Here is a 57,671-nt window from a genome sequence, read left to right as displayed (position 1 = left end):
CCGGCCGCCGTCATCGATGACGTAGCAGGAGAACCCCAGGTGCAACGGCGTTGCGTCGTGGTGCGCGGCCGCCTTGGGCAGAGCACCGACGGCATGACCCTGCGGGTCCAGCAGGACGACCTGGTCATCGCCGTACCAGCCGGGCGGCGGTTGGGCAGCGCGGTCGCGCGCGACCAACCGGGCGGGGTTGCGGCTGGCGAGCATGCGCCCGGCGAGGGCCAGTTTCTGCCGGTTCGGGACGCGCACCCGGGCTGAGAACACGTCGTACCCGGCGGCCTCGATCCGGTCGAGGATGCGGGCGTAGAGCACGCGGGCGGTGGCGACGCACCGCCGCGACGACGACGGCAGCGCGGCCAGCCCTTCGTCTGCCTCCCGGTACAGACGCCGGTTGCGCTCGATCTCGAAGCGCATCAACTCCCGCCACTGTGGGCTCGTACGCCGATCGGCCGGGTCCGCGCCGAAGCGGCGCAGATCTTCTTGGGGCAGATAGACGCGGCCACGGTCGAGGTCCTCGCCAACATCACGCAGGAAGTTGGTCAGCTGGAAGGCCAACCCCAGTGATCGTGCCGCGTCGATGGCGTCGGGACCCGGTCGCAGCACCGGCAGCATCATCTCCCCGATGACCGCGGCGCTGCCGTCCATGTAACCCAGCAGGTCACCCCACGTCTCATAGCGTGACTGCGTCAGGTCGGTGCGCATCGCGCCGAAGAACCGGTCGAAGCGATCCTGCGGGATGTCGCACGCCCGCACGGTCGTGGCGACCGCGGCCAGAATCGGATCATCACTGTCGCCTGTCTCGACGGCCTGAAGGAAGCGTTGCTCGAATTCGTCTAGGGCACAGGCAGTTTCGGTGTCCGTTGCATTCGACGCTTCGTCGACGATGTCGTCCGCCAGCCGGGCCAGGCTGTAGATCGCGTAGACATGCCGGCGTCGCTCCGCCGGCAACAACCGCACGCCCCAGTAGTAGGTGGTGCCGTGCTCCCGGGTGATCTGGGCACACAGTGCGTAGCCGGCCTCCAGCTTCGCGACGTGCTGCCCGGTCGAGCTGCTCACGCGACCCCCACGGGAGCCGCTGTCGGGCGCGGAGCCGCACGACCGGCGTACTGGCTGACGCGCTCGGCGGCCAGGCGACCACTGACCAACACCATCGGGATGCCTACACCCGGTGTGGTTCCCGACCCGGCGAACACCAGACCCGGCACCCGCCGGTCGATGTTCGAGGGCCGGAACGGTCCGGACTGGCTGAAGGTATGGGCGAGGGCGAACGGGGTGCCGCGATACAGCCCCAGTTCCTGCCAGTCTGCGGGGGTCACGAGTTGCTCCTCCACGATGTCCACCGGGTAGTCGTTGTCGGTCAGGAAGCCGAGCAGCCGGTCGCGCATGGGGCCGGCCTCCTCGGACCAGTCGATGCGGGCACCGGTGTGGGGCACGGGTTCCAGGACGTACATCGCGGTGCAGCCGTCGGGCGCGGCCGTGGGGTCGGTGACGCTGGGCACGGTCACCAGCCGGGACGGGTCGGGCATCAGCTCACCGCGGTCGATCAGCGCGGCGAACGCCTCGTCCCACTGAGCGCCGAAATGGATTGAATGGTGGGCGATCTGGGGCCCGGGCCGACCTCGAACACCCAGGTGCCACACCACCGCGCTGGGCGAGTAGCGACCCCGCGCAACCCGGCGCGGCATCGACACCTGGGGGAGTAGCTGGTCGTAGGCCACCGGCAGATCCACGGTACACACAACGGCGTCAGCGGCCAGCCGGTCACCCTCGGTGGTGCGCACTCCGGCCACTGCTCCGTCGCTGCGGGTCAGGATCTCACCGACCGGTGTCCCGAGGTGGATCGGGACGTCGGCTGCGGCGAGCGCGTCGGCCAGGCCGGTGGCGATCGCGTGCATGCCACCGTCGGGATAGAAGACGCCGCGCACGGTGTCCATGTAGGTGATGATCGCGAAAAGGGCCCGCGCCTGGGCGGGCGCGACGCCGGCGTAGAGCGACTGGAAGCCGAAGATGCGGTGCAGCCGCTCGTCGGTGAAGAACGATCCGACCTTCGGTCCGAGGGCGCGGAACCCGCCCAGGCGCAGCAGACGCAGCGCAGCGCCCGGCACCGCCAGCAGGTCGAGGGCGGAGCGGTAGTTGTGGTCGATGAACGCGTCGAACTCCGCGCCGTGAAGCTGGCCCAACCACCTGACGAACTCATCGAAGCCAGCCGCGTCAGCGTCGCCGGACACTCGGCGTACCTCCTCCCGCAGGTCAGCCAGCCCCGCGCGCACCAGCAGGTGCGAGCCGTCGGCGAACACCGCGCGGTAGGCCGGATCCAGCTGGGTCATCGGCACCAGGGCGTCCGGGTCGCCCCCCACGGCCCGGATCGGCGCCGCGAGCAGGTCGGGCATCGTCATCACCACCGGTCCCGGATCGAAACGGAACCCACCCAGGCGTAGGACTCCCGCCCGGCCACCCACGACGTCTTCGCGCTCCAACACGGTGACGTCGTGGCCGTCGGCAGTCAGATGGCACGCAGCGGCCAGACCTGACAGGCCGGCGCCGATGACGACAACGTTCATGCGGCCCGCCAGGCGATGGCTTCGACCAGGGCTCGTAACTCATCGGCGGCGTCCGGGTCGCTGGTCAGGCCGGGAATCAACGCCATCGCTCGCGCGACCAGTGCGCGCAGCTCCTGCTCGGCCCGGCGGCGCACCCCGCAGCGCTCCATCGCCTGCCGCAACTGCTCCACCCCGTCGGCGTCCAGCGTGCCGTCGTCGCAGGCCGCCAGCAACGACCGGCTGGAGTCGTCCAGCGACTCGGCAGCCCAGACCCGCAGCACTGTCGGTTTGCCCTCCAACAGATCGTCGCCAGCCGGTTTGCCCATGACGGCCGGATCGCCCCAGATCCCAAGGACGTCGTCCCGCAGGGCGAAGGCGTCACCGACGACATCGCCCCACGCGACGAGCCGATCGACCCAGGCCTGGTCCGATCCGGCGACGAGCGCGCCGAGCTGCAACGGCCGGGTGATGGTGTAACGACCGCTCTTGAGCCGGGCGATCAGCGTGGACGTGACTGCGTCCGTACGGCGATCGGCGGCGTGGGTGAGATCCATCAGCTGGCCCTGGACGAGTTCGGCCGACATGACCCGCCAGGCATCCCGCACCGGGCCGGAGCAGGCGCCGACCAGGGCATTGGCTTCGCTGAGGGCAAGATCGCCCAGCAGGATCGCGACGCTGTCCCCGAAGTGTTCCGCGTCGCCGGCAGCGCCGGCCGAACGGTGTTGGAGAGCGCTGCTCACATGCAGGGTCTGTCGGCCCCTGCGGGTCGACGAGCGATCCATGATGTCGTCGTGCACCAGCCCGAACAGGTGCAACAACTCCATCGCCGCGGCCACGCGGACCAGTGCTGACCAGGTGCGACGGTCGCCACCGGACAGCACCCAGCCGCGATGGGCCAACGACGGCCGCAGGCGTTTCCCGGGGTCGCCCAGGCGCAGTTCCAACTCGTCGATCAGGTCGATGTGCAGCGTCGGACTGGCCGCGACGCGGTTGCACCCGGCGTCGGCGAGGACGGTACGAAGCTCGGCCAGACGTGTTTTCAGCAGGTCATCGACGGCGTGCAGGGTTTGATCACGGCCCGGCACCAGATCGCTGTGGGCCTGCGGCAGGTAGCTGGCCTCAGCGTTCATGGCCGGACCTGATCCGGGGGATGCGACGGCAGTCTCGGCGGGGGCGCATGATGAAAAAACCCTAACCGCCGTGCCCTACCTACCGGGGTGAGTGAGATCCGGGCTGGTCAGGGCCGCAGTGACCGGGCGACGATCAGGAAGTTCGTCCAGCGGCTGTCGGGGATGAGCATCATCAGTCCGCTGCGGAGGGCGCGTTTGTCCAACCGGCCGCCATGGCCGGCCGGTCGGATCCCGACACACGTCTCGACCTCGAAACCGTGGTCGGTGAACAGCGAACAAGCGGTGGTCCGGGTGAAGAAGCGCACGTGGGTCCGGTCCAGGATTCCCCAGTCCTGATAGTTCCAGCGACCGGCGAGCAGATCGGTCAGGTTCCAGACGAACTGCACGTTGGGGATCGATGCGACCACGTGGCCGCCGGGGGTCAGACGGTCGTGAAGACCCTCGACGACGGACCAGGGGTCGACGATGTGTTCCAGCACGTCGTTGAACGTGATCACGTCGAACCGCTCCGAACGGTCGGCCAGGGCGTCCGGGAAGTACCCGGTCACCACCTCGTCGAACCCGTGATCGGTGCGTGCGATCTCGGCCTGGGACGCGACCGCTTCGACGCCGACGATGCGTGCATCGGGATAGCGTCGCCGCAGCGTGGGACCGAATCCGCCTGGGCCGCAACCGACATCAAGCGCTGACGACGCCCCGGCAGGCAGATAGGGCAGGATCTCGGGCAGCGCTTCTTCCTGGTAGGTCGCCTGCTGCTCGGGGTGGGTCACGGGGCGTCTCCCTTGCCTCGGAGGGTGTCACGGACAGCGGCTGGTATTCGGGCACGCAATTGAGTGCGAGCCAACCGAACCACGTTGCGCAGCGTGCGGTCCTCGTCGGTGGCCAGCAATTGCCACAGTGCCCAGGTGTCGGCCGCGCTGCGCCCACCCGGCTCCCGCGCCAGCGCCCACAGATAGTGGGGCAGCAGGTTCGTGCCGACCAGCGGTCCGACGTACGCCGCGTCGCGCTCGTGGTCGGCGGGTACCAGTGCGTCCCCGTGGCGCATCGCGGCCGCGAGGGTCAGCAAGGTGCGCGGCCAGCGCGTGGTGACCGAGGTGTTGGTCGGGTGCACGCGGTAGAGCACCGTCCGGTCATCGACCGAGCCGATCGGCGTACGGGCGGCCAGGGTCTGCAGCAGCACCCAGTCATCGGCCGACCGCGCCCAGCTGGCGAACCCACCGACCTGCAGGCTGAGAGTGCGCGGCAGCACGTACGACGAGCTGACCGTGATGCTGCCGGTCAGGATGCGAGCGGTGGGGAGCAACGTCAGTTCCGACTCGGGATCTGCTGGAAGGGCGGACATCGCGTCGATGACGTGGCCGGCCGCGGGCCACCACTGGACCCAGTCGAGGAAGGGATGGTCGTCCTCGACAAGGGCCGCCTTGTCTTCGGCGGCCGCGAACACCCGCTCGCCGGTGACGAGCACCTGCAGGTCGGGGTGGTCGGCGAAGACCGCCTGCAGCCGTGCGGCGCGGGTCGGCAGCCACAGGTCGTCCTGGTCCAGGAAGGCCACCCGCTCGGTGCGGGCCTCCAGCAGGCCGGTGTTGCGGGCAAAGGCGACACCCTGGTTGGTGCCGAGTTCGATGACCCGGGCGCCCAGCGGATGACTGCGTGCGATCTGCACGCTCTCATCGGTCGAGCCGTCGTCGACGACGATGACTTCGTGCAAGGGCACCGTCTGACGGCGTAGCGACTCCAGGGCATCGGCCAGGGTTCGCGCGCCGTTGTGCACCGGCACCACGACGCTGAGGCCGTGGTCGGCGGCGTCACCCATGCGTGCTCAGGAGATCGCGGTGACGGCTTGTCGGGCGATCTCGAGCTCCTCGTCGGTGGGCACCACGAGTACGTCGATCGCCGAGTCGTCCGTGCTGATCCGCCGAGGCTCGTGGGAGCGAACAGCGTTGCGATCCGGGTCGATTCGCACCCCGAGGAACTCTGCCTTCGCCAGGACGGCGGCTCGGACGGTGTCATCGTTCTCGCCGACACCCGCGGTGAAGACGATCACGTCCACGCCGCCCAGGATGGATGCGTACGCACCCAGGTAGAGGCGCAACCGGTGGATGTAGACATCGAAAGCGGCCTGGGCGGCGGCATCACCGGAGGCGATGGCGTCAGCGAGATCGCGCATGTCGCTGTGGCCGCTGAGACCCAGGACGCCGCTGCGTTTGTTGAGCAGATTGTCGATGTCGTCGACGTCCATCCGGGCGTGCCGCAGTAGGTGCATCAGGGCACCGGGGTCGATGTCGCCGCTGCGGGTCCCCATCACCAGACCGGGGATCGGCGTCATACCCATCGAGGTCTCCACCGACTTCCCGCCGTCGACCGCCGTGACCGAAGCCCCGTTGCCGAGGTGGAAGACGATCTGCCGCAGCTCTTCCAGCGGCCGGTCGAGGAACTGCGCCGCGGCCCCCGAGACGAACTGGTGTGACGTGCCGTGGAAGCCGTACTTGCGGACCCGGTATCGCTGCGCCACATCGCGGTCGATGGCGTAGGTGTAGCCGGCCGGCGGGATCGTCTGATGGAACGCGGTGTCGAAGACGGCGACGTGCGGAATGTCCGGGAACTGCGCCTGCGCCGCATTGATGCCCTGCAGCCCGCCAGGGTTGTGCAACGGGGCCAACTCGGACAGGTCCTCGATGTTGATCTTCACCAGGTCGGTGATCACGGTGGGCTCGAAGAAGCGCTGACCGCCGTGCACGACCCGGTGACCGACCACGACCGGCGGGTCATCATCCAGTGACGGACCGAACTCGCCGAACGCATCCATCATCGCGCCGAACCCGGCCGTGTGATCGGCAATCGGCAACTCGCGTTGATGTTTCGTGCCGTCCACGGTGTGGGTGATCCCGGAGTGCTCATCGCCGATCCGCTCCACCAGACCGGTCGCAAGCACCTGCTCCGATTCACTATCGATCAGTTGGTACTTGAACGACGACGAGCCCGAGTTGATGACCAATACCGCCCGCATCAGACGCCTCCCGCAATGCTCGACTGGATCGCGGTGATCGCGATCGTCAGGACAATGTCCTCGACCAACGCTCCCCGGGACAGGTCGTTGATCGGTTTGTTCAGACCCTGCAGCACCGGGCCGATGGCGACGGCGCCCGAGCTGCGCTGCACCGCTTTATACGTGTTGTTGCCGGTGTTGAGGTCGGGGAAGATGAATACCGTTGCGCGACCGGCGACTTCGGACTCCGGCAGTTTCGTGCGGGCCACCGCCGCGTCGGTGGCCGCGTCATATTGCAACGGGCCATCCACCGGCAGATCCGGAGCTTTGACGCGGACCAGGTCGGTCGCCGTACGCACCTTGTCCACGTCGGCCCCCGAACCGGAGCTACCCGTCGAGTAGGACAACATCGCCACCCGGGGCTCGATCCCGAAGGCTCGAGCGGTCGCGGCGGAACTGACCGCGATGTCCGCGAGCTGCTCTGCAGTCGGGTCGGGGATCACCGCGCAGTCGCCATAGACCAGCACCCGGTCGGCCAGCGCCATCAGGAAGACCGACGACACCACGGAGACCCCGGGGCGGGTCTTGATGATCTCGAACGCTGGCCGGATGGTGTGCGCGGTGGTGTGGGCGGCTCCGGAGACCATCCCGTCGGCCAACCCGAGGTGCACCATCATCGTGCCGAAGTAGGACACATCGGTGACGGTGTCAGCGGCCCGCTCGAGGGTGACGCCCTTCTTCTGCCGGATCTGCGCGTACTCGGCAGCGAAGCGCCCGACCAACTCCTCGTCGAAGGGCGAAATGATCTGTGCCGCAGTGATATCCGCACCCAGCTCGTGGGCGCGGGCACGGATCTGTTCCTCGTCACCCAGGATGATCAGGTCGGCGATCTCGCGGCTGAGAACGATGGCGGCCGCGCGCAGGATGCGGTCGTCCGAACCCTCGGGCAGCACGATCGTCTTGCGCTGGCTGCGGGCTCGCTCCACCAACCCGTACTCGAACATCAGCGGAGTGACGACGCTGGTGTGGGACACATCGAGCGCCCGCAGCAACTCCTCGCGGTCGACGTTGCGCTCGAAGAGGGCCAACGCTCGCTCGTAGCGAACCGTCGAGTCGGCGGTCACCCGGCCACGGGCATTCATGACCCGTACGGCGGTCTGGTAGGTGTTGTGATCGGTCTGCAACACGGGCAGCGTCGAGGGGATGCCGTCCAACAGCCGCCGGATGACCTCAGGCACTTCGAACGGACCGTTGAGGATGATGGTCGCCAGCGAGGGGAACGTTCCGGACTGATCCGCCAGGACCGTGGCCAGCAGCATCTCGGAGCGGTCACCGGCCACGATGACCGCGGCCCCGTCGGTCAGGTGCTCCAGGGCGTTGACGGTCGACATCCCGGCGATCACCAGGCCGGAGGCCGTGCGCGACAGCCGGGTCGGATCACCACGCAGGAGAGCGGCACCGAGGGAGACCTGGATGTCACGGATACTCGGTGCCACCAGCAGCGGGTCGTCAGGCACGGCCCAGACCGGGGTGTCACCGAGCCCGAGTTGATCAGAGACGACGTGGTGCACCGTGCTGCGGATCTCATCCAGGCAGGTCTCGTCGGCCCGGTTGACGGCGATGGCCAGGATCTGCGCGCGCTCGTGGATGAGCTCGGCCACGGCGAGGTGCGCGATGTGCCCGAGCTGCTCAGGGGTGCGCGGCTCGCTGATGCCGAGGGTTTCCGCCGCCGATCCGGCGTCGCGTCCGTTGAGCACCAGCAGCACCGGCGCGCCGAGGTTGGCGGCGATCCGCGCGTTGTACGCCAACTCGGTGGGCCCGCTGACGTCGGTGTAGTCGGTGCCGACGATCACCACGGCTGAGCACTGCGCCTCGACGTGCTTGTAGCGCTGCACGATCGTCGACAACGCCTCTTCGGGATCGTCGCGGACGTCGTCGTAGGTCACACCCAGGCACTCGGCGTACTCCAGATCGACACTGTCGTGCTCGAGCAGGGTCTGCAGCACATAATCGGGTTCGACCGACGATCGGGCGATGGGGCGAAAGACCCCCACCTGTTCGCCGCTACGCCCGAGGGCGTCCAGTACGCCCAGGGCGATGGTGGACTTGCCCGAGAACCCCTCGGCGGACGCGACGTAGACGCTAGTGGCCACACCACGAATCTAGTCCGAAATCCGGTCCGCCGGGACCAGCCGTCAACGGTCGCCGACCGTTCTACGCTTTCGGCGTGACACGGGTGCGCGGCGTCGACGCCCTGCGTGGGATCGGCGCCTTCGCAGTCTTTGTGTGTCACCTCAACCAGTACTGGTCGTTCCTTCACCTGCCCGGCAAGCTCCCGCAGCTATCAGCGCTGGCGGCGCACGGGGTCGATCTCTTCATCGTGATTTCCGGCTTCTGCCTGGCGCTACCGCTGACGCGAGGGCAACCAGCCGTCGACGCGGTGCCGTTCTGGAAGCGGCGGGCGCTGCGGATCCTGCCGTCCTACTATGTCGCGCTGTTGGCTGCCTTCCTGCTTGCCGTGCTGCCCGCGACCTGGCATCTGCTGGTCCGGTCGCCGGCCACCGGTGGCGACCTCGCGGCGTACGCCTTCTTCATCCAACCGTGGATTCCGAGCACCACCGGGGCGATCAACGGTTCGCTCTGGAGCGTTTCGTTGGAGGTCCATCTCTATCTGGTGTTCCCCCTGCTGGTGCTGTGGTGGCGCCGGTGGGGTCTGTGGTCGCTCCTGGTGGCCAGTTGCGTGCTGAGCGTCGTGTGGTCAGCGCTCGGTCCGCTGGCTCCGGGCACGGCACTTGGCTACTCCTTCACGCTGCCGGACCGGCTCATCCAGTTCGTGGCGGGGATGTGTTGCGCGGTGATCTACCAGCACCGCAGCGCGATCGACCGGCGATGGCTCGTCGCGGCGCTCGCGGTCGGCCTCGTCATGGCAGCGGGAGTGGACACCGCCGACATTGGCCTCGGGCAAGCGGTGGTCTGGGCGTTTCCTTGCGCCGCAGCGGTCCTGCTCTTCACCGGACCGGTCGGTGACTGGTTCGCCGAAACGCCGCTGGATGGCTTCGGCCTGCGCTCCTACAGCTTCTATCTGGTCCACCAGCCGGTCATCCAGGTCGCCGCCCCTGCCGTCGCGCTCCTGCCGGACGCATGGCCAGTCTACTGGATCCTCGGCGGCGGGTTGGTGCTGCTGGCGACCAGTCTGGTGGCGCGGGTGCTCTATCGCTGCGTAGAGCAGCCCTCCCACGCCCTCAGCCGCCAGGTACGGGGCGGCAGGACGACGTGAACGCCGTGGGAGGATGGCCGCCGTGACTGCGACGTTGATGGACGGCAAGGCGACGCTGAAGACGATCAAGGGTGAGCTGACCCAGCGGGTGGCAGCCCTGCGCGAGAAGGGCGTCGTGCCGGGTCTGGGCACGGTCCTGGTCGGTGACGATCCGGGTTCCCACTGGTACGTCGGTGCCAAGCACCGCGACTGTGCCCAGGTGGGCATCACCTCCATCCGCCGTGACCTGCCCGCCACCGCGACCCAGACGGAAGTCGAAGCCGTCATCGACGAGCTCAACGCCGACCCGGCGTGCACCGGCTTCCTGGTCCAACAGCCCACGGGGCTGGACGAATTCGCGTTGCTCTCGCGGGTGGACCCGGCCAAGGACGTCGACGGGTTGCACCCGTACAACCTGGGCAAACTGGTGCTGGGGGAGAGCGGGCCGCTGCCCTGCACACCGATGGGCGTCATCGAGTTGCTGCGCCGGTACGACGTGCCGATCGCCGGCGCCGACGTCACCGTGGTCGGGCGTGGGCTGACCGTCGGTCGCCCGCTCGGCCTCCTGCTGACCCGGCGCTCGGAGAACGCGACGGTCACCTTGTGTCACACCGGCACCCGGGACCTGGCCCGGCACGTGCGCGACGCGGACATCGTGGTGGCCGCGGCCGGCGTGCCCGGCTTGATCACCGCCGACATGGTCAAACCCGGTGCGGCGCTGCTGGACGTCGGGGTCTCCCGTGTCGAGGGCAAGGTCGCCGGTGACATCGCGCCGGACGCGATGGAGGTGGCCGGGTATTTCTCGCCCAACCCCGGCGGCGTCGGGCCGATGACCCGCGCGCAGCTGCTGGTCAACGTCGTCGAGGCTGCGGAACGGGCGCTGGAGTGAATGCTGCCCGGCTGGGTTCGGCGTGGTGGGCGCTGGCCGTGCTGTGCGCCGCCGGACTGGTGATGATCGTCGCCGATTCTGTCCGCATGGGTGGCTACGTCATCGGTTCGGCCCTGCTGGCCGCCGCCGCCGTGCGCGCGCTGGTCCCGTCGTCGAAGACCCCGGGGCTGGCCATCCGGCACCGGGTGATCGATGTCTGCCTGTACGGCGGCCTGGGCCTGGCGACGATCCTGATCTTCGCGGTGGTCGTGCTGTGAGCGCTCTGGCGTGAGCGAACGAAGAGGCGCCGGTCCCTGCGGACCGGCGCCTCTCGACGTACGTGATGGATCAGACCAAGCGGCTCAGATGAGGCCCAGACCCTTGACGGCGTCGCGCTCCTCGGCCAACTCGGCCACCGAAGCATCGATCTTGCCGCGGGAGAAGTCGTTGATCTCCAGGCCCTGGACGATCTCCCACTCGCCGTCCTTGACGGTCACGGGGAAGGAGGAGATCAGACCCTCGGCCACGCCGTACGAGCCATCGGACTTGACGGCCATGGACACCCAGTCGCCATCGGGCGTGCCCTGGGCCCAGGTGCGGGCGTGGTCGATGGTCGCCGAGGCGGCCGATGCCGCGGAGGAGGCACCGCGGGCGTCGATGATCGCCGCGCCGCGCTTGGCGACGGTCGGGATGTAGGTGTTCTCCAGCCACTCCTGGTCGTTGATCAGGTCGGCTGCGATCTGGCCCTTGACCTCGGTGTGGAACAAGTCGGGGTACTGCGTGGCGGAGTGGTTGCCCCAGATCGTCATCTTCTTGATGTCGGTCACGGCCGCACCGGTCTTGGCGGCGAGCTGGCTGATCGCCCGGTTGTGGTCCAGGCGGGTCAGCGCGGAGAACCGCGACGCGGGGATGTCGGGGGCGTTGCTCTGGGCGATCAGGGCGTTGGTGTTGGCCGGGTTGCCGGTCACCACCACGCGGATGTCGTCAGCGGCAACGTCGTTGAGGGCCTTGCCCTGCGGGGCGAAGATGCCACCGTTGGCCTCCAGGAGGTCGCCGCGCTCCATGCCCGGGCCACGCGGACGCGCACCGACCAGCAGGGCGAAGTTCACGCCGTCGAAGACCTTGGCCGGGTCGTCACCGATCTGGACACCAGCCAGCGTGGGGAAGGCGCAGTCGTCCAGTTCCATGACGACACCCTCAAGCGCCTTCAGGGCCGGGGTGATCTCCAGCAGGCGCAACTCGACGGGAGTGTCCGGACCGAACAGTGAACCACTGGCGATGCGGAACAACAGGCTGTAGCCGATCTGACCGGCGGCACCGGTCACGGCCACCTTGACAGGCGTGCTCATGGGAATCCCCTCGGGGCGGAAACGATGCTTACGTCGCGACGCTAGCAGGGTCGCTGGATCAGGCGACGGTCAGGTTCCCGGAGGTGGCGGTGGGGGTGCCAAGCGTCCAGCAGAGTGATAACACGCAGGTCCGTACGATGCTCGTAAGGACGAAGCGGTAGGAGATATCGAACGTCACGCAGAATTTGGTGACGCTCTTGCCAGTCGGCACCGCAGGTAGCGTCCCCGTCACGGTGCCCACGAGTAGCAGGTTGCCCGATGTCGATCCGTTGAGCGACGCAGACGTGCCGTCGCTGTAAGTGACTGCGTAGGTCGCAGTGGTGTCGCCTGCATTGACCAGTCCGAAGAGAGCGGACAGCGCGCCGCACCCGGAGTTGGTCACGTTCATGGTGAAGGTGTACGAAGTGTCTGACCGCGACCAGTTCGAGCCAAGGTTGAATCCCACGAGGCATTGGCAGGGTGAAACGACGCTGGCTGCCTGCACGGGCGCTACCGCGCCGACCAGCAGGACAGGGGTCGTCCACGCCGCGCCCTTCGCCAGGGTGCGACGATTGATCGTCGGCGGCCCGGCGCCGGGTGGCCCGTCGTTTTCGCGCGTCATGGTGATCTCCCTCCCTCGCGGCAGCATATTGGCTGGTCACGTCCGGGCGATATAGCAAAGGCGAACGGGGTGCCCCGGGCGACGGCCGCCGGTGGTGCCGTTAGCCTGGTAGGGACGGTGTACCCACCAGGTAGGAGCGACTTACATATGTCCGGATCGGACAAGATCAAGGTCAAGAACCCGGTCGTCGAACTCGACGGCGACGAGATGACGCGCATTATTTGGCAGTTCATCAAGGACCGGTTGATCCATCCCTACCTGGACATCGACCTGAAGTATTACGACCTGGGCATCGAGGCGCGGGACGCCACCGACGACCAGATCACGATCGACGCAGCCAACGCGATCAAGCAATACGGCGTCGGCGTGAAGTGCGCGACCATCACGCCGGACGAGGCGCGCGTGGAGGAGTTCGGCCTGAAGGAGATGTGGAAGAGCCCCAACGGCACGATCCGCAACATCCTCGGTGGCGTCATCTTCCGCGAGCCGATCATCATCTCCAACATCCCGCGTCTGGTGCCGGGGTGGACCAAGCCGATCATCATCGGCCGGCACGCGCACGGCGACCAGTACAAAGCGCAGAACTTCAAGGTGCCCGGTGCCGGCACCGTGACTATCAGCTACAAGCCTGCCGACGGCGGCCCGGAGCAGAGCTACGAAGTCGCCGAGTACGGCGACGACGGTGGCGTGGCGATGGGCATGTACAACTTCAAGGACTCGATCACCGACTTCGCGCGCGCCTCCTTCAACTACGGTCTGCAGCGCAAGGTGCCGGTCTACCTGTCGACCAAGAACACGATCCTCAAGGCCTACGACGGCCAGTTCAAGGACATCTTCCAGAAGGTGTTCGACGAGGAGTTCAAGGCGCAGTACGACGAGTTGGGCCTGACCTACGAGCACCGCCTGATCGACGACATGGTGGCCTCAGCGCTGAAGTGGTCGGGCGGCTACCTGTGGGCCTGTAAGAACTACGACGGTGACGTCGAATCCGACATCGTGGCACAGGGATTCGGCTCCCTGGGGCTGATGACCTCCGTACTGATGACCCCCGACGGCAAGACCGTCGAGGCCGAGGCCGCCCACGGCACCGTGACCCGGCACTACCGCCAGCACCAGCAGGGCAAGGCCACCTCGACCAACCCGATCGCCTCGATCTTCGCGTGGACCCAGGGTCTGGCGCATCGCGGCAAGTTGGACGAGACGCCCGAGGTCACGAAGTTCGCCGAAACCCTGGAGCGGGTCTGCATCGAGACCGTCGAAGAGGGCAAGATGACCAAGGACCTCGCGTTGTTGGTCGGCCCGGACCAGCCGTTCCTGACCACCGAGGAGTTCCTCGCCGCGATCGACGAGAACCTGCAGAAGGCCATGAGCGCCTGACCGGCCAACTCGCAGGAGTGCGATGAAGTCGCCAGTCGGAACCATCAAGAAACGACTGGCGGACGGCATCACAGCGGGCATTGGTCGGCGCGGCTACTCCTTGGTTGGGCCGCGGTTCCACGAGGAGCAGGAGATCGACCTCAGGTCGCTCCTTGCGCGGCCCATCGAGGAACGCAAAGGAAGCTTCACCGTTCTGCAGATCGGTGCGAACGACGGAGTCGAGAACGACCCCATCCACCAGGCCGTGGTCGAGCGCCAGTGGAGTCTGTACGCGGTCGAGCCCGTGCCCGAGGTCTACGAGGCACTCGTGCGCACCTACGCGGGCAACCCCCGCGTGCACCCGATCAATGGTGCGGTGGGCGCGCACAACGGGACGGCCACCATGTACCGCGTTCGGCAGGACGGTGCGGTTGATGGGTTGCCGTTCGATCAGTTCAGCTCGTTCTCGCGCGAAGTCGTCAAGCGTCGCTGGCACTACATCCCGGATGTCCGTGACCGTATTGAAGAAGTGACCGTGCCCACCCTCACGCTCGCGGAGTTGATCGAGCGCTACGCCATCCCGGAGATCGACCTCCTGCAGATTGATGTCGAGGGGTTCGATTTCGAGATCGTCCGGATGGCGTTCGCCCTGGGGCTCACTCCTGCCATCCTGTCTTTCGAGTGGGTGAATCTCAGTCAGGCCGACATGTGGGAATGTAGGAACGCGCTCATCGACCACGGGTACCGGTGGATGCTGTGCAAGGGAGATGTGATCGCCAGCCGCGCCGCGATCCCGCTCCCGTCGTGGGTCACGGCGGATCAATCGCACTGACTAGCTGCGTGCGTCGTCCAGCGCTTCGGCGAATCGTGCGCCCTGGCTCTGCCATGTCGGCAGGTCATCCGCAACGTACGCCGAGTGGCCGCTTGCCGTGAGTGCCGTACGGACCGCGTCGGCAAAGTCCGGTCCTTGCGCGACGGTCACTTCAGGCCGGTCCCGGAAGCCCGCGATCGGCGTACTGACGATGGGTCGTCCGACGGCCAGGTATTCGTAGAGCTTGATCGGGTCGAGTGACTCAGTGAAGGCATTGACCAGATGCGGTGCGATGAGCACAGAGGCGTGCTGCACATAACCGGGTAGTTGGGCGTACGGGCGAGCGCCGAGCAGCACTACGCCGGCATCACGTAACGTTGAAGTCGACTGTGGCGTCAGCGCATTCGGCCCCAGGAGTGTCACGGTGGTCGAGCCAGCAAGGGCTGTGGCGGTAGCCGCCACCAGGGGCACGTCCAGGCGGTCCTCGTGCAGGGTGCCGACATAGAGCACAGCGACGTCCGGTAGATCGGTAGGGCGGTCCCGGGGTGTTCGCCAGTGGTCGAGGTCAACTCCGTTGGTGATCAACGACCTCGGGCTGCTGCCGGTCTTCGTCCCCAACAGGTCGGGGGAGCAGACCGTCACCTGCGCTGACCGGTTCAGAAGGTAGTCCTCGTCGGCCACGAGGCGGGCGTGCTCGGCCGGGGTGCGCTGCGCCGCCAGCCAGTCGTCGGTGATGTCGTAGACCGACGGCCATCCGGTCCGGCGCGCGACGGACGCGCCACGCGGATCGTTCACCCACAGCACTGGATGCGTGAAGCCGATCCGTGCAGCGGCGCGCTGGACATGGCAGGCCCAGCGCGCGTCGTACGTCGGATCGAGTCTGCGTGGCAGGAACTTCGTTGCGCTCCAACGCCATACGCGGTCGGCATAACGCGACTCGCCAGGCCCGAGGTTCGAGAGCCGATGGCCAGGTCTCGGGCGGTGCCGTCGGACCAGATCGTGGAGGACGTCATGATCCGGCTCTACGAAGAGCAGACGCAGCTGCGGATCCCGTTGCAGCGCAACGGTGGCGAAGTGCTGGTTGCGGCGCCACACGTCGTCCCAGGGCTCCAGGGAGACGACTACTGCCTCGGTCATCGCAGGAGGTCCTCATAGAGGTTGACGTGACGACGGGCGCATTCCTCGACGGTGAAGCGAGCACGGTAGTCGGCGCGTAGTGCTTCGCCCAGGGTGGCGCGGCGCGGGGGATCCCCGGCCAGCTCGGCCAAAAGCCTTCCGGCCGCGGCCGGATCGCCCGGCTCGTAAAGGGTTTCGGGGCTGACCGCACCGACCGTCTCCAGATGCCCGCCGCGGGCGGTGGCGATGACTGGCGTACCGGCCGCCATGGCTTCGACGACGCTGATTCCGAAGTGCTCGAAAGGAGATGTGGCCAGGAAGATCGACGATCGGGCCATCAGGGTGCGCACGTCGGTGCGATAGCCCAGGACCTCGACAGCTGGGTCCGCCGGGTCACGAAGGGCGGCTTCCTCGGCGCCGCGACCTGCGATCAGCAGGCGCCACCCGCGGTCGGCCAGTCCGGAGCGACGGAACGCCTCAACCCCGACAGCAGTGGCCTTCTCGGCGTCGAGTCGCTGGGCGATCAGGACAGTCCTGGTGCGATCGTGGTCGGGTGGCGGCGCGGTGACACCGGGATGGATCACGGCGCTGGGGGTGTGGATTGCTTCGGCGACTGCGTCGCTGACCGACACCTGGCTCGCGACTCGGTCGAGCAATCGGTAGGGCCGCTCCCACCGGCCACCCTGCCCGCGGACCTCGGCGAAGTGTCGGGTGCTCACCAGAGGGACTCGCAACCAGGGGGAAGCGGCAAGGACACCGCATTCGGCGGCGGTCATGTGGCTGTGGACCAGGTCGGGATGCCACCGATGCAGCCGTGCTGACTGCCGGGCGACATCCCGGACAGTCGTTGCCGGATAGTGCGCAATTCCGTTGGCCAGCAGTGGTTCTGCCATTCGTTCCGGATCACCGCCGATGACGCGGACGTCGATGTCCAGTTCGGCCAGGGCAGGCGCGAGGGCAAGGATGTGTGCCTCGACCCCGGCGAACCCGTCGGAGCGCACCACGTGGGCGACCTTCATCAGATGGCCGCTGTCGGGTGCACCGGCGAGGCCTGTTGGTGAAGCTCGGCGAGCAGGGCAAGGTAGCGTTCCGCAACGACGCTCCAGTCGTGAGGAGCGGCGGCGTCCACCGCTGCCTGTTGGGCTGCTGCAGCGTCGAGTCGCTGGGCGGCCCGGATCGCGGCGGTGACGTCCTGAACGGTTCGTTCGACGAGGAAGCCGTTGACGCCCGGGTCGATGAGCTCGGTCGCCGCGCCCACCCTGGTGTGAATGGCGGGTACCCCGCAGGCAAGGGCCTCCAACAGGATGAGGCTGAAGGACTCATAGCTGCTTGGTAGCGCAAGGACGTCCGAGGCCCACAGCGCTGCTCGTGAGTCCGGTTGCACCCCGACGAAGATCACCCGGTCATCGACGGCGAGGGAGCGACACTGTCGGCGCGCGTGAGAGATGTCTTCCTGTCGTCCTCCCACCACCAGCACCTGCACCTCGGCTGGCAGAGCGGGCAAGGCATCGATGATGAACCGCAGGCCCTTCCGGCCGAACTCGTGCCCTACGAAGCTCACGACGAACGCATCCGGCGATAGCCCGAATTGGTCACGGGCACAGGAGCGTTCGACGTCGGTGGGAGCGCGGTAGAACGTCGTGTCAACGCCGTTGCCGATCACGGCGGTTCGCAGGCGCGAACGCGGATACAAGCGATGGAAGGTGGCCTGCTCCTGAGCGCTCAGGTGGACCACGACGCGGTGGGCCCGGGAGTAGGAGAAGCGCCACCAGTCACGTGCTTGCGTGAACAGATGCAGGGGGTTGCGGATCAGTCGAAGAGTGGGGTGACCGCGCGATGCCATGGCAGCCCGCAACAACCCGTGATTGACGTAGATCTCACCGGCGAGAAGGTCGTTGTGGCAGATCGTTGACTCCTGCGGATGCTGGCGCAGGACGCGGCGCGCGCGATACGAGCCGACCGAGGAGAAATAGATGACCTCACGTGCATGGTCGAGATGTCGCACCAGCGCAGAGCGTCCGGGCAGCGGGCGGAACGGTGTGTCGGCGAGGGTGAACTCCTCTACGTCGATTCCCGCCCGGCGGAACGCACCGGCCAACCCAGCCGCGACCGCACCGACACCCGTGCCTTCACCGATGCGTGGAGCCAGTTGGCGCACCGATCTCATGCGGGGATCTTCTCGGTCCGCCGATGCGCGGGGCGTGCGGACTCGATCGGGTGCTCCCAGCGCTGTGCCCCGAGGCAGATACCCACCAGCAACCACGGCAACGAGGCCGTGACGGCGAGCCAGAACATATCGAGTTGACCCCGGAGCAGGTGCGCGACGAGGACCGCGATCGCCAGGGCGCTGTAGCGACGCGGAACCTGCGCCAGGACCCACAGAGCACCCGCGAACAACAGGACGTAGGCCGCAACGCCGATGATGCCGGCACTGGTCAGCATCTCGGTGAAGCCGTTCGGGGGAGCGATGATGCCGGGGAAGTCGGGGCGGTACCACCATCTCAAACCCTGACCGAACCACGGGTTGAGCTGCCAGATCTGGATCGAGGTATTCCACGACGAGATGCGGATGTTCGCCGAGGAGAAGTCGCTCGGATCGGCGAGCTGCTGTTGGGTCGCCCACCAGATGAAGGCCGCCACCGGGATTGCCAGCACCACGATCACGGTGGAGCGCCGCTGCTCCTTAGGGCGCATCCAGAGCAGCACCAGAATCCCGGCCATGAGCGCCACGATGGCCTGCCGGGCCTGGGTAAAGAGCAGGCCGATCACCAGCACGGTGAACGTCAGGCGCAGCACGTTGGTCTTGATCGGCAGCCACATGGGCCGGGCGTAGGCCAGCAGAGCCAGGAAGGCCAGGATCGTCCCGGAGAGGTTCTTGTGCATGGGGAACGGCCCCGCAAGGTACACGGCGCTGTAGTCGCCACGGGAGAACTGGACCAGCCCCTGCCCGATCACGCCCACCGCGATCAGCACCCCGCAGGTCAGGAGCACCTTGCACGCCGCCGTCGCTCGACCGGACGCGGCGAGCGTCCACCCCACGACCAACGCACCGGCCGACAGCATCAGCTCATGGCCCCACTCGATGAAGTTCGCGCGGTAGGGGGTCGCGATCAACGTGATCGTCAGGGCTGCCTGGTATCCGACGCACAGCCACAACAGGGCCCGCATGGCGGGCGGGTAGGGCCGCGGACCGGACAGGAGAGCGGCGAGGGCGCACACGGCGATCGCGAAGTCGGAGATGGCAAGGTCGGTACCCGCGACAGAAATGCGCATGACCATCAAGAACGCCGGGCAACATACGAGCGCCAGCAGGCCCGCGTCGTACACGCCGATCAGGAAGACCAGCAGGCCCGCGGTGAGGCCGATCACCAGGGTGGGTCGCTGGTTGACGTGCAGGCCCGCGAGCACGGCCACCGCGACGGCGAGGATCGCCGCGGCAACACCGCCCGCGCGGTCCCTCACGAACGTCGTCATTCCGCTCCCTGCGAAAGTGTCTTCTCCAGCGCCACCGGGCCGCGCAGATAACGTCCCGCGCGAGCCAAGTGCCCTCGTGCGCCGGAGGGCTGAAGCGCCCACCGGCCTGCGGCGCCCACGATGACACCGGCCCGGGTCACTGTCCAACCCAGGGCACCGAAGTGTTTGCGGGAGAACCGTTCGTGCCCGGCGGCGAAGTGGATTTCGCGCCGTGACTCGTCGGTGCTGGTGGCCGCCGCCTCATGGGTGCCGGACAGATCGGTCGCCAGCAGATGTCGCCAGCCCATCAGCCGGGCGCGGTAGGCCCAATCGGTCTCCTCGGCGTACAGGAAGAACGCGTCGTCAAAGCCGCCGACCTGCTCAAGCGCTTCAGCGCGCAGCATCAGGATGGATCCGATGCCGAACCCGGGTCGCGACCACCGACCCAGGCCGAGCGCCGCGCGCCAACTCTCGGCAGGAGTCGGGAACGGCCACATCACTCGCGCCGGCCGGCCGCCGTCGTCGGTCTGGGGGGCGGCGACCGACGCCGCGTCCGGGGCCGCGCGCAGTTGCGCATGCATCCGGGCGATCGCCTCGTTGCTGATGGCGGCATCGGGGTTGAGGAGCAGAACGTCCGCGGGTTCGTCGAAGCTGGCCAGCGCCAGGTTCACCCCGGCGCCGAAACCGGCGTTGCCGCCCGCATCCAGGTACGCCGCGCCATGACGTTGCGCCACAGCGCGCACCTCAGCGTCGGCGGAGTTGTCGACCACGGTGACCGGGTAGTGCAGATCGCGCAGTGCCGTGTCGAGCAGGTCGGCGCGGTGGAAGGCCACCACGACCACGCGGACGCCGGGCGGATCGGCCAGGGGTTCGTGGGTCGCAGTGCCGTACAGCGTGCGCAACTGGGAGCCCACCCGGTCCCACGTCATGGCGGCGGCGCGGCTCGCGCCCGCAGCGCCCAGGCGCTGACGGTGTTCCACGTCCGCTCCGAGTGCCGCCAGCGCCACTCCGAGCGCTGTCGCGTCCCCCGCGGGCACGATGACACCACCGTCACCGACGACCTCCGGAAGCGCGCCGGAGTCGGTCGCCACGATCGGCGCGCCGCACGCCATGCCCTCGACCGCGACGCGGCAGAACTGCTCGATCCAGGACGGGGTGATCAGCGAGGGGATCGCCAGGATGTCGATGGAGCGATAGAAGTCAGCAAGCTCGGTACCGGACAGGGAGCCGATAAACGTCACCCGTTCCGAGATGCCCAATTGCGCTGCCAGTGCGCGTAATTCGTCTTCCTGAGGTCCGGTTCCGCAGATCTCCAGGCGCAACTGCGGATGCGGCTGGAGCGCCTCCAGCAGCGTGGCGATGCCCTTGAGCGGGACCAGCCGACCGACGTACCCGATCCGTATCGCCGATGGCAGCCCGCCCGGACGCGCTGCGGGCCCGGGGTGGAAGACAGCCGGATCGAAGCCGAGCGGTATCACCGTGGGGCGGCCCGGGAACCCCTTTCGCTGCATGATCCGGCCTGCAGCCCGGCTGCAGGGGTAGGCCCCCGAGGCATGGCGCAGGATCGATCGTTCGAACCAGCGGAAGGGGATGGGGTAGCGCTTGGGAATGTTCTGTGCCGAATAGATGACGTACGGCGCGGGGCAGCGACGCAGCCAGCGCAGCACCAGTAATTCGGCGGTGGCCAGCGCGAACGGTTCCTCGTGCACATCCAGCACGTCCCAGCGCTGACTGCCCAGGGCGCGCCACAGCGCGCGGGGGTCGTACACGAACAACGCCGGGTGGCTACCCCAGGTGCGGACTCCGGTGAGGTTCTCATCCGCCCGGTCCGCCGCGGACAACTCGACGACGCGGCCGACGGGGTTCCATCGTCGTGCGCAGAGCAGATGAACCGAGTTTCCCGACGATCGCAGCGCTTCGTCGCGACCTCGCCAGGCGGCGACCACGCCACTGTGGGAGAGGCGCAGGATTCGCACGCGGGGTTCCTCGGGGGATATGGGCGATGGTGGTCCAGGTGGTCTGATTCTGGTTCGAGGACCAACCTGGGGAACACTATCGCTGAACGAGAACGGGAAAGGGGGCTGGATCATGACCTCGACGCGACAACTGCGAGTCGCCATGATCAGCCACTGCGTTCTGCCCAGCGGCGCCGAGTTGGGCATGGCGCGTCTCGCCCGGTCTTTGCGGCAGGACGTGGAGGTTGTTTTCGTCTTCTTCGAGCATGGTCCGCTGGCCGAGACCCTGACGGGGGAGGGCTTTGAGGTCGTGGTGGTACCTCTGGACAGCCAGGTGAATGCCACCAATCGGCACCAGGCACTCAGCCCGCGGTCCCTGGGTCGCCAGGTCCTCGCGCTCCCGGCCTTCCAACGTCGCCTGCGTCGGGAATTGAAAGCGCTGGATGTCGATCTGGTGCATACGCAATCGCTGAAGAGCCATGTCCTCGCCTCGGCGGCGGTCAAATCACTGCGGCTGCCGCTGGTGTGGCATCTGCACGACCGGATCGCGGAGGACTACCTGCCCGGTGCGTGGGTGAAGGCGCTGCAACGGGCCGCCCGGCGGGTGCCCGATGCCGTGGTCGCGAACTCCGCCGCGACAGCAGAGACAGTGCCCGGTGCGCCCATCACCGTGATCCCGCCGGCCCTCGAACCGGCCGCGCTGCGCCGTGCTGAACGTGACGTTGATGATGCGGCCCCGGTCATCGGCATGCTCGGGCGGATCAGCGACACCAAGGGTCAGCATGTTCTGCTCGCCGCGGCACCGCGGATCCTGGAACAGTTCCCTGCCGCAAGATTCCGCATCGTGGGCGCCACGATGTTCGGTCAGGACACGTACGCCGCGAGGTTGCGCGCGCAGATCGAACAGGCTGATCTTACCGGGCACGTGGAACTCACCGGCCACGTCGACGATCCGTACGCCGAGATGGACACCTGGTCGGTGTTCGTGCATGCATCGCCCGTCCCGGAGCCGTTCGGTCAGGTCGTCACCGAGGCGATGGCGCGCCGCGTGCCGGTCGTGGCGACTGCCGGTGGCGGGGTCACCGATGTCGTGCAGCCCGCTGCGGGACAGTCCTACGGTCTGCTCGTGCCCGGCGGTGACCCGGGTGCTCTGGCCCGGGCCGTGACGGGTGTCCTGGCCAATCCGGCGACGGCCGCTGATCGGGCGGAGCGTGCTTATGAGTACGTGGCCGAACGCTACGACCTGGCCGAGTCGGCGCGTCAGACGACCGTGTTGTGGAAACGACTGATCCCCGGGCACGCTGCGCGACCCCCGTTGGCGCTGGCCCACGACTACCTGACCCAGCGCGGCGGCGCCGAGCGTGTGGTGCGCGCGATGTGCGACCTCTTCCCGGACGCCACCTTGAAGACCCTGATGTACGAGCCTGCGGCGACCTTCGCGTCCTTTGCCGAGGTCGACATCCACACCAGCTGGCTGAACCGTGTGGGTTGGTTGCGACGGCACTACCGGGCGGCCATACCGATCCTGGCGATCGCGGCCTCGAGCAGTTCGGTGAGCGGCGACGTGGTCCTGGTGTCCAGCAGCGGATGGGCACACGGCATGCGGGTCAACGGCCGCAAGGTCGTCTACTGTCACTCGCCGGCCCGGTGGCTGTACAAGACCCGCGAATACCTGGGCGAGAACTGGTGGTTGACGCCCAAGGGCGCAGCGCTGGCCGCGCTGCGCCCGGGTCTGCGGCGGTGGGACCGGCGGGCTGCGCGGACCGCGGACACCTACATCGTGAACTCGACGGCGGTCGCCCAGGTCGTCCGGGCGACGTACGGCATCGAGCCACTGATCATCCACCCGCCGGTCACGTTGGATCCGGCCGGGCTGCAGGAACCCATCGACGGGATCGACCCGGGGTTCGCCCTGGTGGTGTGCCGGCTGTTGCCGTACAAGAACGTCGACATGGTGGTGCGTACCTTCGCCCAGCGCGGCGATCGCTTGCTGGTGATCGGCGCCGGCCCGTTGAGGGACCAGATCGCAGCCAACCTGCCGGCCAACGTCGACCTGCGCAGTGACGTGCCCGAGGAGCAGCTGCGATGGGCGTACGCGAACGCACGCTGTTTGATCGCCGCCAGCTTCGAAGACTTCGGACTGACCCCCGTCGAGGCTGCTCAGTTCGGAACCCCCGCTGTCGCGTTGCGAAGCGGCGGTTATCTGGACACGGTCCAGGACGGCGTCAACGGACTGTTCTTTGACGCACCCGAGGTATCGGCCCTCCAGGACGGCCTGGCCCGGTTCGACACGCTCGCCTGGGACCCGGACAAGATCAGGAGCACCGCACAGCGGTTCTCCCCGGAGCAGTTCGCCCGGCAGTTAGGTGAAGTACTCGGCTCCCACCTCGTGGCACACTTGCCCGAACCATCGACCACGGAGGCTGGACCCGCGTGACCATCCGCGACTTTCTGCGCATCATGCGTCAGCGCTGGCGCTGGCTGCTGGGCACTTTGCTGGTTGTCCTGGCCGTGGCCGCGGTGAGCACCCTCATGCAGCCCAAGACCTATGAGGCCAGCGCGCGGTTCTACCTGGCGGGCAGCAACGGGCAGGGAACTCCGGTGCAGCGCGACGACCTCGCAACCTACGCCCAGGTGGTCTCGGCCCCCGCGGTGCAGAAGGTCATTCGCCAACAGGCGAAGCTCGGTCCGTCGGTGCCGGTCACCGTCAGTGCCACCTTGTCCGACACCGCCAACATCATGACCGCTACCGCCAGCTCCGGAAGCGCGCAGGAGGCGGCGGCGATCGCAAACGCGACCGGACCGGCACTTGCTGCCGTGGCACCCCAGTTCTCCCAGTTGTTGTCGGGAGCCGGGTCCGTGACCAGCACTGCGGTGCAGCCGGCCGAGGTGCCTGCTTCACCCGCATCTCCTGATCTCAAGAAGGCGCTCGAGCTCGCCCTGGCGGTCGGCCTGCTCCTGGGCGTCGCGATGGCGCTGCTTCGACACTTCATGGACAACCGGGTTCGCACGGTCGAGGATCTGGAAACCCTGGTGCAGCGGCCGGTCCTGAGCATCGTGCCGCGGGTAGGCGGCGGTCACCGGGTGGTGGATACCTCTGACCACCCGTCCGGTGCGATGGTCGAGGCGATGCGCCGACTGCGAACCAACGTGAAGTTCGTGAATGTGACCAACGATGTGCCGGCGGTTGTGGTGACCTCTGCCCGCCCCGGCGACGGCAAGACGACGGTGGCGGCCAACCTGGCGCTGGCCATGGCCCGCGACGGGTATCGCACGGTGCTGGTCGATGGGGATCTGCGTAAACCGGGTGTCGGATCCGCCATCGGCATCGACGGCTCGGTGGGGCTGACGAACGTGCTCGTGCACGAGGTCGGGCTCAAGGACGTGTTGGTCGAGCCCGAGCCGTCGCTGCCGCTCTTCGTGCTGCCCGCGGGTCCGGTACCACCCAACGCGAGCGAACTGCTCGGGTCATCGGCGATGCAGGGTCTGTTCCAGGAGTTGGTCGCCGAGTTCGACTTCGTCGTCTTCGACAGCCCGCCTATGCTGCCTGTGGTCGACGCTTTGGAACTGGAGAAGCTCACCGGGAATCTCATCCTGGTGGCGCGCGGTGGTCAGGTATCGCGTCGCGAACTGCAGATCACGCTCAAGGCGCTGGAGACCGTGGACGCGAACCTGTCCGGCACGGTGCTGAACTACGCCGATCACTTCAGCGATGACTACGGGTACGGCAGCAAGTACGGATACGGCGAGCAGGAGATGGCTGCCTCCGGTCGCACCCGCTCACGCCGGAGTGACAAACGCGGTTAGGCACGAACCGCCTTCGTCCAGTGAGCAAGAAGCTGGTCACCCAGCCGCCGCGGGTCGAGCGTCTCGGCAACGCGCTGCGGGAAGCCCGGCCGCTGGATACTGCGGCGGGATAGGGCCCTGAGCTGGTCCGCGAAGTCCTGCGCAGTGCCGTCCCACACGGCCGCGGCGCCATCGTTGAGCAAGAGGTCGGCACATCCCACCTGGGGACTCAGCAGAACCGGGATCCCGCGCATCGCTGCCTCCGTCGCGGCCATTCCGAACGGCTCGAACCGACTCGGCATCGCCAAGACATCGATGCTGGCCCAGAAGTCCGTCAGGTCGGGGGTCCAGCCCAGTGCGCTCAACCGCTCACCCAGGCGGACGTCGGAGAAGCCTTCGCTACCGGGGCCGGCCACGACGAGCGTCGCGTCGGTCACGGCGGCGACGGCGGGGATCAGGTCCCGGAGTCCTTTGCGCGGGTCGAGTCCACCGAGGAATCCGATGACCGGCCCGCCGGCCGGAACCGGCCGGGGCTGCGGCGCGACGGCACCCGCGTCGAGAGCCGGGTCGTAGAGGATCTCCCCACGGGCGGGGGCGCCGTACAACCGGAGGTACTCATCGCGGATGAACTCACTGCACCACAGCACGTTCGCGCCTGATCCGGTGCGGCGCAGATAGGCGTCCTCCATACGCGCGACGAGGTGGGCCTGCGCTCGCGCCAGGCGGGCGCGGCAGCCGGGTTCGTCCCCCAACGCGCCGTGTTCGATAGCGGAGCGGGACAGGTAGGACACGTGCCAGGTGTCGGCGAAACCGGTGAGTTGGGGTTGGTAGACGTGCAGCACGTCATGGGTACTGCCGCGCAGTGCGTGCCGGACCGTCGGTTCGGCTACTGCCCACTGGACGGCGTGCACGCGGGGCGGCACGAAGAGGTGACGCCACTCGACGTCGGCGCGCAGGTCTCGGTCCAGGTCGTGCGCGACCGCCGTGACCCGCCAGCCGGCTTCAAGACCGACCTGGACCGCCCACCGCGCCAGTTTGCCGATGGCCGAGTTGCCGTCGATGTTGTTGTGCACGACGGCCACGTGCGGGGTCGTCATCCGGCCACCTCGACCAGGAGTCCCGTGGCCACCAGGGCATCCAGGATCGGTTGGTCGCGGCCGTCGTCCCGCTCGAGGGCCGCCTGGCCGAGGGCTCGCAGGATCGCGTCCGCCGAGAGTCCCGGCGCCACAGTGATCTGACCGGAGACCAGGTTGGCGAGGTACACGACCAGGTCCGGCTCACGGCGTACGACCATGCCGGTGTCAACGCCCAACTGATATCCGGCGGTCATGGGCGCCGCCCTGCGTTCCGGGTCGCGGTCAGTAGCTCCCGGCCGGTCTCCCGGACCCGGCGCCATTGCGCCGCGGCCAACTCGCGGCGGCCTAGGGGCCGGCCTGCCAGAACCTCCAGGTGTTGGCGGTTGACCACGAGCGCCTGGCCGATCAGGCGCGCTCGCGCGCGAAGCCCGCGGGCGGCGTACACCCGCGCGTACCACTCAGCGGTCCGTGAGGTCGGCTCGCTCATGGCCCGCCAGAGCCGGTAACTGGGGCGGTCCCGGAACTGCTCGAGGTCGCCTTGGGTGACGGCGAACGCCGGCTCGGCGCGAAACTGGGCGACGCGACCGCGGATCTCCTGCTGTTGGGTGTGGGTGAGGTCTTGCCAGCTGCTGTCCAGATCCTCTGCCCGCGCGTGGTCACCTGCGCGAGCAGCGTTGAGTAGCAGGATGATTCGCTGATCAAGGAGCGCGGGTACGGCGCCCACGAGTCCGGCGAACGGTCGCTGCTGACGCGACGCCCAGAGCAGCTCGAAGGCCCGGGTCGGGTCGATCTCGATCCCGGGCCACCAACGGTGCACGTCGAGGTAACCCCACACCGGGTGGTGCCAGGTGGCCGCGTGCTCGAACGGCGAGCCCGAGGCGAAGTCTGTCTCGATGACCCACCCGCAGCGACGGAGTTGCTTGGCGAGGGCAGCAGTCTGCGTCGGGTCGATCAGGACGTCCACGTCGTTGCTGATCGTGTCGCGGCGCAGCGGCTCATCGAGTGCGAGGCCTTTGAGGTGCAGTATCCGGGCCGAGGCTCTGGTGGCACAGTGCTGCGCGACCGCGTGGGTGAGCTCCCGGGCAACGTCATCGGGAACCAGGACCGTCGAGTCCGTCATCGGGTACGCCGATCGCTGCCACTCAGCGCCGTGATCACCCGGGTGAGCCGCGGCCCTACCGGCCCACGTCGCCGACCGGCGAAAGCCGTTGCCCCTGCGAGGGATACGAAGGTACGCCGGGCCGCTTCGACCGGTCCTTCGGTCCGCACCGTGCGCAGCGCCGGCCGCAGCGAGCGCCTCGCGTACATCCGTAGTGGGACCGCCGCACCTGCGTGCCAGGTGGTGGCGTAACGCAGCAGGTTGCGGGCGTAGTAGTAGCCGCTCAGGTAACCGTCGGAGGACGCGGATACCTCGTGGTCCACGATGGCTTGGTCGTCGATGAGCAGTGGTACGCCGAGTTGCCGGGCCCGCTGGGACCAATCCGAATCCTCGAAATAGAGGAAGTAATCGTCGTCGAAGCCGCCGACCAGGTCCCACACGGCCGCGGTGGCGCAGATGCAGCACCCGGTGAACAACGGCACCGCCACCAGGCCATCCCTACGGGGCAGCGCTGTGAACTCCGCGTGGGTCAGATGCCGCGGGAGCAGATCGGTCGCGTCGTTCGTGACACCGAGGGACCACGGCTCGCCCGGGCGATCGGCGAAATCGATGCGGGGCGCGATCGCGGCGGCGTTGCTGCGAGCGACGTGGTCCAGCCGCGGGACCGCCCCGGCGCGCACGGTGGTGTCGTCGTTGAGGACGGTCAGGACGTCGTACCCACGCTGGCGACCCCACTGCAGACCGGCGTTCATCCCGCCAGTGAAACCCAGGTTGCGCGGCAGCACCAACAGGTCGGCGTGCGGTCGGGCTCCGGCGAATTCCACGAGCGCATCAGCAGGGGGCGAGTCAGAGGTCACGGGATTGACGACGATGAGAACGTCCGCGACCTGTGCCTGCAGGCAGGAGGTCGCACAGCGTAGGGCCCGATCCGGATCGCCGTAACTGAGGATGACGATCAGGTGACCGCGCCGATCGCTACTCATGCCGCGCGGCGTACAACGCCTCGTACTGGTCGGTCACCGTTGAGAGACTGAACCGGCGAGCCCATTCGTGAGCGGCCCTACTGAGGCTGGCGCGGCTCGGGTGGTCGCGCAGCAGCTCCACGATCGGTGTGCTGATGTCGCTCAACGCAGCCAACCGGCCGAACCGTCCCTCGTCGGTGACGAACCGAGCGCCCTCGTTGGGTGTCGCGACCACGGCTGCCCCGCCGGCCATCGCCTCGGCGTACGGAATCCCGAATCCCTCGTAATCAGAAGGCAGTACGAAGACCCACGCCCGCTGGTACAGGTCGGCCAGCTCGGCGTTGGGGATGCGCCCGAACGCCACGACGCCGGGTGGCAGGGATTCGGGCGCGTCGTCACACACCAGCCACAACTGGGCATCGGGAACGGCCATCCGCACGTGCTGGTCAAAGGCCGCGACCAGTTCCGCCCCGCGCTTGCGACCATGCCAGGTCCCCACGAACAGCACGGTGGGCCGGTCCTCGCGTCGGCTGTGCAGATCGCCTGGGGGTGCGAACAGGTCGAAGTCGACGCCGTTGGGGATGACCTGGTGTACCCATGGGTACCAGCGTCGTGCTTCCGGCGCCACGGCCACGGTGTGATCGGCGACCACCGACGCGAGCCACTCAGTGCCACCGAGCGCGACCATCCGTGCCTTCTCCTTGACCCCCTTGATGGTGAGGGCTTCGTCGAAGCACGAGCCGTGCAGCGTGCGCACATGTGAGGTCACCCGGCGACGCCACATCCAGTAGTCGTCGCCGTGGGCGTGCACCACGTCATAGTCGGTGAAGTCCTCGCGGCGTAACCGCGTCGCGAACCGGAACGTGCGTAGGGAGCCGGTCAGGGCGATCAGCCGGTGACCGTAGACAGCACCGGGTACCGGCGGGCAGGGCGAGAACACATCGACGGGGTGTCCCCGGCGGGGGAGTTCCGTCGCCAGGGAGTCCACCTGGTAGCCGATGCCCATCTTGCTGGTGCTCGGCAGGGAGTAGGAGATCATCGCGATCCGCAACGCCATCACGCCACCTCGCGGGCCGCTGCAACACCGTCGCGCAGCGCCTCCAGCCAGCCGTGGCCGAATTCCAGGTCGGGTTCCAGATAGTTACCTTCAGCCCATTCGTTCCATGACTTGACCCACAACAGGCGCTCCTCGGCGGGTCGGCCGAGGGTGCTCGACGCAGCGGCCGTGACGAGATCGCGGAACTTCTCCGGGGTGCTGCCGGTGATGACCAGACCGTCGCGGCCCGAGCGCGGGGTGTTGTCCCAGTTGGGGTAGACACACGGCATGAGGTCGTCGCGACCGCCGGACAGATAGGCCCAGTCGGAGGTGTAGGGATAGTTCTCCGGCCAGCGCAACGTCTTGCGGGTCAGGCGGTTTCGCTGTTCGGCGGCTTTCGTCACCCGGGCCGGGACGCGGATGTGCACCCCCGCATCGAAACCGTCCGCGGCGAAGTCCGAATAGACCGGATACCGCCCGAGCAGGTCGCTGACCTCGGCGACGAGGTAGAGCCCGGGCAGACCGTTGTCCTGGGCCAGGCGCTGCCACAGGTCGACGAAAAGGTGACGGTGCGGCAGTTCTTCGGGCCGGAAGATGTAGAACACCGGTTTGCCGTCGACCCGCAGGTAGCGCTCGTCACGGAAGGCCGGCAGGACCGCCTCGAAGTGCGAGCGGTAGTCGTCGGGTCCGCCGTACGTCTGCTGGATGAGCACCCGGCCCGGGTCGCCGTGCCACACCCCGGTCCACGACTGATTGGCCCAGGCCAGGCAGAACTGCACCTGCGGTGAGCCGGAGGACAGGACCTCCGCGAACGGACGTTCCAGGATCCGTCGACCGCGGCCGAACCAGTAGTGCCAATAGGCGAAGGCGCTCACGCCGTACTGCTGCGCCAGATCGCTCTGCGCCTCGCGGGCGGCCGGCGATCGCAGGTCATAGAAGCCGAGGTCGGCGGGCAGATGCGGCTGGCGATGACCGGGAAAGAGCGGCCGGGCCCTGGCGGTGTTGGTCCATTCGGTGAAACCAGCACCCCAGAACCGGTCGTTCTCCGGGACGGGGTGGAACTGAGGCAGGTAGAAGGCCACTGGGCGCACGCCGCTCACCAGACCCGCCGCCACGCCGATAGGTTAGCGTGAGGCGCTGAGCCAACCAGATTGCTCAAGGGGATAGGACCGGAGCTGAAATGATCAGCGTGTTGCGCTCGATCCGCTCCTTCACCGACCGCCGGTTCCAGGTCAGGCTCGCCCTGGTCTCACTGGGCAACTTCATCGCAGCGATGATGGACATGCTGGCGATCGCGCTGGTGTATCCGATCGTGAACATCTCCTCGGGTGCTTTCTACGACGCGGGAGTCATGGGTGCGCTGAGCCGTTCCCTCGGCTCGCCCCAGCGGGCCACCTTCGTGGCCATCCTGGCCGGGATCATGGTGGGATTGTTTTTGCTCAAGGACCTGCTGCAGATCCTCTTCAACTGGTGGTCCACGGCGCTCATCTACGACGAACGGGCCAAGACCTCGGTGCGCCTGCTGTCCGGATTCCTGCACGCGCCGTACACGCAGATCGCCCAACGTCCCACGGCCGAGCTGATCCAGGTCCTGCAGAACACGGTCACCCTGGCGTTCAACTACGCCCTCGCAGGGTCGGTCTCGGCGCTGACCAGTGTCGTCAGTCTGGTCGCCATGGCCGTGGTCCTCTTCGTGCTCGCGCCGCTACCCACCGTGGGTTTCGCGCTGTATCTCGCCGTCGCCGGCGTCATCTTCGTGAAGGTTCTGCGACCCCGCACGGTCCGCGCCGGACGCGGGGTCGCGGACTTCGCCGGGCAGGAGATCACCGAGTCGATGAAGGCGCTCGGTGCCACCAAGGAGATCCACCTGCGCAACGTCCAGGACGTGTTCATCGAGCGCTATGCGGCCGCTAGTTACCGACGCGCGTACGCCGATCGGATGGCCGGCTTTCTGGGCTCGCTTCCGCGCTACTACCTGGAGATCGTCTTCATCCTGGGCGTCGGAGTCCTGCTGGCCCTCTCCAGCCTCTCGCAGAGCCAGGGCAATCGTGGATCGGTCGGCCTGTTGGCGGTGTTCGTTGCCGCGGGTTTCCGGACGATCCCTTCGGCTTCGGCGCTATTGGGCAGCCTGAGCAACGTGCGGGTGGGCGTGCCCGCGCTGGAGGCGATGGTGCGCGACCTGGACCGGTATCCCGCGAGCGCGCCGCCTGCTGAGAGCGCCGACTCGGCCGCTGGGCCTCTGCACGAGGGCACGTTGCGACTGGAGCAGGTCAGCTTCCGCTACCCGGACGCAACGACCGACGCCCTCAGCGCCGTCGATCTTGCATTCGAGCCGGGGTCGTCGACCGCTTTCGTCGGCAGTAGCGGGGCGGGTAAGAGCACATTGGTCGACCTCATCCTCGGACTGCACACGCCCACCGATGGACAGATCAGCCTGGACGGGGTCGACCTGGCAACCGCACCCCAGCAGTGGCGCGGCGCCATCGGCTACGTGCCCCAGGACGTGTTCCTGTTCACGGGTACCCTGGCCGAGAACATCGCCTTCGATCAGGACCCCACCCAGATCGACAGGATCCGACTCGGCGCGGCGGTTCGGGGCGCGGAGCTGAACGATCTGGTCCAATCGCTGCCGAACGGTCTGGATTCGCAGGTGGGTGAGCGTGGCTCGCTGCTGTCCGGCGGTCAGCGGCAACGGGTGGGAATCGCTCGGGCGTTGTATCGCCAGCCGACGTTCCTGGTGTTGGACGAAGCGACCTCGGCATTGGACAACGAGACCGAGCACCGGATCGCCCGCACTATCAACGACCTCGAGGGATCCATGACGATCATCGTTGTCGCACATCGCCTGTCGACGGTGCGCAACGTGGATCGGGTCGTCTATCTCGACCACGGACGGGTCGCCGCCGTCGGATCGTTCGAAGACGTCATCGCCGCCAGTCCGGGATTCGCGCGGATGGTCAAGCTCGGCGGCCTGTCGCGCGCTGGGTAACGCCTTCTTCGTTACTCGACATCCGGAGAGACGGGAACGCGCACGAGCCGTGGCCACAGATCCCGCGCGAACGGATGGAAGTTGCGCAGCAGTCGCCACGTGATGGGCGCGGGCAGCCAGACCGCCGCGAAATAGACGACTCCACGGACACCGGAGGTGTGACCCCATCCAGTGACCTTCGCCCACGCCTGCCGCGGGGACCGCGCCCAACTGTTGTGGATGATCGCCGCGCCCGGCGGGATGGTGAACGACCGGTCCTCGCCCTCCAGCGCCGGACGAGCCACCTGGAGCGAACCGTCGTCGCCGTCGACCACCGGCCGCAGAAACGCCCCGTGCGTACGCCGAGCGCTGACGAGCGCTGTACCTGGTCGCACGGCGATCGGTCCGGGGTATTCGTAACTGGGTTGCTCGCCGGTCGTGGCGATCTGGAACACGGCGTTGTGGGTGCGCCGGAAGAGGAGGCGCATGGGCCACTCGACGGCGTCCAGACCCTGCGCCTCGGCGTACGCCAGCGCATCCAGCAGGCGCTCGGGATCCGGCAGGACCTCGTCGTTGTCTGTCTGCAGGATCCAGTCGACGTCAGGGCTCAACGCATCGACCGCTGCCTGGCGTTGTTGGGTCTCCATGCTCAGGGGTCTCCCGGGATCAGTCCACCGACCCGGGACCAACCGTAGGAGGTGACGGTCATCAACGGATTCAACCGCAGCCCGGACCTCCTGGAGCGGCAGGGGCTGACCCCTCCAGCCCAACCCATCCTCCGGCCACGGAATGACCAATGCAGACAGCAATGGGTAGTAGCTGCGTAGGGATTTCGCCAGCCACGTGGTGTCCGCGGTGAGCACGTACGCGCCGATCCGTGGACTCATCGGCCATAGGCTAGCCGGGTGGTCGGAGCGCTGCGCGAGAGTGCGAAGAGGATCGCGCCGGCGGGCGCTGTTGCTGCGGTGCGGTGGCGCCGGGACGTATGGAGCGATCTGCGGCTGCGGCTGCTCGCCGACCTCGGCTACGTCCCCTCGCACCGCGTGCGCGCGGGCTGTTACCGCCTGGCCGGCATGCAGTTGCCCAAGACCTCGAGCATCCATTGGCGGGCCGAGTTCTACGCACCGGATCTGATCACCATCGGGCAGCACTGCACGATCGGCGACACGGCGTTCCTGGACGGTCGCAGCGGCCTGGTCATCGGCGACAACGTGAACCTGGGTAGCCACGTCACGATCTACACCCGCCAGCACGACGTCGATTCGCCGGACTTCGCCGAGGTGGGTGGGCCGGTGCATATCGGTGACTACGCGTGGATCGCCAGCCACGCCATCGTGCTGCCCGGAGTGACGATCGGCGAGGGCGCCGTCGTGGCCGCCGGGTCGGTCGTGACCAAGGACGTGGCGCCGTACACGCTGGTGGGCGGCAACCCGGCGCGCTACATCCGCGACCGCAACCGTGATCTGCGCTACCAGCTCGGATACGCCAAACGCTTCGTCTGACCAACCAGGCAGACTGGGGCCGTGCGACTGATCAGTGCGAACGTCAACGGCATCCGTGCCGCCGCCCGCCGCGGAGGGCTGGACTGGCTGGCCGGCCAGCGACCCGATGTCCTGACCCTGCAGGAGGTGCGGGCGACGCAGGCCCAGCTGACCGCGCAACTGGCCGGATCGACGTACGCCGAGTGGCAGCTTGCGCACGCCCCCGCCAGTGCCGCTGGGCGCGCGGGCGTGGCCGTCCTCACGCCGTACGCCATCTCGGACCGGCACATCGGCCTCGCGGGCTTCGAGGAGCAGGGACGCTGGGTCGAAGCGGTCGTCGAGACACCGACCGGCCCGGTTCGCGTCATCAGCACCTACGTGCACACCGGTGAGGCCGACACCCCGCGGCAGGACGAGAAGTACGCCTTCCTGGAGGCCATCACCACCCGCCTGGCCGAGGTCAGGCACGAGCAGGTCGTCCTCACCGGCGACTTCAACATCTGCCACACCCAGCAGGACCTGAAGAACTGGAAGGGCAATCGCGGCAAGGCGGGGTTCCTGCCTGACGAACAGGCCTATCTCAGTAAGTGGTTCGCCGACGGATGGGTTGATGTCACCCGCCGCGCAGCCGGTGACGTCGACGGCCCCTACACCTGGTGGTCATGGCGCGGGAAGGCCTTCGACAACGACACGGGGTGGCGCATCGACTACGCCATCCACTCGCCCTCCATGGCGCAGCGGGTGAGCGGGGTCAGCGTGGGCCGCGCCGCGACGTACGCCGAGCGCTGGAGCGATCACGCGGCGCTGGTCATCGATCACGAGGCAGACTGAAGCTATGACGGATTCGAAACCAGTCGATTGCTGGCTCACCGACATGGACGGCGTGCTGGTCCGCGAGCAACACGCGATCCCGGGCGCCGCGGACTTCCTGGCGGCCCTGCAGGAGACCGACCGGCGCTTCCTGGTCCTGACCAACAACTCGATCTTCACCCCGCGCGACCTACAGGCCCGGCTGCGGGCCACCGGAATCGAGCTGCCGGTCGAGGCGATCTGGACCTCGGCGCTCGCCACCGCGCAGTTCCTGGGCAACCAGCGCTCGGAGGGCACGGCGTACGTCATCGGGGAGGCGGGCCTGACCACCGCGATCCACGAGATCGGCTACGTCATGTCCGACCGGGATCCGGACTATGTGGTGTTGGGGGAGACGCGTACCTACTCGTTCGAGGCAATTACCCGGGCAATTCGGTTGATAGAGAATGGATCTCGGTTCATCGCCACCAACCCGGACCCGACCGGTCCGTCCCGCGAAGGGCCGCTGCCGGCCACCGGAGCGATCGCCGCGCTGATCACCAAGGCCACCGGCGTCGAGCCGTACTACGTGGGCAAACCCAACCCGTTGATGATGCGCACCGCGCTGAACCGCATCGATGCGCACTCCGAGCACACGGTGATGATCGGTGACCGGATGGACACTGACATCGTCAGCGGGCTGGAAGCCGGTCTGCGCACCATCCTGGTCCTGTCCGGATCAACGAATGCCGATGCGGTGCAACGGTTTCCGTACCTCCCGACGCGGGTTCTGGACAGCATCGCCGATGTGGTGCCGTTGGTGCACCAGCTCGCACGGCAGTCGTGAGCGGCATCCTGGTGGTGTGCACCGGCAACGTGTGCCGCTCGCCGTACCTCGAACGTCTGCTCGCCGCGGCGCTGCCGGGCGTGGATGTCTCCAGCGCGGGCACGATGGCCCTGGTGGGCGACGACATCGAGCCGCGGGTCAAGGCCAAACTCCTCGAACGAGGCGTGAACGCAACGGGATTCGCCTCCCGGCAGCTCCAGCCGGCGATGGCGGAGCAGGCCGATCTGGTCATCACCGCGTCGCGCGAGCACCAGCGCAAGGTGCTGCGCAACGCGCCGCGCGCCATGCGCCGCACGTTCACCCTGCGCGAACTTGCCGATGCGCTGGCCGCGGACGCGCCGGTGCACGCCCAGGAGGGTGGGTTGCCGGCCGTGGTGGCCCGGGCGGTCGCCCTCCGCGGCCGCGGCCCGTCGCGGACCGACGAGGAATGCACGGTGCCAGACCCCTACGGCAAGCCGGATGAGGTCGTGAGTGCGATGTCGGCGTACGTCGATGACGCGCTTCCGCCGATCATCAGGGCGATCGAGGTGGCGCTCCAGGGCCCGGCAGGCGGCGACCAGTAGATCAGTGCGCCAGGCTCACGAGCGGGCTGTCGAACTCGTGGGTCTGGGCGATGATCAGGTTCACCCCGTGGCGGGTGATCTCGCGGCGCGCTTCCTCATCGAGGTTGGCGTCGGTGACCAGGGTGTCGATGTCGTCGAGCGTCGCGATCGTGGAGAGCCCGACCACGCCCCACTTGGAATGGTCGGCCACGACGATCACGTGTTTCGCGGATCGGATGAGCGCCCGGTTGGTCTGGGCCTCTTGCAGATTCGGCGTCGTGAGGCCGGCGTTGAGGTCGATGCCGTGCACGCCGAGGATGAGCGAATCGACGTGCGTGGTCGCCAGCATCGCGTTCGCCACCGGTCCGGCCAGTGCGTCGGAGGGTGTGCGCACCCCGCCGGTGAGCACGAGCAGTTGGTCGTCCCGGGACGGGTCGTAAAGCGCCTGCTCGACCCGCGGTGAGTTGGTCACGACCGTCAGACGCTTGATCGGGCGCAGTGCGACGGCCACCGCGTAGGCGGTCGTCCCTGCCGAGACGGCAACCGATGAGCCGGCCTTGATGAGGCTGGCCGCGGTCCGGGCGATGTCTGACTTGTGATCGGGGTTCATCTCCGAGCGGATGTGAAAACCCGGCTCATCGATGGTGCGTTCACCGATGGGGATCGCGCCCCCGTGCACCTTGGCGACCAGCCCCCGCTCGGCCAGCGCTTCGATGTCCCGGCGGATCGTCATGTCACTCACGCCGAGTTCCGCCACGATGTGCGAAACGCGAATCCCGCCGTCCTCGGCGATCTTGCGCAGGATGTGCTCCTGCCGTTGGCGAGCAAGCATGAGTCAATTCCTTCCTGGGTTCAGGATAGGGCGCACGGGCTGCGAAGATGGCTCACATGCCTATTTCTGCCTCGCGGCTGCCCGGGCGGGACGCGCGACCGCGCATCCTGTCCGGAATGCAACCCACGCACGACTCTTTGCACCTCGGTAACTACCTGGGGGCACAGGTGAACTGGGTAGCGATGCAGGAAGAGTTCGATGCGTTCTTCTGTGTGGTCGACCAGCACGCGCTCACGGTGTCCCCGGACCCGGCGCAGTTGCGGCAGCGCACCCGGGTCACCGCGGCGCAGTACCTCGCCGGCGGGATCGACCCGGAGAAGTCGACCGTGTTCGTCCAGTCGCACGTACCCGAGCACTCCCAGCTGGCCTGGGTCCTGTCCTGCATCACCGGGTTCGGGGAGGCCGCCCGGATGACCCAGTTCAAGGACAAGTCCAGCAAGCGGGGCTCGGAGGCGACCAACGTCGGACTGTTCACCTACCCGATCCTGATGGCCGCCGACATCCTGCTCTACGACGCGAGCGCCGTACCGGTGGGTGAGGACCAGCGCCAGCACCTGGAGCTGACCCGTGACCTGGCCGGGCGGTTCAACGCCAGGTACGGCGATACGTTCGTGATCCCCGAACCGCACATCCCCTCGGAGACCGCCAAGATCATGTCGCTGGCGGATCCGGTGTCGAAGATGAGCAAATCCGCGGACAACCAGTCCGGCAACCTGATGATGCTGGACGAGCCCAAGGTCAACATCAAGAAGATCAAGGCGGCCGTGACCGATACCGACAACCAGGTGCGCTGGGATCCGGAGGCAAAGCCCGGGATCGCCAACCTGCTGCGCATCCATTCGGCGCTCTCCGGCGAGCCGGTGGACGGCATCGTCGCCCGGTTCGAGGGCCCGAACCGCTACGGCGCGCTCAAGGGCGAGGTCGCCGATCTGGTGGTCGAGGTGCAGGCACCGTTCAAGGCACGCGTGGAGGAACTGCTCGCCGATCCCGGTGAGCTCGACGCGATCCTGGCCAAGGGGGCTGACCGGGCGCGGGAGGTGGCAGGTGGAGTACTCGCACGCGCGTACGACGCCGTCGGCTTCCTGCCGGCGCGATAATCCGTGCGCACGATCGGCGTCGCACTGGCGATCCCGGAACCCGGCGGCCGGCTCATTGCCGAGGCCCGCGCCCGCGCCGGTGATCCGCTCGCTCGCGCCATTCCCACCCACATCACCTTGTTGCCACCCACCGATGTCGCCGGACTGGATCTGGTGCAGTTCGCCGGCCACCTGGCCCAGGTGGCGCGAGGCTCCCAGCCGTTCCGCGTCGTACTGGCCGGCACCGGCACCTTCCGCCCGGTCTCGTCGGTCGTCTTCGTCAAGGTCGACGAAGGGATCCCCGAACTGAGCCGGTTACAGGCTGCCATCCGGCGCGGCCCGGTCGAGCGACCGCTGGACTTCCCCTATCACCCGCACGTGACGCTGGCCCACGACGTGAGCGATGACGCGATGGACGAGGTGGCGGCGGAGTTCGCCGAGTACCGACAGAGCTTCGTGGCCACGGAGATCGACCTTTACGAGCAGGACGAGGGCGGTAGCTGGGAGTCAGTGCGTCCGTTCCCGCTCGGTTAGGGCTGCCTCACCCCCCAAACGGATACGGCGTCCGTAGAATTACGGTTTGTGGCCACATCAACCGTTCCTGTGAAGCACACGGGGAAGACCGGCAGCACGATCTTCCTCAAGACGGTCATGGCCGTCACCGGTGTGATCTTCGTTCTGTTCGTCCTGCTGCACATGTACGGCAACTTGAAGTTGTTCGTCGGTGAGTCTGCTTACAACGAGTACTCCGAGCATCTGCGGACCATCGGTGAGCCGGTCCTGCCCTACCACGGTCTGCTCTACATCATCGAGGCCGTTCTGCTGGTCTCCGTGATCGCGCACGTCTACTGCGCAGCGACGCTCTGGAAGCGGGCGAACGCCGCACGGCCGCAGCGGTATTCGGTCAAGAAGCGGGTGGCCGCGTCGATCTCCAGCAAGTGGATGCGCTGGGGTGGTCTGTTCCTGCTGCTGTTCATCATCTGGCACCTGCTGCAGTTCACCATCCTGAAGCTCAACGTCGGTAGTGGCGGGCAGGGCGCGGCCATTACCCAGAACCCTTACCAGCTGGTCGTTTCCAGCTTCAACGTGTGGTGGCTGACGCTGATCTACCTGGCCGCGATGATCGCGCTGGGGATGCACCTGAACCACGGCATCTGGAGTGCTTCGCAGACGCTCGGCTTCACCCCGACGCCGACGGCGCGCCGGATCGCCAAGACCACGGCCGGGGTCGTGGCCCTTGTCGTCGCCGTGGGCTTCATCCTCCCGCCCCTGTTCATCCTGTTCGGCGTCATCGACTAAGGACGATCACATGACTGACACCTTCCCCGACATCTATGCCGTCGGTGACCCGATCGCCGACACCAAGTGTCCCGATGGTCCGATCGAACAACGTTGGACCACGGCCAAATTCGAGAACAAACTGGTCAACCCGGCCAACCGCCGCAAACTGTCGGTGATCATCGTGGGCACCGGTCTGGCCGGCAGCGCCGCGGCCGCGACCCTTGGCGAGGCGGGCTACAACGTCAAGGCGTTCTGCTACCAGGACAGCGCCCGCCGCGCGCACTCGATCGCCGCGCAGGGTGGGATCAACGCCGCCAAGAACTACAACGACGACGGCGACTCGACCTACCGGCTCTTCTACGACACGGTCAAGGGCGGCGACTACCGCTCCCGGGAGACCAACGTCTACCGGCTGGCCGAAGTCAGCACCAACATCATCGACCAGTGCGTCGCCCAGGGCGTGCCGTTCGCCCGTGACTACGGCGGCCTGCTGGACAACCGGTCGTTCGGTGGTGTGCAGGTTGCCCGGACCTTCTACGCCCGCGGCCAGACCGGTCAGCAGTTGCTGATCGGCGCCTACCAGGCGCAGGAACGGCAGGTCGCTGCCGGCAGCGTCACCGAGTTCACCCGCCACGAGATGCTCGAGTTGATCGTCGTGGACGGGCGGGCCCGCGGCATCGTGGCCCGGGACATGGTGACCGGCGAGATCGAGACGCACCTGGCCGATGCAGTCGTGCTGGCCTCGGGTGGCTACGGCAACGTCTACTTCCTGTCGACCAACGCGATGGGCTGCAACGTCACCGCCACCTGGCGGGCGCACCGTAAGGGCGCCTACTTCGGTAACCCGTGCTACACGCAGATCCACCCGACCTGCATCCCGGTCAGCGGCGATCACCAGAGCAAACTGACCCTGATGAGTGAGTCGTTGCGTAACGACGGCCGGATCTGGGTGCCCAAGCGCCGCGAGGACTGCGACAAGGACCCGCGGGACATCCCCGAGGAGGACCGCGACTACTACCTGGAGCGGATCTACCCCTCCTTCGGCAACCTGGTCCCTCGTGACATCGCCTCGCGTCAGGCCAAGTACATGTGCGACGAGGGCCGCGGCGTCGGCCCGCTGGTCGGTGACTTCCGCCGCGGCGTCTACCTGGACTTCTCCGACGCGTTGTCGCGGATGAGCCGCGCTGCCATCGACGCCAAATACGGCAACCTCTTCGACATGTACCAGCGCATCACCGGTGAGGACCCGCGTGAGGTGCCGATGCGTATCTACCCCGCCGTGCACTACACGATGGGGGGCCTGTGGGTCGACTACGACCTGGAGACCACGATCACCGGGCTCTACGCGACCGGTGAGGCGAACTTCTCCGATCACGGTGCGAACCGCCTGGGTGCCTCCTCGCTGATGCAGTGCCTGGCCGACGGCTACTTCGTCCTGCCGAACACCATCCGCAACTACCTGGCCGAGGGTCCGTTCGAGCCGGTGGCGCCGGACGCGCCCGAGGTGCTCGAGGCGGTTGCCCAGGTCAAGGGCCGGATCGAGAAGTTGCTGTCGATCAACGGTGAGCGCACCGTCGACTCCTTCCACAAGGAACTCGGCCACATCATGTGGGAGTACTGCGGGATGGAGCGCAACGAGGAAGGTCTGCTCAAGGCGATCGACCTGATCCGCGGTCTGCGCGATGAGTTCTGGCGCAACGTGAAGGTGCTGGGATCCGCCGAGACGCTCAACCAATCGCTGGAGAAGGCCGGCCGGGTGGCCGACTTCCTCGAACTGGGCGAGTTGATGTGCATCGACGCGCTGCATCGCCGCGAATCCTGCGGTGGCCACTTCCGGACCGAGTCGCAGACCGAGGACGGCGAGGCGCTGCGGCACGACGACGAGTTCGCGTACGTCGCGGCCTGGCAGTGGGGTGGCGACGGCGGGAAGCCGGTGCTGCACAAGGAAGACCTCGTCTACAACTTCATCGAACTGAAGCAGCGGAGCTACAAGTGAATCTCACCCTCAAGATCTGGCGTCAGGACGGCCCTTCGGACGCCGGTCGCTTCGAGACCCACCACGTCACCGACGTCTCCGAGGACATGTCGTTCCTGGAGATGCTGGATGTCCTCAACGAGGACCTGCAGGGCGGGGCGAAGGAGCCAGTGGCCTTCGACTCCGACTGCCGTGAAGGCATCTGCGGGATGTGCTCGCTGATGATCAACGGCATGGCCCACGGTCCGGAGGTCACCACCACCTGCCAGTTGCACATGCGCTCGTTCAAGGACGGCGACGAGATCACCATCGAGCCGTGGCGGGCAGCGCCCTTCCCGGTTCTGCGCGACCTGGTCGTGGACCGTTCCTCGTTCGACCGGATCATCCAGTCCGGCGGCTACATCTCGGTCAACACCGGTGCGGCAACCGAGGCCAACAACATCCCGGTGCGCAAGGAAGCCGCCGACCGGGCCTTCGACGCAGCCACCTGCATCGGTTGTGGCGCGTGTGTGGCAGCGTGCCCGAACGCCTCGGGGATGCTCTTCATGGGTGCCAAGATCGCCCACCTCGGAGAGTTGCCGCAGGGCCAGCCGGAGCGGGACGCGCGGGTGGTCAGCATGGTCAACCAGCACGACTTCGAGGGTTTCGGCGGCTGCACCAACATCGGTGAATGCGCGGCCGCGTGCCCCAAGGAGATCCCGCTGGACGTCATCTCCCAGCTCAACAAGGACTTCCGTAAGGCCAAGAAGCACGCCTGATCTGCCCGGCTGTTTCACCCCCTCCCGACCTTGCTAGCCCCGGAGGGACGCACACCTTGGGATCCGGCGTCGTGATGGCGCCGAAAACAAGGACATTGCGGTGATTTCGTGATGTGCTGTGCGCGTCAATCACAGCCACAACGCAGTGGGGTCTTCAATGCGCAACCGTGTCCTCGTCGCCGCCGGAACCGGCGCCGTCATCGCCTTCAGCTCCGCCCCGGCGGCGATCGCCGCCGATTACCCGGTGGATGTCAGCAATCTGAAGGCAGCCAATGTCTCGGTGACCTCGGGCGGGTGCACCAACGTCTACTTCAATGCGAAGTACGCAGTGCGCGATTCGCGGGTCGACCCCCAGTACTTCTTCGCTTCTATTCAGGCCGATCTGTGGCTCGGCAACAAGAACGTCGACACGGATTACGACATGTTGCAGTCGGTGTCAGGCACCTGGAGCAGCAGCTTCTTCTGGTGCCCGTACATGGGGTTCGGAACCTTCAAGATATCCGGCATCCACGGCAGTTACAGCGCTGCGATCAAGAACTCCTACCAGTGGATCAACGACGCGCCGTTCTCGGTCCCAGATACGACGACCTTCACGATCAAGCAGGGCTCGCGGTTCACCAGCGCCAAGATCCGCAAGTCCGGTAAGACCCGGACGATGACTGCCAACGCGTCGTACTTCAAGGCGAGTGACTGGACGAATGCGTGGACGCCGCTGGCCAAGGGCACGAAGGTAGCGCTGCAGCGCCAGGCCGCGAACGGCAAAGGCGCCTGGACCACGGTGAAGACCGTTGCGGTCGGCAAGAACGGTGCGGTATCAGCGAGTTACGCGACCTCGGCAACCTACCGTTACCGCCTATCCAGCGCCGGCAACTCCGTGATCAGCGCCGCTGTCACCGGAAGCCTGCTGAAGTAGCCGGCCGGGGCTAGGCAGCGACCGCGAGGCTGCGCGGGGAGCGCACCTGCTCGTAGTAGGTGATCAGGTCGGCGACGGTCCGCGACCAGCCACGCTGCAACGCGGTCTGCCGCGCTGCATGTCCCAACGCCGCGCGATAGTCCGGGTCCATACAGAGATCGAGCACCACGCGGCGCAGTTCATCGGGACAACCGGCCTCGTAGAAACACCCGGTCCGCCCGGGCTCCACGATGTCCAGCGGACCACCGACTGCCGGTGCCACGACCGGTAGCCCCGAGGCCATGGCCTCCTGCAGGGTCTGGCCGAACGTCTCCTTGGTGCCGGTGTGCACGAAAACGTCGAGTGCGGCGTAGGCCTGGGCCAGCTCGACGCCGGTGCGATACCCCAGGAAGTGCGCCTGCGGCAGCAACCGCTCCAGCCGGGCCCGGCTCGGGCCGTCACCCACGATGACCAGTGACACCGAGGGATCGTCAGCCAGCACCGCCAGGCGGTGCACCTCCTTCTCGGGAGCCAGCCGACCGACGTACCCGACGATGCTCTGACCCTGCGGTGCCAGACACTCGCGGAGGGCGACCACATCAGGGCTGGCGCGCAGTGCCGGGTCGAAGAGGGAGGAGTCGACGCCGCGGCCCCAATGCGCCACGCGAGGTACGCCGCGTGCCCGCAACTGCTCGATCGTTGCCGTGCTCGGGGCGAGGGTGAGGTCGGCGAGCGAATGCAGGTGCCGCACCCAACGCCAGGACAGTGCGGCGACCGGGCGCCCGCCGTACTGACCCAGATAGCCGGGCACGTCGGTCTGGTAGATGGCCACGGTCGGGATGCCCAGGTTGCGGGCCGCGGCCAGTCCGCGGGCGCCCAGCCCGAACGGGGAAGCCGCGTGCAGTACGTCCGGTGCCCAGGACTGCAGCACGGGCTCCAGGGATGCCGGCGGCAGACCCACTCGGAACGATCGAAGGGTGATGCCGCGGACCTGGTGGACGCGGTGGCCGCGGTAGGCGGCGGGCGCGGGACCTGGAGCAATCACCGTGGCCTGGTGGCCCAGGCGGGAGAACTCGTCCAAGATCCGGCAGACGCTGGTTGTGACCCCGTTCAGGGTCGGCAGGAACGATTCGGTGACGATCGCAACCTTCACGACCTACAGCGTGCGTGATCAAGGCGACCAGGAGGGGGCTTGTCAGATGGCGCGGTAGTGAGCGTCTCGTGAACGGTCTCGGCTACCGTTGGCGGCGTGAGCATCGATGATTTCTGGGGGGTCATCCCTGCCGGTGGTTCCGGGACCCGGCTCTGGCCGCTGTCCCGCGAGGCGTCACCGAAGTTTCTGCACGACTTGACCGGGTCCGGCCGCTCGATGCTCCAATCGACCTTCGACCGTCTCGGACCACTGTGCGACGACCGCTTCCTGGTGGTCACCGGCTGGCAACACGTGGACGCCGTCCGTGAGCAACTGCCCGAGCTCGGTGAGGACGATGTGCTGGTCGAGCCTTCCCGGCGTGAGTCGATGCCGGCGATCGGTCTGGCTGCCGCGATCCTGGAGGCGCGTCACCCCGGCGCGATCATCGGCTCGTTCGCCGCTGATCAGGTGATCATCGACGAAGAGGCGTTCCGGGCCTGCGTCACCGAGGCGGTCGCGGTGGCCCGCACCGGCAAGCTGGTCACCATCGGCATCGAGCCGACGCACGCCGCGACGCAGTTCGGTTATATCGAGACCGGCGAACCGCTGGACATCGATGGTGCACCTCGCGCCCACGGGGTGACGGCGTTCGTGGAGAAGCCGGACCCGCTTACGGCCGAGCAGTACTTCCGCTCCGGCCGTTTCCGCTGGAACGCCGGTATGTTCGTCGTCCAGGCGGCCACGCTGATGAGCATGCTGGAGCACTACCAGCCGCTGATGGCCAAATACCTGCGCCAGATCGCGGAGAAGCCGATCCGGATCAACGAGTTGTGGCCCCGGCTGACCAAGTTGGCGATCGACAACGCGATCGCCGAGCCAGCTGCTGTGGATGGTCGGGTTGCGGTGATCCCCGGTGACTTCTCCTGGGATGACGTGGGTGACTTCGCTTCGCTGGCAGGGTTGTTGGCCGACAACGCCGACTCCCCGGGGGTCAAGGTCCTCGGCCGTCGTGAGTTGGTCGTGATGCAGGACGCGACGGGTGTGGTGGCGCCGCGATCGGGTCGCACGGTCGTCGCGATGGGCGTTGACGACATCGTCGTGGTGGATACCGATGACGCCGTCCTGGTGACCAGCCGGGCCCGGGCGCAGGACGTGAAGAAGATCGTCGAGCAACTCGTCGAGACCGGCCGCGCCAACCTGACGTGAACCCCCGCCGCACGACTCTCGACCTGGGCTACCGCCACCTGCTGCGACCTGTGCTCTTCCGGGTCGGCGGTGGCGACGCCGAGGCCGCCCACGAGCAGACACTGCACCGACTGGCGGGTCTCGGGCCGCACCGTCGTGCCGCCATCGCCGCCGCGCTGAAGGTGCCGACCCAATCCGTGACCGTTGCCGGATTGAGCTTCCCCGGCCGGGTCGGGCTGGCCGCGGGCGTCGACAAGAACGGCATCGCGGCCCTGGCGTGGCCGGCCCTCGGCTTCGGCCACGTCGAGCTCGGCACGGTGACCGCCCAACCACAGCCGGGCAACGACCAACCCCGCCTGTTCCGGCTGCGCGACAGCCGGGCCATCATCAACCGGATGGGCTTCAACAACGCCGGTGCCCAGGCGTTGGCGGACCGGTTGCGCGCGACGGGACCGATCGGCGTACCCGTCGGTGTCAGCATCGGCAAGACCAAGGTCACGCCCGTCGAGGAGGCGGTCGGCGACTACCTGACCTCCGTGCAGACCCTCGACCCGGTGGCGGACTACTTCGCGGTCAACGTCTCCAGCCCCAACACCCCCGGTCTGCGCTCCCTGCAGGACAAGGAGCCGCTGGCCGAGCTGTTGGCCGAGATCGTCACAGAGACAACACGATTGGCTGCAGCCACCGGAGGCCGCCCGACCCCCGTCTTCGTCAAGATCGCGCCGGATCTCAGCGACAGCGCCATTGACGACGTGCTCGAAGTGGCCGCGCACGCCGACATCAGCGGGATCATCGCGACCAACACCACCATCGGCCGGGACGGCTTGGCGGACGCTGACCTGCCGCTGGCGAAGGAGGCGGGCGGGCTCTCGGGTGCGCCGCTGACCCGGCGCTCGCGGGCAGTGGTGGAGTACGTCGCCCGGCACGCCGCGCTGCCGATCATCGGCGTGGGCGGGGTCGGCAGCGCCGATGATGCGCTTGCTCTGGTCGATGCCGGCGCGGACCTGGTGCAGGTCTATACCGGCTACATCTACCGTGGTCCGGCCCTGGTGATGGAGCTCAACCAGGCGCTGGGCTGACTAGGCTGGAAGCATGGCTGAGACTGAATCCGGGCTTCCCATCCAGGCGGTGTACGACGACCTACCGTCGAGCTTCTCGCAGGACGCCCTGGGGGAGCCGGGTCAGTATCCCTTCACCCGCGGTGTCTACCCCAGCATGTACACCGGTCGTCCCTGGACGATGCGGCAGTACGCCGGATTCGGCACCGCGGCCGAATCCAACGCTCGTTACAAGGAACTCGTCGCCAACGGCACCGGTGGCCTGTCGGTCGCCTTCGATCTGCCCACCCAGATGGGCTACGACTCCGACGCACCCCTGGCCCACGGCGAGGTCGGCAAGGTCGGCGTGGCCATCGACTCCCTGGACGACATGCAGGTGCTCTTCGACGGTCTGCCGCTGGACCAGGTCAGCACCTCGATGACCATCAACGCACCAGCCTCCACCCTGCTGTTGCTCTACCAGTTGACCGCACAGGCGCAAGGGATTCCGGCCGACAAACTGACCGGCACGATCCAGAACGACGTGCTCAAGGAGTACATCGCCCGCGGCACCTACATCTACCCGCCCGCCCAGTCGCTGCGCCTGATCAGCGACATCTTCGCTTACTGCCACAAGGAGATTCCGCGCTGGAACACGATCTCCATCAGCGGTTACCACATGGCAGAGGCCGGTGCGACGCCCGTGCAGGAGGTGGCGTTCACGCTGGCCAACGCGATCGCCTACGTGCGGGCCGCGCAGGCAGCGGGTCTGCACGTGGACGATTTCGCCCCGCGGTTGTCGTTCTTCTTCGTGGCGCGCACGACGCTGCTGGAGGAGGTCGCGAAATTCCGTGCCGCGCGGCGGATCTGGGCGCGGATCATGCGCGACGACTTCGGCGCGAAGAACCCCAAGTCGCAGATGCTGCGCTTCCACACCCAGACCGCCGGTGTGCAACTGACCGCCCAGCAGCCCGAGGTCAACCTGGTGCGGGTGGCCCTGCAGGGATTGGGCGCCGTGCTGGGCGGCACCCAGTCGCTGCACACCAACTCCTACGACGAGGCGATCGCCCTGCCGACGGCGAAGGCGGCCCGACTGGCGCTGCGTACCCAGCAGGTCATCGCCTACGAGACCGACGTGACCAAGACGGTCGACCCGTTCGCCGGTTCGTACGTGGTGGAGGCACTCACCGATGAGCTCGAGGAAGCGGTGCTGGACCTGATGAAACAGGTCGAGGATCGCGGGGGAGCGGTCCCGGCGATCGAGGAGGGCTTCCAGAAGTCCGAGATCGAGAAGACCGCGTATGAGACTGCGCTGCAGATTGATTCGGGCGAGCGGGTCGTCGTCGGTCAGAACAAGTTCACGATCGACGCGGAGGAGCCCTACGAGCCGTTGCGGGTCGATCCCACCATCGAGGCCCAGCAGAGCGAGCGACTGGACCACCTGCGACAGTCCCGGGACAACGCCGCCGTGGAGCAGCACCTCGCCGCCCTGCAGAAGGCCGCGACCGGTACCGACAACGTCTTGTTGCCGATGCGTGACGCCCTCGCCGCACGCGCGACCGGCGGTGAAGTGGCGGATGCGCTCCGCGAGGTGTGGGGCTCATACGTGCCCCGAGACAGCTTCTGATGTGGCGCTTGCTGACCTTTGTCGCGAACCACTACGTGTTGGTGGTCGTCTGCTTCCTGGCGTTGGTCCTGCTGGTGGTGCTGGCGGCCGGTCGAGGAGCAGTCTGACTGGCTGACTACGCTGGTGGGCGCTGTGGATACCGCTTTGTCAGACCTCATCGCCGCCCGTGTGGACGCGCTCGAACCCGAGTTGATCGCCCTGCGGCGCGATCTGCACGCCCATCCCGAGATCGGGTACCAGGAGCACCGCACGACCGAAGTGATCCGTGAGCGGCTGGAAGCCAGCGACGTGCGCACCCGCCGGCTGGATGGCACCGGTCTGGTCGCCGAACTGGGTGCATCGCAGCCCCGGATCCGGATCGGCCTGCGCGCAGACCTGGATGCGCTACCCGTGCAGGAGCAGACGGGGCTGTCGTTCGCTTCGCGTGAACCGGGGATGTGTCACGCGTGCGGACACGACGTCCACAGCGCGGGTGTCCTCGGCGCGACGTTGGCCCTTGCCGCCGTGGAGCATTGGTTGGTCGAGTCCGGCGTCGCCGTGCGGGTCATCTTCCAGCCTGCTGAGGAAGTGCTGCCCGGAGGCGCCGAGTCGGTTGTCGCACAGGGCGAACTCGTCGACGTCGACCGCATCTTCGCGGTGCACTGCGATCCGAGCATCGACGTCGGCACCGTGGGGCTGGCGGCCGGTCCGATCACCGCCGCCTGTGATGACGTCACGGTGACCGTGAGCGGTCGTGGTGGTCACACGTCGCGCCCGCACCTGACCGGTGATCTCACCTACGCGCTCGCCAAGGTGATCACCGACGTACCCGCTGTTCTGTCCCGCCGCCTCGATCCCCGGGCGGGTGCCGCTCTGGTCTGGGGGGCGGTGCACGCGGGCAGCGCACCCAACGTCATCCCCTCATCAGGTACGGCGCGCGGCACCTTGCGCATGCTGGACGCCCAGGCGTGGCTGAAGGCCGAGGGACTGGTGCAGCAGATCGTGCACGAAGTGGTTGCTCCCTACCAGGTGCACGCTGAGGTTCATCACGAGCGCGGAGTGCCGCCGGTGGTCAACGACGAAGCGTGCATCGACGCGCTCCGGACCAGCACGACGCAGCTGATCGGGCCGGATGCCGCCGTGGGCACTCCGCAGTCGCTCGGCGGCGAAGACTTCTCCTGGATGCTGCAGAACACTTCCGGCGCGCTGGCCCGGCTCGGCACGCGCACCCCGGGCGGCGCGACGTACGAGTTGCACCAGGGCAATCTGGTCGTCGACGAAGCTGCGATCGCCATCGCGGCCAAGGTGTTGTCCGGCGCCGTTCTCCAGACAGGTGGCGTGAGTTCCAGCTGAGCCCGCCGCGCTCTGTACCCTGGGCGTGGGGGAATACCGCTGATTCTGAGGGAACTTGTGACTGATCGCCGCCTGCCCGCTTGGACCGTGGCCGTGCCGAAGGTTGACCGTCGAACGGTCGTCCGTACCGCAGCATGGACGACTCCGGTGCTGATGGTTGGTGCGACCACGCTGCCCGCGGCGGCTTCCCCTCTGTCCGACCCGAACATCGTCAACGTCACGGGGTTCGGATCGGTCGTCCGGTGCAGCGTCGTGCCCGCTGGGACGGTGACGTTCACGGCGTACATCGGTCAGAATTTCGCACCGGTCGGGTCGGCGGTCACCATCACGTTGCCGGCCGGTCTGTCCTTCACCAGCGGCAACCCGCAGACACAGACGGTGACCGTCGGTGCCAACGGCCTGGTCAGCGTTCCCGCATTCAAGGTGACCGGCGCCTCGGGCGCGTATGCGATCACGGCGACGTTCCAAGGCGTCTCCGACGCCGGTGTCGGGCTGGTCACTCCGAACGCGGGGCCGGTGTACGAGTTGTTCCGCAGTGTCGGCGGCAGCGGCGATCCGGCCACGATCACTTCTACGGTCACGGGTGTCACCAACGGGCTCACGGGCGCTATCTCCGGTGATCAGGGTTCGACCACCTCCGGTCCGTCCAACGGCTCCAACGTGGCCATCGTGACGCAGGCGGGAACAGTTGCGTACTGGGGACGCAGCCTGGGTGGCAGCGCTGCCTCGCCGGTGACCCTGCAGTTCGGGGGCGCCACCCTCACCGGGCTCAAGAGCGTCAGCACGTGGACGAGCGTGAACACCGGCAACGACACCGCCGGGGGCGTGACAACGGACGGCACGTCGGTCTACCAGCTGTTCAGCCCGGCCGTCGGCGGCCCGACCACGGTCACCAAGGTCGGCGGCATCTCGGGGACGGTCCTCGACGTCCAGGCAACCGACGGCTACGGCTACGCCCTCACGTCGAACGGGCTGTACTACTGGGTGGACAACGCCACCGGAACACCGACCGCGACGTTGATCGCGGGAAGCGCCGGGGCTACGGCGTTCAGCGCCTACAGCACCCGCACGGGTACGGGCACGACCGGGCCACTCACCTTCGGCGGTTCGTTGCTGATCGCCGGCACCGTGCGCAGCTGGTCGCAGGGGTTCACCCTGTCGACGGCCACGAACGCGCCGACCAGCGTGGTGAAGCTGGTCGCCGAGCCAACGGCCACCTGGGCGTTGACCGGTAGCGGCGACCTCTACGGGATCGGGTCCGCGGTAGGCAACACCACGGCCTGGAAGAACTTCGCCAGCAACATCAAGACGTTCGACAGTTGGGGCTACAACGGCTACACCGGCGGGGTGTGGATCACCCAGGACGGCAAGGCCATCCAGTTCTTCAGCCACGGCAGTACAACGCTCGACACGCTGGATTACACCCAGTACTTCGGCGGGAAGAACGTCGTGCAGGTGTTTGCCTCCGACGGAGGGTACTTGGCGCTCACCGCCGACAAGCAGGTGTACGCCTGGACGGGGAACAACGACAACGGCGGTCGAAAGACGCCCGCTCCCACCGGCATCACGAATGCGACCGACCTCGCCGTCTGGGGCCTGCATGCGGGCGACTACTGGGGTGGCGGCTTCATCATTGCCGGCACGGATTGTCCGTAGTAACCGATAGTCTTCCTGACCGTGCCCGAACGTCGTTTGCCCGAATGGGCTCTTCCTGTTCCCCAGGTGGACCGCCGCACCCTCGTGCGAGGCGCGGCGTGGAGCGCCCCGGTGCTCCTGGTGGGGGCGACGGCGCTACCCGCATCGGCATCGCCCTTGTCGGACCCGCGCATCGTCTCCACTACCTGCTTCGGGTCGGTGACCCGTTGTTCGACCGTTCCCGCCGGGACGGTGACCTTCACGGCGTACGTCGGCCAGAACGTCGCCCCCGTGGGCTCCACCGTCACGATCACGCTGCCCGCCGGACTGTCCTTCGTCGCCGGTGCCCCGCAGACCCAGACCGTCACGGTGGGTGCCAACGGACTGGTCAGTGTCCCCGCGTTCAACGGCACCGGTGCCGCGGGCAGTTATTCGATCCAGGCATCGTTCACCAGCGGGGGCAGCACCGTCACGGCGGCGTGCACAGGCACGTTGCTCGCCGGCGCCGGCACCGTCGTGGAGGTCACCCGCTCGGTCGGAGGTGGCAGCACGGCACCGACGATCTCCACGGCTCCGGTGGCAATCTCCAACGGTCTGATCGGCGCGACCTCCGGCGACAACGCCGGTCGCAACACGGCGATCGTCACCGCCACCGGCACGGTCGCGTACTGGGGCGACAACTTCAACGCCTCGCGCACGAGTCCCGGCTCGTTGGGCAGCAACGCCAAGACCGTGAGCGCCTGGACCAGCTCGGGCAGCAACACCGCCGGCGGCGCCTACAGCACCACCGACGGCAAGGTCTATCAGTTCTACAGCAATGGCAACGTGACTCCCACGGTGCTGCCGGTGGCCGGGATCTCCGGGACGATTCTTGATGTCCAGTCGACTGACCGGTACAGCTACGCGTTGACTTCGTCCGGCCTGTATTACTGGGCGAACGCCACCGGATCCGTCGCGCCCACGGCGACCCTGGTGCCCAATACCGCTGGCGCCCTGCAGTTGAGCGCGTTCGGGGGGTACAACTGGCAGTCGGCTCCCAACAATTTCCAGTACGGCGGGGCGATCGTGAAAGCTGACGGCACCGTGTGCACCTGGAGCCAGGGCTTCACGTTGAGCTGCTCGGCCAGTTCACCGAGCCCGGTCGTCAAGATCGAGGCCGGTCCGGGTCTGGCCAGCGCTTCCGGCATCGGTGCACCTGTCGTCTGGGCACTGACCGCCTCCGGGGAGTTGTACTCGATTGGTTCGGCGTTCCCCACCACCGCCCAGCAGACCACGTGGACGCAGCGGGCGACCGGGGTCAAGACGTTCGACGCGTGGGGTTTTCAGGGGTACACCGGCGGCGTGTACGTCACCAACACCGGCTCCGTTATCCAGTTCAACGCGGCCACCGGCTTTGCCTACAACATCTCTGACGAGACCAGCTACTTCGGCGGTAAGAACGTCGTGCAGGTGTTCTCATCCGACGGAACCTACTTGGCGCTGACCGCGGACAAGCAGGTGTACGCGTGGGGCGGCAACCTGGACAACACCGGCGGCCGGAGTCATCCCGCGAACCAGTCGGTGGCCAACGCGGTGGACCTTGAGGTCTGGGGCTACCACGTGAACAACGGCAACTTCTACGGCGGCGGCTACGTCATCACCGGCGAGGCCTGCTGACCTCGACGGCGGTCATCTTCCGCGCAGCACCAACAGGCGCCGCGCGCAGCAGTAGAACGTCGCGCAGAAGACGATCGGCAACCACGGGCGCAGGTCGGAGTCACTGCTGCGCAGAATGAGGAACGAGCTGAGGCTGCCGGCAATCAGGTAACAGACGATCCATTTCATGAGCTTTCCTCTCATTGCAGGGTCAGGAGCAGGCACAACAGGGGTACGACGCGTGCGGGCGGGATCTCATACCGTCCCCTTCCGGCGGTCTGCAGCCAGCCGCCTGCGGCCAGCGCCCGCAAGTGGTGGTGCAGTTGTCCGGTGGTGCCGATGTGCGGATCATCCGCCAGTTCGGCAGCGGTGGTCACTCCGGAGTGGACCAGGTGCAGCAGGTGCAGTCGCACCGGATTTCCCAGTGCCGCAAGGGGACCGGCCCTCTCGGACCAGTCCTGGTCGCTCAGCGCTGCGTCGGTGAGCGCGACCTGCCACTGCGCACCGTGGCTGGACCCGGCGATCAACGCGCCATCAGTACCCAGGCGATCCTGCAGCGCCTCGACCGCCCAGAGGTCAACCGCCGGGACCGGTGCCGGCGCTCGTTCCAGGCGCTGCAGCCGTCGGTCGAGGTCCGCGACGGCGGCCTGCCAGGAAGCAGTGTTTGCCATAGAGCAAATATACGTAATTACGTAAAAACTTGCAATAACGGTTCGGTCCCAGTGATGCGTCCAGCACGTCGATCTGCTGTGTCCGGCCTGAACGGGCCGTTAGGGTAAGTCCGATCATGTTGCTGCCCTGACGAAGGAGATCTTGTGCAGGCCCTGAAGAAAATCGCGACAACTTCCGCTGTCGCCGCCCTCGCGATCGGTATGGCCGCGTGTGGCTCCAACTCGAGCACCGGCTCGTCGCCGTCCGGCACGGGCGCCGGCTCAGGCACCGGCACCTCCGGCGCCAGCCTGAAGGTCGGGATGGCCTACGACGTGGGTGGTCGCGGTGACCACTCCTTCAACGACTCCGCCGCGGCGGGTCTGGACGAGGCCGAGAAGAAGTTCGGCATCACCCCGACCGAGGTCACGGCCAACTCCACGGACAACGACGCCACCCGGGTCCAGCGGCTGCAGCAGCTGGCGCAGAACGGCAACAAGGCCATCGTCGCGGTCGGCTTCAGCTACGCCACGGCGGTCGGCAAGGTCGCCAAGCAGTTCCCGAACGTGGACTTCGCGATCATCGACGATGCCTCGGATGCCTCCAAGGGCGACAACATCGACCAGATCACCTTCACTGAGCAGGAAGGTTCGTTCCTCGCCGGTGTCGCAGCGGCCAGCACCTCCAAGAGCGGCCACATCGGCTTCGTCGGTGGTGTGCAGAACCCGCTGATCCAGAAGTTCCAGGCTGGTTACCAGGCCGGCGCCAAGTACGTGAACCCGAGCATCAAGATCGATGTCACCTACCTGACCCAGCCGCCGGACTTCAGCGGCTTCGCCGACCCGGCCAAGGGCAAGACGGCCGCCACCGGCATGTTCCAGAACGGTGCCGACGTGGTCTACGCCGCGGCCGGTAAGTCCGGTGACGGTGTGTTCCAGGCCGCCAAGGCGGCCGGTACCGGTCACTGGGCGATCGGTGTGGACTCCGACCAGGCGCTGACTGCCGACCCGTCGGTCCGCGACGTCATCCTGACCTCGATGGTCAAGGGCGTGAACGTCGGCGTGTTCAACTTCCTGACCCGGGTGCATGACGGCACGTTCAAGGGCGGCAACACCGTCTACGGCCTGAAGGACAAGGGTGTCTACCTGTCCACGACCGGCGGCCACATCGACGGCCTGAAGGACAAGTTGGCTGAGGTCGAAGCCAAGATCACCTCCGGTGAGATCAAGGTGCCGAGCACTGTTTGATCACCGCTGAGGGGGCCCGGTCGCGCGGTAGTGTGCGACCGGGTCCCGTTGCGTGTGTCGTCGTTCGTGTCACCAAGGAGCTGAGAAGACCCCCATGACTTCCGCAGAAGCCCCGCCCGCGGTCGAGTTGCGCGGCATCACCAAGCGATTCCCCGGTGTCGTGGCCAACAAGGACGTCGACATCACCGTGAAGGCCGGCACCATCCACGCCATCGTGGGGGAGAACGGCGCCGGCAAGTCGACGTTGATGAAGATCCTGTACGGCGTGCAGAAACCGGACGAGGGCACCATCACCGTCGCCGGGGAGCAGGTGGAGTTCGCCAGCCCGGCCGACGCGATCGCGCACGGGATCGGGATGGTCTTCCAGCACTTCAAGCTGGCCGACAACTTCACCGTGACCGAGAACGTCGTGCTCGGCGCGGAGAACCTGCACGGGATCGGCGCGGGGGCGCGCGATGAGATCAATCGCATCTCCACGGCGTACGGGCTGCACGTCAACCCGGACACGATGGTCGACCGACTCGGCGTCGGTGCCCGTCAGCGGGTCGAAATCCTCAAGGTGCTCTACCGCGGAGCCAAAATCATCATCCTCGACGAGCCGACCGCGGTGCTGGTGCCGCAGGAGGTCGACGAACTCTTCGCCAACCTCGATCTGCTCAAGGCCCAGGGCTTCACCATCATCTTCATCTCCCACAAGCTCGATGAAGTCCGGCAGGTCGCCGACACCATCACCGTCATCCGGCGCGGCACCACGGTGGCCACCGTCGACCCGAAGTCGGTCACCTCCCGCGAACTCGCCGAACTGATGGTCGGCTCGGCCCTGCCGACCCCGCAGACCGAGGAGTCGACCGTTACCGACACGGTCGTGCTGTCGGTGGCCGGGCTGAATCTGCCGTCGCCAGAAGGCGGTTCGCCACTGCTGACCGATATCGACCTAGTCATCCACGCGGGCGAAGTGCTCGGGATCGCCGGCGTCGAGGGCAACGGCCAGGCCGAACTGGTCGAGACCATCATGGGCATCCATGTCCCCGCCTCCGGGAGTGTGACGGTGCTCGGCGAGGACGTGGCCGGCTGGTCCACCCGGGCGATCCGCGAGGCGGGGGTCGGCTACATCCCCGAGGACCGGCACCGGCACGGGCTGCTGCTGGAGAGTCCGCTGTGGGAGAACCGCATCCTGGGACACCAGACTGAGCCTCCGATGGCCAAAGGGTGGCTGATCGACGCCGGCGCCGCACGCGCGGACACCGAGCGCATCGTGCAGGAGTACGACGTGCGCACGCCGTCCATCGATGTCACCGCTGAGTCGCTGTCCGGTGGTAACCAGCAGAAGCTGATCATCGGCCGCGAAATGGCCCACTCGCCCAAGGTGTTGATCGCCGCCCACCCGACCCGTGGTGTCGACGTCGGTGCCCAGGCGGCGATCTGGGACCACATCAAACAAGCCCGTCGGGAAGGTCTGGCCGTGTTGCTGATCTCTGCCGACCTCGATGAGTTGATGGGTCTGTCCGACACGATCCGGGTGATCCTGCGTGGCCGGCTGTCCGGCACGTTCGACCCGGCCACCGTCACCCCGCAGGATCTTGGTGCGGCCATGACCGGTGCCGATTCCAGCAAGGGAGCAGCCTGATGAACCGTTGGCGCCGACTCGGGCTGAACCTGGCCGCCCCGTTGCTGGCGATCATCGTCGCCGTCATCGTCACCTCGATCATCCTGGTGCTGTCCGGAGATCCGGTCGGACCGGTCTGGAAGGTGTTCCTGTCCAGCCCCGTCGAGGGTGCCTGGGCGCGGATGATCAACGACACCGCGGCGTTCTATCTGTCCGGTATCGCGGTGGCCATCGGCTTCCGGATGAACCTGTTCAACATCGGTGTCGATGGCCAGTACCGGGTGGCTGCCTTCGCTGCTGCTGTGCTGGCCGGTGAGGCCTGGTTGCCCGGCTGGCTCAACGTGATCGCCGCGATCCTGCTGGCCATGCTGGTCGGTGCCCTGTGGGCCGGTATCGCCGCCGTGCTGAAGACCTCCCGCGGCGTCTCGGAAGTCATCTCCACGATCATGCTGAACGCCATCGCGACCGGTCTGGTGGCGTGGCTGCTGACCAAGGTGCAGGCCGACAACGCAGGCAGCAACTCCACTGGGACCAAACCGATCCCGGAGAGTTCGCACGTTCCTGCGCTGCCCTTCCTGCAGACCAACATCAGCAACATCTACGGCCTGTCCCTGCTCGCCGTACTCATCGGCTTCGCCTACTGGTTCGTGGTGAGCCGCACCCGGTTCGGATTCGACCTGCGCGCGGCCGGCCAGTCCGACGACGCCGCGCGGGCCAGCGGCATCGACGTGAAGCGGACCGCCATCATCGCAATGCTGCTGTCCGGTGCGGTGGCCGGATTGGTCGGGCTGCCAGCGCTGTTCGGCAACGACTACCAGTACGGCACCACCAGCCAGGCGGGCCTGGGCTTCACCGGTATCGCGGTGGCGCTGATCGGCCGTAACCATCCGGTCGGCGTGGCGTTCGGTGCGTTCCTGTGGGCCTACCTGGCCAACCAGGCCGACAGCCTGCAGATCAACGCCGGGGTCAGCGTGGCCCTGGTCAACATCATCCAAGGGATCATGGTGCTCGCCGTCGTCATTGCCTACGAGCTGGTCCGCCGCCTCGGAGTCCGGATGGAGCAACGACAAGTCGCGGCCGACCTCGCGACACCCAGCGAGCCGGTGGGGGCCCAGGCATGAGCATCGACACTGCCCCCGCCGCCACCTCGCCCGCGGCGCCCAGCCCGGCGCGAGCCCTGTGGGCCAATAAGCGGATCTCGATCCCGCTGGCCATCCTCGGCGGCGTCTTCATCATGTCCGTCCTGCGGGTGGTGACCGGCGCCAACGATATGAACTCCTCCGGTGCCATCGGTGCCGCACTCGGCCTGGCCGTCCCGATCGCCATGGCCGGTCTGGGTGGTTTGTGGTCCGAGCGGGCGGGGATCGTCAACATCGGTCTTGAAGGCATGATGATCATGGGCACCTGGAGCGCGGCGTACTTCGCGCTGAACTGGGGAGCCTGGGCCGGCGTTCTCGGTGCCATCATCGGCGGCGCGATCGGTGGCGCGCTGCACGCGTTGGCCACGGTGGTCTTCACGGTCGACCAGATCGTCTCCGGTGTCGCGATCAACATCATTGGCCTCGGCGTGACCAAGTATCTGGCGGATCGGGTTTTCGGCCGCATGGAAGGCGGCGGCCCGACGCAGTCGCCGGGCCTGCCCGACCTACCCACGGTCACTCTGCCCGGGTCGAGCTTCCTGGCCTCGGTCGAGAAGCATCAGTGGTTCTTCATCTCCGATCTGGCCGGGATGCTTGGCGGCCTGATCACCAACCTGTCGGTGCTGACCA

General features: G+C 67.4%; 53 protein-coding genes (2 of these 53 cut by a window edge). 28 read left to right on the top strand and 25 right to left on the bottom strand.

What is annotated here, in order from left to right; all coding sequences use genetic code 11:
• The 7 genes from idi to pta all read right to left on the bottom strand — a co-directional run.
• Positions 1-1,053 carry the 5' portion of an isopentenyl-diphosphate Delta-isomerase gene (gene idi / locus AZH51_RS18780; protein ID WP_367188074.1) on the bottom strand. The gene continues 462 nt to the left of window position 1, outside the view, so the window shows 1,053 of its 1,515 coding nt (coding positions 1-1,053); it begins with the start codon at positions 1,051-1,053; the stop codon falls past the left edge of the window.
• On the bottom strand, positions 1,050-2,558 hold the full coding sequence (crtI, locus tag AZH51_RS18115; protein WP_291526262.1) for a phytoene desaturase family protein: 1,509 nt from the start codon (positions 2,556-2,558) through the stop codon (positions 1,050-1,052). The genes idi and crtI overlap by 4 nt, the downstream gene beginning before the upstream one ends.
• The gene (locus AZH51_RS18110) at positions 2,555-3,667 is read right to left on the bottom strand and encodes a polyprenyl synthetase family protein (RefSeq protein ID WP_291526261.1); all 1,113 of its coding nucleotides are present in this window, start codon (positions 3,665-3,667) and stop codon (positions 2,555-2,557) included. Before AZH51_RS18110 ends, crtI begins: the two co-directional genes overlap by 4 nt.
• A 107-nt stretch (positions 3,668-3,774) precedes the next feature.
• Entirely contained in the window at positions 3,775-4,437 is a 663-nt protein-coding gene (locus tag AZH51_RS18105) for a class I SAM-dependent methyltransferase (RefSeq protein WP_291526260.1), read from the bottom strand.
• Complete coding sequence (locus tag AZH51_RS18100) at positions 4,434-5,480, bottom strand: glycosyltransferase family 2 protein (RefSeq protein ID WP_291526259.1); 1,047 nt, start codon at positions 5,478-5,480, stop codon at positions 4,434-4,436. The genes AZH51_RS18105 and AZH51_RS18100 overlap by 4 nt, the downstream gene beginning before the upstream one ends.
• A gap of 6 nt (positions 5,481-5,486) precedes the next feature.
• A complete protein-coding gene (locus AZH51_RS18095) occupies positions 5,487-6,674 on the bottom strand; it encodes an acetate/propionate family kinase (RefSeq protein ID WP_291526258.1) in 1,188 nt (395 codons plus the stop codon).
• Complete coding sequence (gene pta / locus AZH51_RS18090; RefSeq protein ID WP_291526257.1) at positions 6,674-8,806, bottom strand: phosphate acetyltransferase; 2,133 nt, start codon at positions 8,804-8,806, stop codon at positions 6,674-6,676. Before pta ends, AZH51_RS18095 begins: the two co-directional genes overlap by 1 nt.
• Positions 8,807-8,880: 74 nt before the next feature.
• On the opposite strand from pta, the gene AZH51_RS18085 reads away from it, so the two are divergent.
• From AZH51_RS18085 to AZH51_RS18075, 3 genes are read left to right on the top strand one after another with little or no spacing between them, the layout of a single operon-like run.
• Positions 8,881-9,930: an acyltransferase gene (locus AZH51_RS18085; protein ID WP_291526256.1), complete on the top strand. Its 1,050-nt coding sequence runs from the start codon at positions 8,881-8,883 to the stop codon at positions 9,928-9,930.
• A gap of 22 nt (positions 9,931-9,952) precedes the next feature.
• Positions 9,953-10,798, top strand: a complete 846-nt coding sequence (locus AZH51_RS18080) for a bifunctional methylenetetrahydrofolate dehydrogenase/methenyltetrahydrofolate cyclohydrolase (RefSeq protein WP_291526255.1) — start codon at positions 9,953-9,955, stop codon at positions 10,796-10,798.
• Complete coding sequence (locus AZH51_RS18075) at positions 10,795-11,055, top strand: DUF3017 domain-containing protein (protein ID WP_291526254.1); 261 nt, start codon at positions 10,795-10,797, stop codon at positions 11,053-11,055. The genes AZH51_RS18080 and AZH51_RS18075 overlap by 4 nt, the downstream gene beginning before the upstream one ends.
• Before the next feature lie 84 nt (positions 11,056-11,139).
• On the opposite strand, the gene AZH51_RS18070 is transcribed toward AZH51_RS18075, so the two are convergent.
• Positions 11,140-12,126 carry a malate dehydrogenase gene (locus AZH51_RS18070; RefSeq protein WP_291526253.1) on the bottom strand — a complete coding sequence of 329 codons (987 nt, stop codon included), beginning with the start codon at positions 12,124-12,126 and terminating at the stop codon, positions 11,140-11,142.
• Positions 12,127-12,184: 58 nt separating this feature from the next.
• On the bottom strand, positions 12,185-12,727 hold the full coding sequence (locus AZH51_RS18065) for a hypothetical protein (protein ID WP_291526252.1): 543 nt from the start codon (positions 12,725-12,727) through the stop codon (positions 12,185-12,187).
• A 147-nt stretch (positions 12,728-12,874) separates the two neighbouring features.
• Here AZH51_RS18065 and AZH51_RS18060 point away from each other — a divergent pair, with 147 nt between their 5' ends.
• Complete coding sequence (locus AZH51_RS18060; RefSeq protein WP_291526251.1) at positions 12,875-14,104, top strand: NADP-dependent isocitrate dehydrogenase; 1,230 nt, start codon at positions 12,875-12,877, stop codon at positions 14,102-14,104.
• 22 nt (positions 14,105-14,126) lie between these two features.
• The gene (locus AZH51_RS18055) at positions 14,127-14,915 is read left to right on the top strand and encodes an FkbM family methyltransferase (RefSeq protein WP_291526250.1); all 789 of its coding nucleotides are present in this window, start codon (positions 14,127-14,129) and stop codon (positions 14,913-14,915) included.
• Here AZH51_RS18055 and AZH51_RS18050 read toward each other — a convergent pair whose 3' ends face one another.
• Genes AZH51_RS18050 through AZH51_RS18030 form a run of 5 tightly spaced genes read right to left on the bottom strand, consistent with a single transcriptional unit; the run spans position 14,916 to position 21,439 of the window.
• On the bottom strand, positions 14,916-16,031 hold the full coding sequence (locus tag AZH51_RS18050) for a glycosyltransferase (protein ID WP_291526249.1): 1,116 nt from the start codon (positions 16,029-16,031) through the stop codon (positions 14,916-14,918).
• On the bottom strand, positions 16,028-17,029 hold the full coding sequence (locus AZH51_RS18045; RefSeq protein ID WP_291526248.1) for a glycosyltransferase family 4 protein: 1,002 nt from the start codon (positions 17,027-17,029) through the stop codon (positions 16,028-16,030). Before AZH51_RS18045 ends, AZH51_RS18050 begins: the two co-directional genes overlap by 4 nt.
• Positions 17,029-18,177 (bottom strand): glycosyltransferase family 4 protein, encoded by a 1,149-nt coding sequence (locus AZH51_RS18040; RefSeq protein WP_291526247.1) that lies wholly within the window; start codon positions 18,175-18,177, stop codon positions 17,029-17,031. Before AZH51_RS18040 ends, AZH51_RS18045 begins: the two co-directional genes overlap by 1 nt.
• A complete protein-coding gene (locus AZH51_RS18035; RefSeq protein WP_291526246.1) occupies positions 18,174-19,484 on the bottom strand; it encodes an O-antigen ligase in 1,311 nt (436 codons plus the stop codon). The genes AZH51_RS18040 and AZH51_RS18035 overlap by 4 nt, the downstream gene beginning before the upstream one ends.
• Positions 19,481-21,439 carry a glycosyltransferase gene (locus tag AZH51_RS18030; protein WP_291526245.1) on the bottom strand — a complete coding sequence of 653 codons (1,959 nt, stop codon included), beginning with the start codon at positions 21,437-21,439 and terminating at the stop codon, positions 19,481-19,483. Before AZH51_RS18030 ends, AZH51_RS18035 begins: the two co-directional genes overlap by 4 nt.
• A 112-nt stretch (positions 21,440-21,551) precedes the next feature.
• Here AZH51_RS18030 and AZH51_RS18025 point away from each other — a divergent pair, with 112 nt between their 5' ends.
• A complete protein-coding gene (locus AZH51_RS18025) occupies positions 21,552-23,855 on the top strand; it encodes a glycosyltransferase (RefSeq protein WP_291526244.1) in 2,304 nt (767 codons plus the stop codon).
• A complete protein-coding gene (locus AZH51_RS18020; protein WP_291526243.1) occupies positions 23,852-25,225 on the top strand; it encodes a polysaccharide biosynthesis tyrosine autokinase in 1,374 nt (457 codons plus the stop codon). The genes AZH51_RS18025 and AZH51_RS18020 overlap by 4 nt, the downstream gene beginning before the upstream one ends.
• On the opposite strand, the gene AZH51_RS18015 is transcribed toward AZH51_RS18020, so the two are convergent.
• The 6 genes from AZH51_RS18015 to AZH51_RS17990 are packed head-to-tail and all read right to left on the bottom strand — an operon-like array spanning position 25,222 to position 30,492.
• Positions 25,222-26,301, bottom strand: a complete 1,080-nt coding sequence (locus AZH51_RS18015) for a glycosyltransferase family 4 protein (protein WP_291526242.1) — start codon at positions 26,299-26,301, stop codon at positions 25,222-25,224. The genes AZH51_RS18020 and AZH51_RS18015 overlap by 4 nt on opposite strands.
• Positions 26,298-26,534 carry a hypothetical protein gene (locus AZH51_RS18010; protein ID WP_291526241.1) on the bottom strand — a complete coding sequence of 79 codons (237 nt, stop codon included), beginning with the start codon at positions 26,532-26,534 and terminating at the stop codon, positions 26,298-26,300. The genes AZH51_RS18015 and AZH51_RS18010 overlap by 4 nt, the downstream gene beginning before the upstream one ends.
• Complete coding sequence (locus tag AZH51_RS18005) at positions 26,531-27,400, bottom strand: hypothetical protein (RefSeq protein WP_291526240.1); 870 nt, start codon at positions 27,398-27,400, stop codon at positions 26,531-26,533. Before AZH51_RS18005 ends, AZH51_RS18010 begins: the two co-directional genes overlap by 4 nt.
• The gene (locus AZH51_RS18000; RefSeq protein WP_291526239.1) at positions 27,397-28,362 is read right to left on the bottom strand and encodes a glycosyltransferase family 2 protein; all 966 of its coding nucleotides are present in this window, start codon (positions 28,360-28,362) and stop codon (positions 27,397-27,399) included. The genes AZH51_RS18005 and AZH51_RS18000 overlap by 4 nt, the downstream gene beginning before the upstream one ends.
• Positions 28,355-29,398 (bottom strand): glycosyltransferase family 4 protein, encoded by a 1,044-nt coding sequence (locus AZH51_RS17995; protein ID WP_291526238.1) that lies wholly within the window; start codon positions 29,396-29,398, stop codon positions 28,355-28,357. Before AZH51_RS17995 ends, AZH51_RS18000 begins: the two co-directional genes overlap by 8 nt.
• Positions 29,398-30,492, bottom strand: a complete 1,095-nt coding sequence (locus tag AZH51_RS17990) for a glycoside hydrolase family 99-like domain-containing protein (protein ID WP_291526237.1) — start codon at positions 30,490-30,492, stop codon at positions 29,398-29,400. The genes AZH51_RS17995 and AZH51_RS17990 overlap by 1 nt, the downstream gene beginning before the upstream one ends.
• Before the next feature lie 65 nt (positions 30,493-30,557).
• Here AZH51_RS17990 and AZH51_RS17985 point away from each other — a divergent pair, with 65 nt between their 5' ends.
• Entirely contained in the window at positions 30,558-32,366 is a 1,809-nt protein-coding gene (locus AZH51_RS17985) for an ABC transporter ATP-binding protein (protein ID WP_291526236.1), read from the top strand.
• An 11-nt stretch (positions 32,367-32,377) separates the two neighbouring features.
• Here the strand turns inward: AZH51_RS17985 and AZH51_RS17980 are convergent, their stop codons facing one another.
• Entirely contained in the window at positions 32,378-33,232 is an 855-nt protein-coding gene (locus AZH51_RS17980) for a hypothetical protein (RefSeq protein ID WP_291526235.1), read from the bottom strand.
• Between the two features lie 18 nt (positions 33,233-33,250).
• Here AZH51_RS17980 and AZH51_RS17975 point away from each other — a divergent pair, with 18 nt between their 5' ends.
• Genes AZH51_RS17975 through AZH51_RS17960 form a run of 4 tightly spaced genes read left to right on the top strand, consistent with a single transcriptional unit; the run spans position 33,251 to position 36,025 of the window.
• Positions 33,251-33,847: a DapH/DapD/GlmU-related protein gene (locus tag AZH51_RS17975; RefSeq protein ID WP_291526234.1), complete on the top strand. Its 597-nt coding sequence runs from the start codon at positions 33,251-33,253 to the stop codon at positions 33,845-33,847.
• A 21-nt stretch (positions 33,848-33,868) separates the two neighbouring features.
• Positions 33,869-34,657, top strand: a complete 789-nt coding sequence (locus AZH51_RS17970) for an exodeoxyribonuclease III (protein WP_291526233.1) — start codon at positions 33,869-33,871, stop codon at positions 34,655-34,657.
• Between the two features lie 4 nt (positions 34,658-34,661).
• Positions 34,662-35,462, top strand: coding sequence for an HAD-IIA family hydrolase (locus AZH51_RS17965; protein ID WP_291526232.1), 801 nt, complete (start codon positions 34,662-34,664; stop codon positions 35,460-35,462).
• Entirely contained in the window at positions 35,459-36,025 is a 567-nt protein-coding gene (locus AZH51_RS17960; protein WP_291526231.1) for a low molecular weight phosphatase family protein, read from the top strand. Before AZH51_RS17965 ends, AZH51_RS17960 begins: the two co-directional genes overlap by 4 nt.
• A gap of 1 nt (position 36,026) precedes the next feature.
• Here the strand turns inward: AZH51_RS17960 and AZH51_RS17955 are convergent, their stop codons facing one another.
• Entirely contained in the window at positions 36,027-36,836 is an 810-nt protein-coding gene (locus AZH51_RS17955) for a DeoR/GlpR family DNA-binding transcription regulator (RefSeq protein WP_291526230.1), read from the bottom strand.
• A gap of 56 nt (positions 36,837-36,892) precedes the next feature.
• Between AZH51_RS17955 and trpS the strand changes: the two genes are divergently transcribed.
• The 6 genes from trpS (at position 36,893) to AZH51_RS17925 (ending at position 42,839) form a co-directional block, all read left to right on the top strand.
• Positions 36,893-37,933, top strand: coding sequence for a tryptophan--tRNA ligase (trpS, locus tag AZH51_RS17950; RefSeq protein WP_291526229.1), 1,041 nt, complete (start codon positions 36,893-36,895; stop codon positions 37,931-37,933).
• Positions 37,934-37,936: 3 nt separating this feature from the next.
• Positions 37,937-38,446 (top strand): 2'-5' RNA ligase family protein, encoded by a 510-nt coding sequence (locus AZH51_RS17945; RefSeq protein WP_291526228.1) that lies wholly within the window; start codon positions 37,937-37,939, stop codon positions 38,444-38,446.
• 48 nt (positions 38,447-38,494) lie between these two features.
• Positions 38,495-39,211 carry a succinate dehydrogenase cytochrome b subunit gene (locus AZH51_RS17940; RefSeq protein WP_291526227.1) on the top strand — a complete coding sequence of 239 codons (717 nt, stop codon included), beginning with the start codon at positions 38,495-38,497 and terminating at the stop codon, positions 39,209-39,211.
• Between the two features lie 10 nt (positions 39,212-39,221).
• Positions 39,222-41,189 (top strand): fumarate reductase/succinate dehydrogenase flavoprotein subunit, encoded by a 1,968-nt coding sequence (locus tag AZH51_RS17935; RefSeq protein ID WP_291526226.1) that lies wholly within the window; start codon positions 39,222-39,224, stop codon positions 41,187-41,189.
• The gene (locus AZH51_RS17930; RefSeq protein ID WP_291526225.1) at positions 41,186-41,926 is read left to right on the top strand and encodes a succinate dehydrogenase/fumarate reductase iron-sulfur subunit; all 741 of its coding nucleotides are present in this window, start codon (positions 41,186-41,188) and stop codon (positions 41,924-41,926) included. The genes AZH51_RS17935 and AZH51_RS17930 overlap by 4 nt, the downstream gene beginning before the upstream one ends.
• A gap of 157 nt (positions 41,927-42,083) precedes the next feature.
• Complete coding sequence (locus AZH51_RS17925) at positions 42,084-42,839, top strand: hypothetical protein (RefSeq protein ID WP_291526224.1); 756 nt, start codon at positions 42,084-42,086, stop codon at positions 42,837-42,839.
• A gap of 10 nt (positions 42,840-42,849) precedes the next feature.
• On the opposite strand, the gene AZH51_RS17920 is transcribed toward AZH51_RS17925, so the two are convergent.
• The gene (locus AZH51_RS17920) at positions 42,850-43,971 is read right to left on the bottom strand and encodes a glycosyltransferase family 1 protein (RefSeq protein WP_291526223.1); all 1,122 of its coding nucleotides are present in this window, start codon (positions 43,969-43,971) and stop codon (positions 42,850-42,852) included.
• 96 nt (positions 43,972-44,067) lie between these two features.
• Here AZH51_RS17920 and AZH51_RS17915 point away from each other — a divergent pair, with 96 nt between their 5' ends.
• The 6 genes from AZH51_RS17915 (at position 44,068) to AZH51_RS17890 (ending at position 52,422) form a co-directional block, all read left to right on the top strand.
• Positions 44,068-45,156 carry a mannose-1-phosphate guanylyltransferase gene (locus AZH51_RS17915; protein WP_291526222.1) on the top strand — a complete coding sequence of 363 codons (1,089 nt, stop codon included), beginning with the start codon at positions 44,068-44,070 and terminating at the stop codon, positions 45,154-45,156.
• The gene (locus AZH51_RS17910; RefSeq protein WP_291526221.1) at positions 45,153-46,214 is read left to right on the top strand and encodes a quinone-dependent dihydroorotate dehydrogenase; all 1,062 of its coding nucleotides are present in this window, start codon (positions 45,153-45,155) and stop codon (positions 46,212-46,214) included. The genes AZH51_RS17915 and AZH51_RS17910 overlap by 4 nt, the downstream gene beginning before the upstream one ends.
• A 13-nt stretch (positions 46,215-46,227) precedes the next feature.
• Positions 46,228-47,799 carry a methylmalonyl-CoA mutase gene (locus AZH51_RS17905; protein WP_291526220.1) on the top strand — a complete coding sequence of 524 codons (1,572 nt, stop codon included), beginning with the start codon at positions 46,228-46,230 and terminating at the stop codon, positions 47,797-47,799.
• 132 nt (positions 47,800-47,931) lie between these two features.
• The gene (locus AZH51_RS17900; RefSeq protein ID WP_291526219.1) at positions 47,932-49,131 is read left to right on the top strand and encodes an amidohydrolase; all 1,200 of its coding nucleotides are present in this window, start codon (positions 47,932-47,934) and stop codon (positions 49,129-49,131) included.
• Between the two features lie 147 nt (positions 49,132-49,278).
• On the top strand, positions 49,279-50,787 hold the full coding sequence (locus tag AZH51_RS17895; protein WP_291526218.1) for a hypothetical protein: 1,509 nt from the start codon (positions 49,279-49,281) through the stop codon (positions 50,785-50,787).
• A gap of 21 nt (positions 50,788-50,808) precedes the next feature.
• On the top strand, positions 50,809-52,422 hold the full coding sequence (locus AZH51_RS17890) for a hypothetical protein (protein WP_291526217.1): 1,614 nt from the start codon (positions 50,809-50,811) through the stop codon (positions 52,420-52,422).
• Positions 52,423-52,434: 12 nt separating this feature from the next.
• Here AZH51_RS17890 and AZH51_RS17885 read toward each other — a convergent pair whose 3' ends face one another.
• A complete protein-coding gene (locus AZH51_RS17885; protein WP_291526216.1) occupies positions 52,435-52,590 on the bottom strand; it encodes a hypothetical protein in 156 nt (51 codons plus the stop codon).
• Between the two features lie 11 nt (positions 52,591-52,601).
• Positions 52,602-53,072 carry a winged helix-turn-helix domain-containing protein gene (locus AZH51_RS17880; protein WP_291526215.1) on the bottom strand — a complete coding sequence of 157 codons (471 nt, stop codon included), beginning with the start codon at positions 53,070-53,072 and terminating at the stop codon, positions 52,602-52,604.
• Positions 53,073-53,216: 144 nt separating this feature from the next.
• Between AZH51_RS17880 and AZH51_RS17875 the strand changes: the two genes are divergently transcribed.
• The 4 genes from AZH51_RS17875 to AZH51_RS17860 all read left to right on the top strand — a co-directional run.
• Positions 53,217-54,296 (top strand): BMP family ABC transporter substrate-binding protein, encoded by a 1,080-nt coding sequence (locus AZH51_RS17875; RefSeq protein WP_291526214.1) that lies wholly within the window; start codon positions 53,217-53,219, stop codon positions 54,294-54,296.
• 94 nt (positions 54,297-54,390) lie between these two features.
• Entirely contained in the window at positions 54,391-55,923 is a 1,533-nt protein-coding gene (locus tag AZH51_RS17870; protein ID WP_291526213.1) for an ABC transporter ATP-binding protein, read from the top strand.
• Positions 55,923-57,023, top strand: a complete 1,101-nt coding sequence (locus AZH51_RS17865; RefSeq protein WP_291526212.1) for an ABC transporter permease — start codon at positions 55,923-55,925, stop codon at positions 57,021-57,023. The genes AZH51_RS17870 and AZH51_RS17865 overlap by 1 nt, the downstream gene beginning before the upstream one ends.
• Positions 57,020-57,671, top strand: the 5' portion of a protein-coding gene (locus AZH51_RS17860) for an ABC transporter permease (protein ID WP_291526211.1). Its footprint extends 620 nt past the window's final position; the window shows 652 of its 1,272 coding nt (coding positions 1-652); its start codon is at positions 57,020-57,022; its stop codon lies beyond the right edge, outside the window. The genes AZH51_RS17865 and AZH51_RS17860 overlap by 4 nt, the downstream gene beginning before the upstream one ends.

Source organism: Branchiibius sp. NY16-3462-2, from assembly GCF_001594145.1.
In the GTDB taxonomy this organism is placed as follows: domain Bacteria; phylum Actinomycetota; class Actinomycetes; order Actinomycetales; family Dermatophilaceae; genus Branchiibius.
This window is presented reverse-complemented; position numbering and strand designations above follow the sequence as displayed.

Excerpts from the sequence above, each read along its gene's own strand:
- AZH51_RS17870 (WP_291526213.1), top strand. The coding sequence starts at position 54,391 with ATGACTTCCGCAGAAGCCCCGCCCGCGGTCGAGTTGCGCGGCATCACC.
- AZH51_RS18015 (WP_291526242.1), bottom strand. The coding sequence starts at position 26,301 with ATGACGACCCCGCACGTGGCCGTCGTGCACAACAACATCGACGGCAAC.
- AZH51_RS17965 (WP_291526232.1), top strand. The coding sequence starts at position 34,662 with ATGACGGATTCGAAACCAGTCGATTGCTGGCTCACCGACATGGACGGC.
- AZH51_RS18045 (WP_291526248.1), bottom strand. The coding sequence starts at position 17,029 with ATGAAGGTCGCCCACGTGGTGCGCTCCGACGGGTTCGCCGGGGTCGAG.
- AZH51_RS18040 (WP_291526247.1), bottom strand. The coding sequence starts at position 18,177 with ATGAGATCGGTGCGCCAACTGGCTCCACGCATCGGTGAAGGCACGGGT.
- AZH51_RS18110 (WP_291526261.1), bottom strand. The coding sequence starts at position 3,667 with ATGAACGCTGAGGCCAGCTACCTGCCGCAGGCCCACAGCGATCTGGTG.
- AZH51_RS17980 (WP_291526235.1), bottom strand. The coding sequence starts at position 33,232 with ATGAGTCCACGGATCGGCGCGTACGTGCTCACCGCGGACACCACGTGG.
- AZH51_RS17905 (WP_291526220.1), top strand. The coding sequence starts at position 46,228 with ATGGCTGAGACTGAATCCGGGCTTCCCATCCAGGCGGTGTACGACGAC.
- AZH51_RS17865 (WP_291526212.1), top strand. The coding sequence starts at position 55,923 with ATGAACCGTTGGCGCCGACTCGGGCTGAACCTGGCCGCCCCGTTGCTG.
- AZH51_RS17880 (WP_291526215.1), bottom strand. The coding sequence starts at position 53,072 with ATGGCAAACACTGCTTCCTGGCAGGCCGCCGTCGCGGACCTCGACCGA.
- AZH51_RS18035 (WP_291526246.1), bottom strand. The coding sequence starts at position 19,484 with ATGACGACGTTCGTGAGGGACCGCGCGGGCGGTGTTGCCGCGGCGATC.
- AZH51_RS18050 (WP_291526249.1), bottom strand. The coding sequence starts at position 16,031 with ATGACCGAGGCAGTAGTCGTCTCCCTGGAGCCCTGGGACGACGTGTGG.
- AZH51_RS17935 (WP_291526226.1), top strand. The coding sequence starts at position 39,222 with ATGACTGACACCTTCCCCGACATCTATGCCGTCGGTGACCCGATCGCC.
- AZH51_RS18060 (WP_291526251.1), top strand. The coding sequence starts at position 12,875 with ATGTCCGGATCGGACAAGATCAAGGTCAAGAACCCGGTCGTCGAACTC.
- AZH51_RS18005 (WP_291526240.1), bottom strand. The coding sequence starts at position 27,400 with ATGACGGACTCGACGGTCCTGGTTCCCGATGACGTTGCCCGGGAGCTC.
- AZH51_RS17985 (WP_291526236.1), top strand. The coding sequence starts at position 30,558 with ATGATCAGCGTGTTGCGCTCGATCCGCTCCTTCACCGACCGCCGGTTC.
- AZH51_RS18025 (WP_291526244.1), top strand. The coding sequence starts at position 21,552 with ATGACCTCGACGCGACAACTGCGAGTCGCCATGATCAGCCACTGCGTT.
- AZH51_RS18100 (WP_291526259.1), bottom strand. The coding sequence starts at position 5,480 with ATGGGTGACGCCGCCGACCACGGCCTCAGCGTCGTGGTGCCGGTGCAC.
- AZH51_RS18000 (WP_291526239.1), bottom strand. The coding sequence starts at position 28,362 with ATGAGTAGCGATCGGCGCGGTCACCTGATCGTCATCCTCAGTTACGGC.
- AZH51_RS18010 (WP_291526241.1), bottom strand. The coding sequence starts at position 26,534 with ATGACCGCCGGATATCAGTTGGGCGTTGACACCGGCATGGTCGTACGC.
- AZH51_RS18065 (WP_291526252.1), bottom strand. The coding sequence starts at position 12,727 with ATGACGCGCGAAAACGACGGGCCACCCGGCGCCGGGCCGCCGACGATC.
- AZH51_RS17885 (WP_291526216.1), bottom strand. The coding sequence starts at position 52,590 with ATGAAATGGATCGTCTGTTACCTGATTGCCGGCAGCCTCAGCTCGTTC.
- AZH51_RS18095 (WP_291526258.1), bottom strand. The coding sequence starts at position 6,674 with ATGCGGGCGGTATTGGTCATCAACTCGGGCTCGTCGTCGTTCAAGTAC.
- crtI (WP_291526262.1), bottom strand. The coding sequence starts at position 2,558 with ATGAACGTTGTCGTCATCGGCGCCGGCCTGTCAGGTCTGGCCGCTGCG.
- AZH51_RS17925 (WP_291526224.1), top strand. The coding sequence starts at position 42,084 with ATGCGCAACCGTGTCCTCGTCGCCGCCGGAACCGGCGCCGTCATCGCC.
- trpS (WP_291526229.1), top strand. The coding sequence starts at position 36,893 with ATGCCTATTTCTGCCTCGCGGCTGCCCGGGCGGGACGCGCGACCGCGC.
- AZH51_RS17955 (WP_291526230.1), bottom strand. The coding sequence starts at position 36,836 with ATGCTTGCTCGCCAACGGCAGGAGCACATCCTGCGCAAGATCGCCGAG.
- AZH51_RS17995 (WP_291526238.1), bottom strand. The coding sequence starts at position 29,398 with ATGGCGTTGCGGATCGCGATGATCTCCTACTCCCTGCCGAGCACCAGC.
- AZH51_RS18055 (WP_291526250.1), top strand. The coding sequence starts at position 14,127 with ATGAAGTCGCCAGTCGGAACCATCAAGAAACGACTGGCGGACGGCATC.
- AZH51_RS18070 (WP_291526253.1), bottom strand. The coding sequence starts at position 12,126 with ATGAGCACGCCTGTCAAGGTGGCCGTGACCGGTGCCGCCGGTCAGATC.